Here is a 55286-nt window from a genome sequence, read left to right as displayed (position 1 = left end):
CTGAACGTTGCCGAAGCTTGGTACGTACCGCCAAGACTGTATTCGATGCCCGTCCCAACGGGGGCTGTCACCACAATTGTTCCTTTTGGCGTAGTACACGTCGGTTGTACCGTCACCGAAGCCGTTGGTTGAGCTGGAGCAGATGGAACCGCATTTACCGTCAACGCTAAACTCGGTGAAATACAACCCGTGGCCACGTCCTTCGCTGTCACATTGTAGTTCCCTGCATCCAAATTACTGAACGTTGCCGAAGCTTGGTACGTACCGCCAAGACTGTATTCGATGCCCGTCCCAACGGGGGCTGTCACCACAATCGTTCCTTTCGGCGTGGTACACGTCGGTTGTACCGTCACCGAAGCCGTTGGTTGGGCTGGGGCAGATGGAACCGCATTTACCGTCAAAGCCAAACTCGGTGAAATACAACCAGTGGCTAAGTCTTTCGCTGTAACATTATAATTCCCCGCATCCAAATTACTGAACGTCGCCGAAGCTTGGTACGCCCCGCCAAGGCTGTATTCGATACCCGCCCCAACGGGGGCTGTCACTACAATCGTTCCTTTTGGCGTGGTACACGTCGGTTGTACCGTCACCGAAGCCGTTGGCTGGGCTGGGGCAGAGGGCACTTCATTCACCGTCAAAGCCAAACTCGGTGAAATACAACCAGTGGCTACGTCTTTCGCTGTCACATTGTAGTTCCCCGCGTCCAAATTACTGAACGTTGCCGAAGCTTGGTACGTACCGCCAAGGCTGTATTCGATGCCCGTTCCAACGGGGGCTGTCACCACAATCGTTCCTTTCGGCGTAGTACACGTCGGTTGTACCGTCACCGAAGCCGTTGGTTGGGCAGGGGCAGATGGAACTGCATTCACCGTCAAAGCCAAACTCGGTGAAATACAACCCGTGGTCGTGTTCTTCGCTGTCACATTGTAGTTCCCCGCATCCAAATTACTGAACGTCGCCGAGGTTTGATACGTACCGCCAAGACTGTATTCGATGCCCGTTCCAACGGGGGCTGTCACCACAATCGTTCCTTTCGGCGTGGTACACGTCGGCTGTACCGTCACCGAAGCTGTTGGCGTTGCGGGGTTTTGATTGAAAGTAATAGTTACATCATCGGTAGAAGTACAACTTCCATTCGTAATCGTCCAACGCAATGTGTAAGTGCTTCCTGCCATCCCACTAAACGTTGACGTCGGGCTATTCGCATTACCAAATGTCCCGCCTGTACCACTTACCACACTCCATGAACCCGTACCTACTGTCGGTGCATTGCCCGACAAAGTCACCTGCGTTAGACCGCAAGTAGTCGCTCCCGTTTGGTCGGGACCAGCGTTAGAGGTTGTCGGGTTTTGGTTGAAAGTAATAATCACATCATCGGTAGAAGTACAACTTCCATTTGTAATCGTCCAACGCAATGTGTAAGTGCTTCCTGCAGTCCCGCTAAACGTTGACGTCGGGCTCGAAACAGTACCAAAGGTTCCTCCTGTACCGCTTACCACACTCCATGAACCCGTACCTACCGTCGGCGTATTGCCCGACAAAGTCACCTGCGTTATACCGCAAGCTGGAGTTTGGTCGTCGCCTGCACTGGAAGTCGTTGGGTTTTGCGTGAACGCTACACTCACATCGTCCGTTGAGGCGCTGCATTGCCCATTACTTATCGTCCAGCGAAGTACATAACTATTGCCCGCTACGCCTGTAAAACTTGATGTAGCACTATTCGCATCCCCAAAAGTTCCACCCGTGCCACTTACCACACTCCATACACCTGTTCCCACCGTCGGTGCATTACCTGCTAAAGTCACTTGGGTTGTTCCACAGGCTGGAGTTTGGTCAGGACCTGCATTGGATACCGTCGGGCATACTTGCTCCACCGTTATCACTACGTCGTTATTATCGGCCCCTCCCGTATAACTAATTGTGGCATTCAATCCTGAATTTAAAAAGTTTGACAACGTTGCGCCTTGGGCAAGATTATTAAATGTACCACTAATAGCATCTGTACCGTCGTTATCCACGATGACAAACGCCTCTCCTCCCACCAGCGTAGTCGTACCACTCAACACCAAGTTAACCCCCAACAAATTCACCCCACCCACCACCTTGAGCTGGGAATATGTACTACCTGTTCCATCTCCGACCGTCATACCGTTGATGGCAATGTTTAAGTCTCCCCCCAACGATAGTGTACTCGCCGTTGCATCCGTGCCGTTGAACGTAGGTTTTACAGCCGCAGTTGGCGTACCTGAATCGAGCAACAAAGTACCTCCACTCGTATTAAACCCACCGCCACTGATGAGAACATCTCCCCCACTGACAAGCTGTACATTGGTACTCGCAGGGCGAGAGATTTCCCCAGAAACAGTGAGATTCCCACTGTTGGCATTACCAATGATGAGCGTGCCTGTGGTAATGTTGTCTAGTTCAGTATCGCTAAGCCCCAACGGCCCACCGATGCTGTTCGTAGATGTGCCGAGGTTGATGGCTACGTTGTTGGTATATGGCCGTAAAGTAGTGCTACCTGCGGCTTGGGTGCTGATGGTACTCGCTAAGTCCATGCTATTGGCAATGAGGGTGATGTTACCGCCGTTGGTGGCGGTAGTAATACCTAATGAACTAGCTTGGCTAATACCCAAACTACCTGCTCCTCCCCCTTCGATACCTGTTAGGATTATATTACCCCCACCTGACGTAATTTGAGTGCCATCATTTGCGATTCTTACACCATAATTACCACCGCCTGTACCTGCCCCACCTTGCCCAGTGATTGATAACGTACCATTGCCACCAGCACTAACCTGTGAGCTAAAACTAACATGGGCGCCATAATTACTACTACTTGCCCCTGTACCTCCACCTACAGCATTGATTGTTACATTTCCTCCTGATGAACTAATTAAAGTCCCAGCATCTTCCATCCTAAGCCCTGAATTGGAGCTCCCCGTCGTGTTTGCACCTCCGTTGGCTTGTATGCTTACAGTACCACTACCTCCAGCTACTACCTTAGCCGTGGAAAACATAAGTAAACCGACATTACTTAAGGATGTACCTGAGCCTCCGCCTTGTGTCGTAATCGTAATGTTTCCATTTGTACTGATAATGCTCGCATTTGAGCCACTAACATATATACCATGATTAGAATTTCCACTTGTACTTCCTCCTGTGCCATTTACGGTTACACTCCCTGTGCCTCCTGCTGAAATTAGCCCACTGCTTCCAATATAAATACCACCATTAGCCCCACCCGTGGAGGCTCCTCCACCTTGCCCAGTTACACTGACATTTCCCCCCGAAGATGTGATTTGTGCACTACTATTACTCACATATACCCCGTAATTATTGCCCCCTGTCGTATTTCCACCCGTACCAGTTACATGTACAGTACCCGTACCTCCAGCGGTTATTTGGGCGGCACTATTGACAAGAATACCAAAATTATAGGCCGAACTGTTCGCTCCACCGCCCTGCCCTGTTACATTGACATTGCCCCCACCAGAAGTGATTTTGGTATTGGCATCTTTTATGTAAACTCCATTATTATTGTTTCCAGTAGTAGCCGCTCCCGTTCCATGTACAGTGACCGAGCCACTACCGCCTGCCGTAATGGTGCCTCCTAACTCCTGCCAAATGCCATAATTATTGGTACCAGTGCCTCCGCCAATGCCAGTTACGCTCACATTTCCCCCCGAAGAAGTAATCAATGTATTGACCGTTCCTGCGACGTAAACCCCTGCATTAAAGTTACCACTGCCAGCGCCACCCGTACCACTTACCGTTACAGTGCCACTGCCACCCGCAGTGATGGTTCCATTTGTGATTACCACTACACCACTACAGGTTGAACTTGCCCCCGTACTTCCTCCCGAACCCACTACCGATACATTCCCACCCAAAGAACTAATGCGGGCATTAGTTCCCGTGACATACACGCCAATATTACCATTGGCAGATCCAGCACCTACCGAACCCTCTATCGTAGCAGTACCACTGGTACCACCACTAATCAATCCGCCATTTTGTACAACTATTCCAAATTGATTAATGGCTGAGTCGTCGCCACTTTTGCCTTTAACGCTGAGTGAACCTGTACCATTGACCCGTACGGTAGCGCCATTGACCGATACGCCAACAAAGTTGCCTGTACTGGCTGTAGTCTGCTGATTAGCTTCCAAAGTCAGGTTCCCGTCGGTGGTTTCGAGAGAAGCGGTGCCATTGCTAAAGACAATGTTACGACTGACTTTTAGGACAGCGGCACCTGTGCCCGTGAGTAATAGATTAGCATTGTTCGTAAAAGAAACCTGATCCGTGCCAGGATTGGCATCATCGTTTTGCAAATCCACGTCCAAGTTAGCATTAGCCACAAAGTTGATGTCACCATTAAAGTTCACTTGATCGTCGCCCGTGCCGCCATTGATGCTTAGGCTAGGAAGGGAGTTGGAGGCAAAGCCTCCCACATTGATGATGTCGTTACCCGTGCCAGTGTTTACCACAATGCTGGTAATTCCCCCAAGCGCCACATCCGCTGGCGTGGTAAATGGGGTAATTGCTCCACCGTTTATTGAATACGTACGGCCTGTTACGTTAAAACGAATATTACTGCCGCTTTCGGAGATATTCAGCGCTTCGCCATTGCCCGATACATCGTTGATGGTAAGCACGTTACTTGCAATAGAAATGGCGTAGTCGGCCGACTGGACGGTCAACGTAAAGGTAGCATCGGTAAAGCTGCTACAATTGTCCGTGGCACGAACGGTGACCGTATAAACGCCTGCGGGTACATTGTTGGGTACTGTCACTACACCCGTTACGTTGTCCACCGTCAACGTAGCAGGTGAAGTAGCTGGCGAAACGCTTTGTAACACAATGGTTGAAATACTTCCATTGTCAGAAGGGCCAGTAGCAGGATTGACCGTGGTAGCGGTACCCGTATTGACAGAAGCATTGCCATACGTCAATGTTGGGGCGGAATTGGCCGTGACGTTAACTGCCACCGTAGCCAAAACACTCTGACTTTGATTATTTGTAATTTTAACGGTGAAGCTACCATTAGTAGCCGTACAGGAAGCACTCACATTCGCCGTTACATTTCCATCGGCTGCCACAACGACGTTATTGAGCGTTACTCCATTCAACGTAGCCGACGAGCCAAAGTTTGTTCCATCGCTACTGACAGCCGTCGTAAGGGTATTGGGCGCTTGTGTCGTCCCCGACGTAGCACTCCCCATTGACGTACCTGTGGCAGTTACTCCTTGGGTGATGTTTACGGTCGTCGTATTTAAGGTAGGTTGGTTATTTTCGGGGTACAATTTAATCTCCCCAATTTGTGTGCTTATTGTGGCCCCAGCGTTCTTAATGGTTGGAAAAACCAACATAAACGAGGTATAGGGAGTCGTATTTGTAAAGCTCACCAACTGCGAATTGGCGTTGTCTAACGTACTCGTATTTCTTCCAGAAGGCAATGCAAGAGCGCCCGAAGCAATAAGAGTAAACTGAGTAGCATCAAAGGGGCCATTTCCTGAAATCGCCGAGTTAGTACCGTAAAAAGAGTAACTTGAGGGGTCGCGGTCAGGTGTGTCGTTGGCAGTATAAATTCTAAAAGAATTGATAACTCGCCCTGATTGACTGCAACTTGCGGGGGTAAAAATATACCCTGCGTTGGTTGTTACCCGAATGAGCGATTTGGCAAATGTCCCGTCAAAAACATTACCAGGTGGCTCCGTTGATGGCCACGTATTTGAACCGCTACTATTGACAGTACCCACTTGAAACTGATTTCCGTTCAACTGCCCTCCCCAATACGGCATGGCATTGGTCATGGTTGTAGTACCAGCAAGGGTCAAAGTGGCGGCATTTGAAGGAATCATAGCACAAGCAGCCGTACTTACAACCACGTCATAACTACCCTCATTGGCCACCGAAAAAGAAGAGATAGCAAGCGTACTATTCGTTTCTCCGTCGATAGTTACTCCACCTTTCCGCCATTGATAGCTTACCCCTGCTGAGTTATCAACTGCCACTGACAAGGTCGCCGTTGACCCGCCACAAATCACCTGACTGGTCGGGTGGGTGGTAATGGTTGGACAAAATACAACCACCGTATAAGCTTGGTCGGTGACACAACCAAGATTGTCAGCAACTTGAATCGTAAAATTGTAAGTACCATTAACGGTCGGAGTACCCGATAAACTTCCTGTGGGCGACAGGATTAGTCCCGTAGGTAAACTACCCGAGATTAAGTTAAAAAAGTAAGGCGCAGTTCCACCACTTCCGCTTAATGTTAAATTATAAGGAGCACCCGAACCAACGGTAGGTATGGTGCTTGGAGAAACTGCTACTGTCCCTGAGCAGATTTGTGCTTCCAGTGCTCCGATGTCACTTCCATCGCCTCCTGGGGCAGAACTGACCCCAGGCTGATCGACGGGGCGAGTAAGGTTTCGTTGGTCAACACTGACCGCCGCGCTTCCTTTGTCGATTGCTGGACTACCCGATAAGAGCCTATGTGACGGTACCGTCCCTCCTCCAAAATACCCCAAAGCACTTACGACCGTCGTAAATACGCTGCTTGAAGCAATACTTTGGTCTTGCGAACCACCCGTAGGCGCCCCCGAACCACTTCCAAAAAGATTGTAGCCATTTGTGTTAAACGCCGCACTATTATTGTCAAAATCAGCGTAGCTACTTTGTTGTGCGTTATTGGCCGCCACAATGGCGTTTTTTAACGTAACGGTCCCTGATTCGTTGTAGATACCTCCACCACGGCTACTCCCTGCTCCTCCATTGCTTGAGCCGTTGGACGAAGTTCCTCCAGCCCCTCCCGTCACAGTGTTATTTACAATCGTAACGTTTAAAAGGGTGGTAGTCCCGCCATTTTGAAAAATAGCTCCCCCAGCACCACCGCCACCGCCACCTGCACCGTTGCGAGAAACCGAAGAACTTCCTGCCCCACCACTGCCTCCCAAGAAACCCGCGGCACCGCCACTTGTCCCACCTCCTGCCGCTTGGCCACCACCGCCGCCACCACCAAAGCGTCCACCAGCAGCACCACTGTAACCGTTTCCACCACCGCCGCCACCGCCGCCGAAGTTGCCCGCCGTGGGGAGTGAAGGATTGAGGGCAGAACCTCCTACACCACCATTTCCACCACCTGAACCACCGCTTCCAACGCAACATCCGCTTGTCCCTCCCCCACCTGCTCCACCAACTGCTTGGTTTCCAGAAAAGGTTGTATTGGTACTATTAACCGTTCCTCCGTTGTTTAAAATTCCTCCTCCAAGGCCACCACCGCCACCGCCACTCCCTGCGCCACCGTTGCCCGCTTGCCCCGTAGCAATGTTATTCACCACAGCACAGCGGTTGAGGGTTAGCACACCCGTACTCGCATTGAAAACTCCCGCTCCTCCTCCTGTAAGCGGCCGAGCTCCTGTTGTCGTATTTCCACTGAGCACACATTCCGTGAGCGTAAGGGTAGCGGCGTTATAGATACCCCCTCCTTCCACTCCACTACCGTTGCTAATCGTCAATTTGTTGAAGGATACGACGCCGCTATTCACCGTAAAAATACGAAAAGCAGCCCCACTGCTACGATTAATGGTCATTCCACTGGTTCCTCCATTGATGGTCAAGGGGAGTGTAATGTCTGGCAAGGCGGTCGCGATATTAATCGTACCCGTTACGCTAAAATTAATTGTATTAGAACAGCCCCCTGAGGCCATAATTTCTTGCATTGCGGCGCGAAGAGTACAAGTCCCTCCTGCCGTAGCGCAAGTATTATCCCCAGGATTGGTATCGGCGCCATCTCCTGTATCATTGACGGTGAAAGTACGGGCACTTGAGCACCCATTAATAGTTAGCGTATATGCTTGGCTTCCTGAACAGCCAAGGCCATAAATGGCAGTAACGGTAAAGTTGAAAGTACCTCCCCCCGTTGGCGAACCGCTCCATGTTCCATCACTTTGTAAAGTAAGCCCCGCTGGTACGCTACCCGATGTGACGGAGTAAGTATAGGGAGCTGTCCCGCCCGTTGCAGTAATACTTTGGGAATAATTGACACCTACCGTTCCACTAGGTAATGAAGATGGGCTAAGGGTGACGGTATTACACGATGGAATTGCTTCGTATGCTCCAATGTCGCTATTATCCCCCCCACTTGACGCTGCAATGGTAGAAATATCGTAGGCACGAACTTGACCGCGCTGGTCGGTGGTAAGCCCTGCTATCGCCGCACCTTTGTCAAGTGCTGGGCTATTGGCTAACAAAGCGTGGGTTTGGGTCGGTCCACCGTTGTCGGCCAATACAGCAAGATAGACATTCGCAATCCCCACTTGATTATTATTTGTTCCGTTGGTCAATCCTCCTACACCTCCTGCGCCAATTAGATTGTAGGAGCTAGAAGCGCTCACAGAACCCGCAATATTTTCATTACTCGTATTGGTAGCAACATTTCCTGCAATGATTGAGTTTTTGAGCACATGGGTTGAACCCGACAAATTCATTGCCCCACCATCAGTAGCCGTATTGTTCGTTACGGTGCAATTGGTTAGATCTAAGGTACCCAAACCAACAAAAAAACCGCCCCCTGTACCACTTGCAGTATTCCCACTAACGGTACAATTAACGAGGGTGGTGGTAGTTCCATACATGGCAAAAGCTGCTCCCGCTCCCGTTGAAGTATTACTGTTGATGGTACAACCCGTCATGGTGAGTACCCCATCGTTCTGAACTCCTCCCCCTTGTGGTGCGGAACTGCTTTTCACGGTACAATTGGTCATTGTCAAGGTACCATAATTTTGGATGGCTCCTGCTTGGTTTGCTTCGTAACCGTTGGTAACGGTCAAGGCCGAAATAGCAACCACTTTTCCAGTATTGATGGTAAATGGACGGTATAAGTTTGCCCCACTGACCGACAATACATTTGCCCCAGGCCCCGTAATGCTCAGGTCATGGTTGATAGCAGGAAGTGCGCTCGTCAGGTTTATTGTACCTGTGGCAGTAATGCTAATAGTAATAGAACTATTGCAACTTGTCAGTGCATTGGCCTCCTGAATAGCTGCCCGTAAAGTACACACTCCACCCGATGTGGCACAAACACCATCCCCAGGAACTGCATCGACTCCATCACTTAGCGTATTTACTACCAACGGACCCGAACAAGCAAGCTCATAAGCGCCAATATCAACACTGGTACCAAACTTTCTTACGAACCCATCTCCGCGTTGGTCAGTAGTCAAATCGGCATTGCTATTTGAAACATCTTTTGCGAGTACACTGACTCCTGCATTTAAAGCGGGGCTCTCCAGCAATAATGCGTGCGTCTTGGTTAGTCCACCATCATTGGTCAAAGGCAATAATCCAGGTGAAGCATTAACAATATCGGTTGGACCAGTGCCCGTCATGCCACTTGAGTTACTAAATAAATTATACCCAGACGAATTAATCGTCCCTGAAATGTCAGCACCAGTTGCGGCCGTATTTCCTGCAACTATCGTGTTTCCTAAGCTAACAATTCCACTACTACTATTTATTCCCCCGCCTGTGGTGGCGGTGTTATTCGATATAGTGGCATTCCTGAGCGTGACTGTCCCTGTTGTATTCCAAATACCTCCACCGCTACTAGCTGTATTACCCGAAATAGTACTATTGACAATTCTCAACGTTCCTGCATTCCACGCTCCCCCTCCGTTTGTGGCACTGTAACCCGAAATAGCCGAACCAACCAAGTTTAACGTCGCCCCACTCACGTTCGCAACCCCACCGCCATTGGCCGAAGTAGCGCTGCCAGCAATCTCTGTATTTTTTACCGAAAGCGTGCCTTGATTATTAAAAATCCCCCCTCCATCAGAAGCGGCACTGTTGCCTGTCAGAATGTTATTACTGAACGTTAGTGAACCTGTTCCCGTTTTGTAAAATGCTCCCCCGCGGTTCAAATTTGACGCATTGAGTGCTTGATTATCCGTAAACGTTGAACCAGTGATTTCTGTCGTAGAAGTACTCCCAACATTTACATAAATAGCCCCTCCTAGTGCATCAGTCGTAGCAGTAGCCTGTGTTCTATTATTGGTAAAAGAATTATCGCCGATTTCCAAAGTACCTCCAGCACTATCCAACCAATGAAGAGCACCGCCGCCGCCGAGTGTACCACCACCTGACTGATTGTTGTTAAAGGTTGTTTGATACACCGATAGGTATTCAGCTGTACCAGATTGAAAAATAGCCCCACCAAAGCCACCTGAAGTATTATTTTGGAGTGTTGATTGGTAAATGGTAATAGCATGTGGCGACGCAATTGTACCAATGGCACCACCATTTACGGTTGAACTACAGTTTTGTAATACCCCACTTAAAAATTCAAGTCTTGTATTCGCCCCCAGTTGAATGCATCCTCCCGCTGTTGTTGTACTCCCATTTTCCACTGTCAACCCGTTAAGCTTCAGATTCCCATTGGTAGTAGAAACGTTAAAAACACGCGAGGCGTTGTTGCCACTGATAGTTGCTGTCACCCCCGAACCTTCTTGGATGGTAATAGCACTGGTGATGGAAAGCTCTGTGCCTCCCAAGGTATAGGTTCCTGTTGCATTCAACACAATCACATCCGCCCCCGAGCCTGCTGCACAGTCGGGATTCGTGGCGGCGTCGTTGTTGGCATTGGCGATTGCCTCCCGAAGTGAACATTGACCATTGACGCTCACTTGGTCTGCCAATGTCGTTACAGTAATTGTACTGAGAGGTTTAAGCGCCCTGGCGTTCGGGGACGTCATGGTTGTTTGGTGCGCGCGTGTGCCTGCTTCAAGTGGGTTGGCGGCCAACAAAACTGGCTGGCTCATTCTTGCTTTTTTGGTATATTGAAAAGCTGACGGAGATTGTTGGAAAACCGAATTTGAAGCATCCGATTTCGGGTTATCAAAGAAAGAATTTTGTCCCAAAACGGGCTGTACACACCAAAGGAATACTAGGAGGTAAAAGAGTTTTTTCATGAGTAGAGTGAGTTGAATAAGTCAAAGACAAATGTGTGGTTTTCAGCCTAGCAAGTGTTAGCACAAACGGCGCATTCTTTAACACATTCGGCGCAGGACACAAAAAAAGCCTCATTTTGAGGCTTTTTAAGGGCTTTACAGTTTCAGAATGTGATTGCTATTTACTGTACACCATACACTGTGTTATCGCTAGCATGTTTGCTTTTGCTATATCTGCCAAGTACTTTCTACCCTGTTGAGAACTACTCATAGTTATGCCACCCAACCCTGACGAAATAAATTGGTAAACAGAATTTATAATATCGGTTGTATAATTTTGCGTCCCCGCGACACCATTAAAGGGTGAAGTCATAATGTTATCATTGGAAGCATCAGTAAACTGAACCGTAGCTTGCGCAAAAGTCAATACAGGCGTTGTTTGATTCGTTTCAGGAATTTTCAATCCCATCAAAATGATGATGTGGTCATCCTTTTGATCATCCCCAATTTCATAATCAATTTTACAAGAAACAAATATTCCTAAACTTCCCGAGACGGACGATTCTTGATACCACGTCCGATAGTGGCTTTCTTCGTACGCATATTCCGTCACTTGATTAAAAGGAAAAGTACCAGTTGTTAAACCTTGTTTTGGTGCCCAACTACTGGCAGTACTCCCGAGTAAATTTGATAGTGCCGAAGGGAAATTATCATTCTCAAAGCTCAATACGTAAGCGTTTTTTTCATTGGTCGGGTCGGTATAAATAGGAAGTGAGTACTGGGTTGCAACTGTAGCACAAATGCGATTGATAGTATGACAAATAACGGGCAAGAAGTAAAATTGACCTCCGTTATCAGTAAATTTATATACTTTATTTGCAATAAAATTAAATACATTGCAAACAAAATTAAAGACATCGACAAACTCATCAGCTGCTTCATCCGATATACCTAATGTCTCAAATGAATTTGTAACTCCTAAGTACCAAGCAATATCATCCACGGATTTGATGACAGAAGAGGGTACATCAAAAGCACCGTTGGATGTCCAAATAAAGTTCTCAATCTGCAATATACTTCCAGCGTTATCAAAATAAATATCAAAAGTAGCCGTGTCATTCCAGGCAAAATCAATGTCATGCTCCAAATAGACATTGTACTTTGTCCAGCCATTTTGAGGCAAATTCGTCGTATCATCGCTTGTGTAATACGTAGTTCCTTGATCGGCTGATTGCTCTTTAAATGCTGGATATTTTATCGAATACGTTGAATCTTCAACCTCATAGGTAATTTTACTATCCGACTCCTTACTTGTGGGAAATGGATACGAATTGTACAAAGTTTGGGAATCAATATAAGGTGAAGCATAAGGAGTGTTCCAAAATTCGGGTTTGTAATTGTAAATCAATAACGAGTTGATTTGGTTTTTCCAATCACCCACACTTTTTCCATTTAAGTCCTTTCTATCTACATCGTTGAGGTCTGAATACGTAGTTTCAGGGTCTATTTTTTTAAAATTTCCCACCATTTTAGGTTGATCATAAATAATTAACCAAGTGTTTGGCCCCGTTTTCAGCGCACTAATGGCATTCGCTCCTGACATAAATCGTCCAGTAGAAGCATAGCCAACATTGGCTACATCAATACAATTTGTAACACCGTCAAAAACCTTATTATCTCCCGAAAAACCACCATCCTCACAAACAAGAACTTGGGTATCATTTAATTCAAAGAGTTCATCCTTACTTGGGGCTTTATGATTTATCGTGTCCCACCAAGAGGGCTTATGTTTATAGAGAACAAAGCTTTGGATTTGGTTTTTCCAATCGCCAATATTTTTACCGTTTGAATCATATCGGGGCGTATGATTCAAGTCAATTTTACCGTCGCTTTCTGTAATCCTTAAAATGTTGCCACTGTAGTCTGTTCCATCAAATGCCAGCACCCATGTTTTTGAATAAGCCTGAGCCGTATCGTCATCAGCCGTAATGTTTGATTGGGCTTGTATATCGGTATAGTGATTGCCCGAATCTCCTAAAGTATTCCATGTTTGAAAGTCCATTTTTTTGTTGTTTAGAGTTGAATCATTGAATTGAGTAAAACTTATGAGGCAAAATTGTCTCATTTTGCACTATCACCGTTAGCACAAACGGCGCATTCTTTAACACATTCGGCGCAGGGCATAAAAAAAGCCCTCAATTCGCATTGAAGGCTCGTTTTGCGTTGAGTATAATTTAAAAATACTCCGAAGGTAGCATACCGAATTTTTCCTGAAAGCTTTTGGAGAAATACGAAAGGTGCTCAAATCCAACTTGATAGGCAATATCCGAAACCGTACCTGCTTTGGCACGGAGCAAATCGGCGGCGCGTTGCAATCGAAACGCTCGAATAAGCTCATTGCTAGAACAATCACACAACGCATTTAATTTTCGATTCAGCTGCGATTTACTCATGTTCATCGCCGTCGAAAATTCAATCACGCCAAACGCACTGTCTGAAAGATTTGCCTCCAGCACTGCCTTTACTTTTTGCAAAAATAACTCGTCCACCGTGCTTGTTTTTACTTCGGTGGGTTTTAGCTTGGTCGGTTTTGCTTCGAGGGTTTTACTGCTGAAATAGTGGCGTAGTTTTTCCTGTTTTTGGAGCAAGTTTTTCACCCGACTCTGGAGTTCGGTTTTGTGAAAAGGTTTGGTCAAATACTCATCGGCTCCCAATTCAAAACCTTCGATGCGGTCTTCGAGTGTGGCCTTGGCCGTCAGCATCACCACAGGAATGTGGCTGCTACGTTCGTCGGACTTGAGGTGGCGACAAAACTCAAATCCATCCATGCGAGGCATCATCAAGTCACAAATAACGATATTGGGCGAGGTCTGAATCGCTAAATCAAGCCCTTCTCGCCCGTCGGCAGCCTCTACTATTTGGTACTCTTTTTCAAAAATACTGCGTACATACGCCCGAATATCGGCATTGTCATCAATAATGAGTAACACTTCTCCCTCTTCCTCGACAGCCAACTGATTGCGTTTTTTATCGACCGACGGCTCTTCCACCAAAGGCAACAAACTGCTGTAATCCAGCGCATTTGCCTGTAATCTTTGCTGATTTTCGCTCGGCGGTTCGGTTAAATAGTCTTTCCAAGTTGTTTCATCAATGGGCAATCGTACCCGAAACGTTGTTCCTACATTTTCTGTACTTTCAACCACAATCGTTCCTTTCAGTACATCTACCAACTCCTTAACCAAGGCCAGCCCAATGCCCGTTCCTTCATAACCTCGTTTTCGGTCGGCTTCGACTTGATAAAAACGGTTAAAAATCTTATCGAGCTGCGCGGGTTTTATCCCAATTCCCGTATCCGAAACGGTAATCATAACCTCCCTACTCCCAGTGCGAGAAATGTACTGTATATCGACCGTCACTTTCCCGCCAGCTTCCGTAAATTTCAACGCATTAGAAAGCAAATTGGTCACGATTTTTTCGACTTTGTCTTCATCCACACAGCCATGTACTTCATCCTGATTTTGAGACACGTCCAAACGCACCCGACGACTTTCGGCCAAAGAAACAAACGAACCCGTCAACGTTCGGAAATAACGCACCAATTCAGTCGAAGTCATTTCGGGTTTCATTTGTCCCGCTTCTAACTTACTGATGTCCAACAACTGATTAATCAAAGTCAACAAGCGACTAGCGTTCCGCTGAATGATGGGAAAGCGAACATCGGCCTCGTATTCCTGAATAATTTGCTCCATTGGCCCCAAAATCAAGGTCAACGGCGTACGAAACTCGTGTGAAATATTGGCAAAAAAGTTGGTTTTAATCGCGTCCAATTCCGCCAAACGTTCGGCTTCTTTGTTCTTATAAAGGAGTTGTTCTTGCAAACGAACTCGGTTCAATTGCGCCAAATACAAGCGATATACAATCAATGAAACGAGACTCAAATAACACAAATAGGCCCACCAAGTGCGATAGAGAGGAGGATTGACGGTAATTTTCAATTCCACAGGCACACTCCATTGACTGCCATCGGCCGAGCCAGTGAGCTGAAACGTATAGCTTCCAGAAGGCAATTGCGAATACGTCACCGAATGGGTTGTCCCTGCTTCGATACGCTTTTTGTCAATGCCCAACAGTTGGTAACGAAAACGATTTTTGGGAGCATTTTCTAAATCAATCAACGAAAAACTGAGCGTCACTTGGTTCTGATCATGCGCCAATTGAATAGACGAAGTTTGTTCTATGCTTTGGGCTAAAATCTCGGTTTCGTCGCCTGGCATCACTTCTTGGTTGTTGATTTTCAACTGATTGATTTTCGGCAGTTGGCTCGCTTTCGTCCGTTGTAAAGCCGCTGGCGAAAACACCGTCAAGCCGTTCACTCCCCCAAAAGCCAATTCGCCATGGTTTGTTTTAAAACAAGAAGCTACTGCAAACTCATCGGCTTGAAGCCCATCTTTGGAGGTAAAGTTGGCGCTCACAAACGTTCTTGGATTAAACTGAACCAAGCCATGATAGGTACTCAACCACAGGTTTTTATTGTCATCGGGCAACATTCCAACGATGTAATCATCGGGCAAACCATCATTGACGGTAAAGTGCTCAAAAGTGCCTTTTGTTTTATTCATTCGATTGAGGCCGCCACCGAGCGTTCCCACCCACAAGTAGGTAGTAGGCTCGTGAGGGTCGTCCACCATCATTGATACTTGGTTTTCAGAAAGGGTGGTAGCGTATTTTGGGTGGTGCTTAAAAAGTCGAAATTGGTAACCGCCTTTGGCATGAGGAACGGCTTGAAGCAGCCCGTTTTGCGTACCCAACCACCACGTTCCTTGCCCATCACAGTAAGCAAAAACTACCTTTACGTTGGCAGGAACAATTTTTTCGTAGGAATAATAGCCCAATCGTTTTTGAAGCGTATCAAATTTGACAATATAAGAACCTAGGCCCATAATGAGTAAATTCCCTTGTCTATCTTTGTACAATCTCCCCAAATTTTCTCCCACTCCCTGAACCTCCAGCGGGTATTTTTCAACCTCGTTTAGTCCTTTTTCGAGGTGTTTGAGAACCATTTTTGAAAAATCTGTCGCATCGTTTTGCAACTGCCAGTAGCCCCCCCTGCCATCTTCAATCATGGCGTGGGTATCTATATACATTGGTTTTGGAGGCAGATTTTGCGCATCTGTGGATGTGACAAGATGAAACGCTTTAAAATTATTAATTACCCAACGGTCATACGTATCCTGAAACCCAACCCAAATGCTTCGCCCCTTAAAATAGTGTTTAAATCGCTGAGAATCATTCGCTTCTTTTAAAAGTCCGTATCCTCCCGTGTTAACCCAACAACTACCACTCTGATCCGATTTTAATCCCGAAAATAACACAAAACTACCTGATTGATAAGTAGGGGTTGTTGTGGTAATATCAGGAGTGAGTTGGGTATAATGTGCCTTAAATAGTCGCGTGTTTTCCAAAATAAAGACGTTTCCCAAATCGTCAATCCGTATTTGTAGAGGTAACCCTTGCGGGTTATTCTTAGAATAAAGCACGTCTATTTTGTTGTCTTTATACGCCAACACCTGCGTGGGCTGCGTAAGGATAAGTGTGCCATCGGGCGCTTCGTACATATTCAAGAAACGCCCAGTACCCGCAGGTTCAATTTTGATGGGAATGTATTGATGGTTGAGGTAGTCGATACGCCCAAAACCCGCTTGAGTCCCCACTACTAGCTGTTTGTTTTTGAGAAGTTTAATAAAATTCACCCGCATCGTAGAGACGAGGTTCGTCTTCAAAGTAGTTACTGTAACGCGGTCGCTAAAATCTACTTTGGTAGGAAAATTACCTTTTTTTAAATCATCGGGGAGCGTGATTTTATAAATTCCGCCCGTCAATGTACCCACCCACAAATCTCCTCGACTGTCTTCAGCAATACAATAAATATGTTGCCTGACCGCAGGAAGTTTATTCTTTTTATCGGTCAAAAAACAATGATAAAATCGTTGCGTTTTGACATCAAACAAATTCAATTCACCGCTTTCGGTACCAATCCATAGGCGATGGTGGTTATCTTCGTAGAGGGCCGTCGTTTGGTTAGAAGTAATGGCATAAGAAGGGCTAGTATGGGTAGTAAAAACTTTGAAACTATAGCCATCGTAGCGGTTTAGGCCCGCTTTTGTCGCCATCCAAACGTATCCTTCTTGGTCTTGAAGTAAGTCAAAAACAGTACCATGAGAAAGTCCATCGGCCGTTGTAACAGAACGCCATTGACTTTGTTGAGCAAAAAGTAGGGTCGAGTAAAAATAAAAAATCCAAAAAAAACGCATTTCCAAAGGATATTTATCCTCAAATTAAGCGTTTTTTTTGGACAAAACAGTCCCGCAGTTACTAAAGGTATATAATTCCTGCGGGACTATTTATTAAATTACAACTTTATCACCTTCAAAGTAGCCCGTTTTTCGGACGTCGTTACCTGCAAGAAATACATTCCCTTCGGCAGCTCACTTACCCCAAACTCCTCTTGGTGCGTGTTGGTTTCGGGCACAAATTGGCGATGTAAAATTGCCCGTCCTGAGGCATCGCTCAAGGTAGTTTGCACCACTTGTCCTTTGCTATCTTGCACGTTCAAGCGAAGGATACTGGTAACTGGGTTGGGCAGAACGGTAGCGAAGGCGCTGTTATCAGTTATCGGTTGTCCGTTATCCGAAACAACTTGCCCTTCACCTCTTGCCCCTTGCTCCCCACTCTCCGCTGTCCTCGCTGCTCCCACGCCTACCCCGTCTTTCGATTGGATTCTAAACCAGTATTCTTGGTAGGCCAACACGTTCCCTTGGGGTTTACGCGTCGATGGATAGATACTGCCCCAGCCTTTCATATCCCAATAACGTATCCCTAACTTATACAAGCCCTTGGGAAACCCTTCGTCATAGATGTTGCCACCTGAGCCATTGTCCGCATAAAAACCGTACAACGGATGATTTTGCGCGTATAACTCCGTCCAGCCTGAACGGTTGGCATACATAAAATACGGCGCACTGTTCTCGTGGGTGTTGTACGAACGTACAATGCCTGTTTCGGGCGTCGCCAACAAATCGTAGGTCAGTGAGCCACTCTCGCCCAATACACACGCATCCACGTGAATTGTCCAATAACGGGGAGCCGTCTTGTTCAAATTCTCTGAAAAATACACCGTCGGATTAGCCTGCGTACTCTGGTCTAGGCTCGGCCCCGCATCTGGGGTCACAAATTGACCCGACCACGCACTGCGGCTGTTGGTCTTTGTCCCAGACTTCGATTCGCCGATGTTGATGAGCGTCAACTCAAACGCCTTCCACATTACTTCCTTGCTCGCACTTACACTACTCTGACATCCATTCGCATACACACAACGTACCGAATAACTCTGCTTGGTCACATTCGCAAACGATACCTTAAAGCTATTCTCCGTAACTCCCGTGTTCCACAAAGCACTCGACCCCGCAGGACAACTCGTCGATACCGTCACTTCTACTCCCGTACATACCACGTCGGCACTTACTACTACTACTGGCACCTCGCTCACCGAAGCCACCGTGTAAGTCACCACATTACTCTTTTCACTCATACAACCACCAATCGCCTGACAACGAACATAATAGGAGGTCGTTTCACTCGGTGTTTGACTTGGTAAACCCGCTAATGCTTCGTTTGTTACCGCATTGTACCAAATTGTACTCATTGAACCACAATTTGATGTACCTATAAAACTTGTTGCCAAACCACATCCGCTGGTCACATTTAAACTCGCCATTGGCACCATCGACATACTCGTTAAGCGAAAACGAAGCACATTCGACTCCGTTTCTATACAAGAATGTACATTGTCCCATTTGCGACAACGTACGCGGTAATTGTGGTACTGACCATCCACCATCTGCGTCGGAACCACACTCGTGTAATCCCCACCATCAACCGAATAAACCAAGACCTCTCCCACACCGCAACTAGCATTAAACGTAATCGCATTTCCTTCCACGTTACAAATATCCTTCGTTTCACCAGCATTCACCACCACGCCATCGACTAACAACGATACATTTTGTGGAACAGATGCGCGGTAGTTGATGGTCACTTCAATCGGGCTCGTATAAGTTACTGCACAACTCGCATCGCACGCAGCTTGGTAGCGATGAGGTTGGTTATTGGATGGCTGGGTAACTGGTGCTGTCGCTGACCAGTCACTCCATGCCCCACTACCCACTTGTACCCGCCATACGGGCGAACCCACCACACACAAACCCGTAACAGCAAACTGCAATCCATTCACTGGATTCGCATCCGTATCGCAGAACGTCTGGCTGTTGCCTTCATTCAAGGTTTGTTGGAGCGTTGTTAACGTGATTACTGGTTTAGTCTGAACCCTAACCACCGCACTGCCACTCTGAGTTTGTGAACAGTTCGCATCGCTCACACTTACCAACGTATAATTATATACGCCTTCTGCGCTGCTCGATTGACTCACCGTCGCTGTCGAACTGCCGCCTGTTGTCGTCACAGTTTGTACTGTTCCTCCGTTCAACTGATAACTGAACGTGTAAGGGGCTGTCCCGTTGCTTCCTGTAAACGTCAGTATCGATGATGCACCGCCCTTACAAGCGGTCGTCGTGCCACTTACAGTCGCCAAGGGCAACGGGTAAGACGCCACTTGTGCAGTGCCCGTCATGCCTAAGGTACAGTTTGTCGCCGCATTCGTTGCTACCACCATATACGTTCCAAGTGACGTTTGTAAACCAAATGACAACGCCGAACCTGTTCCTGGCAACGAACTCCCCACCACGGCGTCTCCCAACTTGAGTTGGTAATTAATACCTGTCGCTGAGCTACTTAAACCAACCAATACCCCTGTTCCCCCTTGACAGTAGCTGCCGCCCCCTGTCACAGAAAATGCAGTAGGTAATGCGTTGATACTTACCGTCGCCGACCCACTCATCGTGGCCACACAACCACCCGTCGTTGTCGTGGCTTCAACCGTGTAACTGCCCGCATCCGTCTGATTACCAAACGAAAGTGCACTTCCCGTGCCTGCTACCACACTGCCGACGTTGCTGCCGTCTTTCTTCAATTGGTAATTGACCCCCGTTTGGGAATTGGATAGGCCAACCGCTACACCTGTGCCGCCTGCACAATAGGAGCCTCCGCCTGTCACGTTGTACGCCGTTGGTAAACTAATCATCGTTACCGTCATACTGCCCGTCATGGTCGCCGTGCAACCACCCGCGGCCGTCGTGGCTTCTACCGTAAAGGTACCTGCGCCCGTTTGATTCCCAAACGGTAACGCACTGCTCGTGCCCGCTACCGAACTGCCGACAGTGTTTCCGTCTTTCTTCAATTGGTAATTAACTCCCGTTTCTGAATTTGATAAACCAACCGCTACACCTGTGCCGCCTGCACAATAGGAGCCTCCGCCTGTCACGTTATACGCCGTCGGTAAACTAATCACCGTCACCGTCGCACTGCCCGTCATGGTCGCCGTGCAACCGCCCGTGGCTATGGTGGCTTCTACCGTATAAGTGCCCGCTCCCGTTTGATTCCCAAACGGTAACGCACTACCCGTGCCCGCTACCGCACTGCCGACGTTGCTGCCGTCTTTCTTCAATTGGTAATTGACTCCCGTTTGCGAATTTGATAACCCAACCGCTACACCTGTGCCGCCTGCACAATAGGAGCCTCCGCCTGTCACGTTGTACGCCGTCGGTAAACTAATCACCGTTACCGTCACACTGCCCGTCATGGTCGCCGTACAACCGCCCGTGGCTATGGTGGCTTCTACTGTATAGGTACCTGCTCCCGTTTGACTCCCAAACGGTAACGCACTGCCCGTGCCCGCTACCACACTGCCGACATTGTTACCGTCTTTCTTCAATTGATAATTAACTCCCGTTTCTGAATTTGATAAACCAACGGCCACACCTGTGCCGCCTGCACAATAGGAGCCTCCACCTGTCACGTTGTACGCCGTCGGTAAGCTAATCACCGTCACCGTCACACTGCCCGTCATGGTCGCCGCACAACCGCCCGTGGCTGTGGTGGCTTCTACCGTATAGGTACCCGCTCCCGTTTGATTCCCAAACGGTAACGCACTTCCCGTGCCCGCTACCGCACTGCCAACGTTACTGCCGTCTTTCTTCAATTGATAATTGACTCCCGTTTGCGAATTTGATAAACCAACGGCCACACCTGTGCCGCCTGCACAATAGGAGCCTCCGCCTGTTACAGAATAAGCCGTCGGTAAACTAATCACCGTTACCGTCACACTGCCCGTCATGGTCGCCGTGCAACCACCCGTGGCCGTCGTGGCTTCTACCGTATAGGTACCTGCGCCCGTTTGATTCCCAAACGGTAACGCACTTCCCGTGCCCGCTACCGCACTGCCGACGTTGCTGCCGTCTTTCTTCAATTGATAATTGACTCCCGTTTCTGAATTTGATAAACCAACCGCTACACCTGTGCCACCTGCACAATAACTTCCGCCGCCTGATACGGTAAACACCGTTGGATTCACACATGGACATGCACTTTGGGCTAATGCAAAAGTAGCGTCAACACAGTCATTATCTTCGTTTGCTCCCCAGCCCGCTGTAGGGGGTAAACTTGCGGTAGAAGGTGCCTCAAAAACAATATCTGTTAGTTGGGTTGCTCCTAATGCACCTTTGCCTACATACCAACTTGCTCCCGCCTGAAAAATATGAGCTGTTCCGTTGGTGTAACTTGGGCGACCGTTGTAGTCAGTTCCTCGGGTGTAGTTACCATTGTAGGCAGCGCAGTCTGTTGTAATGCACACTGCCGCTGGAATATCATTATCCGTAATGGCAATATCCCGAGTAGTTAGGCTTCCCAACGTGATGCCCGACGAAGGATTACTGATGGTCAGCGTAGCCGTTTCAGTGCCTTCTGCTAAGGCATCGTCTATTACCGTGAAAGTAACCGAGCCTGAGTTTGAGCCAGCTGGTATAGTGATGGTCGTAAGACTAAGGGTGTAATCACCCGTGGTGATGCCCGTACCCGATACGCCTAGGGTTACGGTTTGATCGGCTGGTACCACCACAGAAGCCGTGGCCGTAACAGTTATCATAGTAGCGGCCCCCTCCGACGCATTGTTTGTACTTACCGAAAGATTGACGGCAGGTAAAACAGTTACATCGACTCGATTAGAGGTTGTGTTGATTGGTGTATTGGGATTATTGGGGTCTTCGTAAGTTGCAGTGACAGTGTTACTAATTGCCTGCCCAGACGCCGCCTGATTCACTTTTCGTTGAAATGACAATGTTCTGGAAGTACCTGAGGCAATCTTGCCTGTCCAATCATGCCTATATTTAGTCACATCCGTTGAAGCGGTAGTCCCTGTTTGCTCTCCACCCAAAAGATTTGTAGCAGGGTTTCCACTAAAATATTGAGTTGTCCCTGTACTTGAGGCCAAAACCGACCCTACAATGTGGCTAGTATATATATCTCCTGCGCTTTCTACTGCCCAATTATTGGGAGCTTGACTACCGTCTTCAGTCACTACCACTTTATCCGCGTCCAAAGTAATATTGCCAACTCCAGCAGAGGGATCAGAAATATTTTTGAACTGTATTTGGTATTCAATGATATTTCCAAAAGCAGGTTTCTTTGATGTTGTTGACAGCGTGCCATCAGAACCTTGAACGGCGGGTCCTGTTCCCTGTAAAATCCGCGACTGTTTCAATTGTTGGAGGAAACCCGTATATACACGATCAATCGTCTTATTTTGCACTGCGTCATCTGCCGAACCATTACCATTGGCATCAATGAATGCGGTGATTGTTACGGGAAACCCACGTTCAACGCTAGAATTAGTTGACAGGGGTGTTCCAGGGGGCAAATCAATTTCGACACCATAAGTAGCCGTTGCATTTGCGGCTAATCCATTAATTTGGATGGGGTTAGTTCCGTCAATTGGGTTACCAGCCACAAAACCAATGCCGGATAAAAATACAAAGGTTGTACCATTGTAGGTGTAAGTAGCAGAGGCGCTACTGTAAGAAAGAGTTACAATTGTATTAGTAGGCAAATCTGACAGTGTGGTAGGAGCAGACGGCCTTAATGATATATTGACTGACGACGTACTTGTATTTTTTACCGTATTCGTAAAGCCAACAGATTGTGGATCAATGGAACTCGCTGGTGATGTACCCGGTGAAACAAAGGAAGATTTATTGGAAAAATCATCATTATTATCTGTGGGGCCAGTAGCCTCAGGAGAACCTAATGGGCCATTGGCTACCATATTATTAGGAGACGGAGTAACTGTCATACTCCCCATATTATTTACACTAAATGATAAACCTGAGTTCGTTCCTGCCCCATCAGTATCTGCGTAAGTCCAGTTTGCTCCGCCATTAAGCGAAAAACGATATACATAACTATACGACCCCGCAACGCTGGGAGCAGTTAAAGTAGCTTGATATTCGTCATCGTTTCCGACCTGCATGCTAAAGGATGCATTGGTATATACCCAGCCAGAGGTACTTCTTGGATCGGTATTTGATGGCCCATAACCAACTTGTGCAGTAACTTGGGAAGAAGCACCTGCTACTGAAGTTACTCCCGTTTCAAAAATTCGTCCATAAATGACTGGTGTTGTCGCTCCACTACTAACTGTAATAGAAGTGGGAAATTGTAAATTACAATAGTCTGGTTTATTTAGGTTTGTAATCGTAATATCCTGTGTAAGAGCACTTCCTAATGTAATTCCTGAGGATGGACTACTAAGTGTCAATACTGCGGTTTCGGTAGATTCTTCTACGTCATCATTTACTACTTTGAAGGTGGCCGTACCCGCTGTACCGCCATCGGGGATGGTAATGGTAACGTTGTTGGTGGTTGTATTGTTGAGGGTATAATCTCCCGTAGTGATATTGGTACCCGATACGGTGAGGGTCACCGTTTGTGCGCCCGACACCGCCGCAGAGGCCGTGGCCGTGACGGTGATTGAGGTCGCGTCTGCCTCTGTGCCAGTGTTAGAACTGACTGAGAGATTGACAGCGGGGTTGGAAGGGGTACTAGCAAATTCGACAGTAACTTTCACGTCATTAAAGCCAACAATACGCACTTTATTATTTTCTGCAAAAGCACCGCGCAGACGACCTGTAGTACCTGCATCATAGGCTGTCCACGAAAGGCCACTGTCGCTTGAGACCAGAACATAGGCACTAAATGGCGTAACACTTTGGTTTTGCACCGCCACAAATTTTCCGTTGGTGTAGACGAGCGCGCCAAAACCCGAATTCCCAAGCGGATTTGCACTATTGCTGTAACCATCAATAGTGGTCACATTGCCCATGTAAAAAGTTGAATTGGTAATATCACTGGTAGTAGTGGAGAAAAACATCCTAGACGTTGCCGCAGCGGAGTTGAGCCGCCCGATAAGCAGATAACTCGTACCATTGTACGCAATGTCGTGAAAATGGCCAGTAATGCTGATGCTGGGGCTAGAGTTGGTCCATGAACTACCGTCTGTGGAGTAGGCTACACGCGCTGTTCCTGTTGTTGCTGTAGAACCTCCAACCGCAATAAACATCCCGTTGAGGTAGCGAACAGAATAGTAGTTACTGCCTGTGCTGGCATCTTTGGAAATTTGAGACCAATTGGTGCCATTGGTAGACCGTAAGATACTTCCCTGGTTACCAACCGCTACATAGGCTCCGTTACCATAGGCAATACTGTTTAGGTTATCCGTACCATCGGTGTAGCCTGTACTCCCCACCGTCCATGTGGTACCGTTTACAGAGGTAGCAACCGTACCGCCTTGTCCAACGGCTACATATTTGCTGCCATCATGAATAACAGCGGTAAGCAAAGTTCTGACAGTATTTTGAAACGCTGCTGTTTGAGAAAAAGACGAGAAGTTGGTGGAGCTGAAGACAACACCCTCGCTGCTACTCCCCTGCCCCACCAGGGCATATCCCGTACCATTGCCAGCTACGCCATAAAAGCCCCCACTGGAATACACATAATTTATCCCATCTGCAGAATAAAGGGGCCCTGTACCAGTACACATGAAAAATTTATCATTTAGGTATACAGCCTCATTAACGGTGGCACTGACACTCTTAGATTGCAAGGTGAACGTAGTCGCATTGGTTGAAGTAAGTACTACGCCACTGGGTGAAGGCGCAGGTACCGTACCGTTACTATTATAATACTGATGTGTGCCGATAAGGTAGTATGTCGTGCCATCACTTACGGCCTGTGTGAACTGAGTGGCCCCCCCTGCAAAGGTTGAGGTACTGCCGTTGGGAAGATTGATTGTGTTGGAGGTGATATTAGTCCATGAAGAGCCATTTGTGGAAGTAAATACTGTACTCCCTACCCCAAAAATAAAAAAACGGTCTTTGACAAAATCTACCCCGTTAGTACCAGATTCAGACGGATTGATAGACTGCGAAGTCCACGACCCCGAAGCCCCCGTGGTAGAGCGATAGATGGACATTCCACCTGTACCAGCAATTCCATACGCCAACACATATGCCCCGCTACCATACGCAATACTGTTGAAATTTTGGTTGCTGTTGAGTACTTCCAGTACCTTTGTCCAAGTAACACCATCGGGGGAAGAAAGAACCACGTTGTTCTGGACATCAACCGTTCCAGTGGTTTGCAACCCCACGACATAGAATGCCCCGTTCAAAAACTGAATATCGATAAAGTCCATTGTTGTGCCGCTAGTTTGTGAGGTCCAAGAGGCACCATTATCCGAAGATGTAATGATTTTACCAGCATTACCCGCAAATACAAATACACCATTACCGTAGGCTCCACCTCCAGAAAAATACATGTCGGTTGGAATACTTGGACTTACAATTTTACTCCAATTAGTCCCATCAGTAGATGTGTACAAACTACCAAAGAGTGTCGTAGAATTCACTCCTGCGATGTAAGTTCCATTACCATAGGCAATACTATTGACCGACTGTCCATTCGGGTAGCCCTGCTGAGTTGTAATAATGGGTGCTTGTGCCTGAGTTTTGAATAGCCCAATAACCAATAAGCATACAAGGAACGGAACGGGAATAACGTGTTTCCATAACAACAGGGTAAGTCGCCTAAAAAAGGCACTCAGTGCATGAAAAGGTTGGCTGAAAGAAAAATACTTCATAAAAAGTTGAGAATAAGTGGTTAAAAAATAAGTGGAATGATAAAAAATTAGAATGCTTGAATTTATATAATAATTACAAGGCTAAGACATACTACCGAAAAAATCAAAAAAGGCTATTTTTCATTTGAAACAACTAATAGTTATTCACAACAAAGGCTATCCCTAAGATTAGGGATAGCCTTTGCTTTTTTTTACTCATTACTTACTCCACCTTCACTACTTTCAGGGTAGCTTGGTGTTGAGCCGTACTTACCTGCAAGAAATACATTCCCTTCGGCAGCTCACTTACCCCAAACTCCTCTTGGTGCGTATTGGTTTCGGGCACAAATTGACGATGTAAAATTGCCCGTCCTGAGGCATCAGTCAACGAAGTTTGCACTACTAGCCCTTTGCTCTCTTGCACCTTTAAACGAAGTACATTTGAAACTGGGTTAGGCAGAACAGTAGCGAAGGCGCTGTTATCGGTTATCGGTTGTCCGTTATCCGAAACAATTTGCCCTTCACCTCTTGCCACTTGCTCCCCACTCTCCGCTGTCCTCGCAGCTCCCACACCTACCCCGTCTTTCGACTGGATTCTAAACCAGTATTCTTGGTAGGCCAACACGTTCCCTTGGGGTTTACGCGTCGATGGATAGATACTGCCCCAGCCTTTCATATCCCAATAACGTATCCCTAACTTATACAAGCCCTTAGGAAACCCTTCGTCATAGATGTTGCCACCTGCCCCGTTCGATTCATAAAAACCATATAGCGGATGATTTTGCGCGTACAACTCCGTCCAGCCTGAACGGTTGGCATACATAAAATACGGCGCACTGTTCTCGTGGGTGTTGTACGAACGTACAATGCCTGTTTCGGGAACGGCTAACAAATCATACGTCAATGAGCCGCTCTCGCCCAATACACACGCATCCACGTGAATTGTCCAGTAACGGGGAGCCGTCTTGTTCAAGTTCTCTGAAAAATACATCGTCGGATTCTCTTGCGTACTTTGATCTAAACTTGGACCACCGTCTGGCGTCACAAATTGATTGGCCCAAGCGCTACGACTATTCGTCTTTATGCCCGACTTCGATTCGCCGATGTTAATTATCGTCAACTCAAACGCCTTCCACATTACTTCCTTGCTCGCACTTACACTACTCTGACATCCATTCGCATACACACAACGTACCGAATAACTCTGCTTGGTCACATTCGCAAACGATACCTTGAAGCTATTCTCCGTAACTCCCGTGTTCCACAAAGCACTCGACCCTGCTGGGCAGCTTGTAGATACTGTTACATCCACACCCGTACATACCACGTCGGCGCTTACTACTACCACTGGCACTTCACTCACCGAAGCCACCGTGTAAGTCACCACATTACTCTTTTCACTCATACAACCACCAATCGCCTGACAACGAACATAATAGGATGTCGTTTCACTCGGTGTTTGGCTTGGCAAACCCGCTAATGCTTCGTTTGTTACCGCATTGTACCAAATTGTACTCATTGAACCGCAATTTGATTCACCTATAAAACTTGTTGCCAAACCACATCCGCTGGTCACATTTAAACTCGCCATTGGCACCATCGACATACTCGTTAAGCGAAAACGAAGCACATTCGACTCCGTTTCTATACAAGAAAGTACATTGTCCGATTTGCGACAACGTACGCGGTAATTGTGGTACTGACCATCCACCATCTGCGACGGAACCACACTCGTGTAATCACCACCATCAACCGAATAAACCAATACCTCTCCCACACCGCAACTAGCATTAAACGTAATCGCATTTCCTTCCACGTTACATATATCTTTCGTTTCACCAGCATTCACCACCACGCCATCGACTAACAACGATACATTTTGTGGAACAGATGCGCGGTAGTTGATGGTCACTTCAATCGGACTCGTATAAGTTACTGCACAACTCGCATCGCACGCAGCTTGGTAGCGATGAGGTTGGTTATTCGAGGATTGGGTAACTGGTGCTGTCGCTGACCAGTCGCTCCATGCCCCACTACCCACTTGTACTCGCCATACGGGCGAACCCACCACGCACAAACCCGTAACAGCAAACTGCAATCCGTTCACAGGATTCGCATCCGTGTCGCAGAACGTCTGGCTGTTGCCTTCATTCAAGGTTTGTTGGAGCGTTGTTAACGTGATTACTGGTTTAGTCTGAACCCTAACCACCGCACTGCCACTCTGAGTTTGTGAGCAGTTCACATCGCTCACACTTACCAACGTATAATTATATACGCCTTCTGCGCTGCTCGATTGACTCACCGTCGCTGTCGAACTGCCGCCTGTTGTCGTCACGGTTTGTACTGTTCCTCCGTTCAACTGGTAACTGAACGTGTAAGGGGATGTCCCGTTGCTTCCTGTAAACGTTAGTGTCGATGATGCCCCGCCCTTACAAGCGGTCGTCGTGCCACTTACAGTCGCCAAGGGCAACGTATAATAGGCTACCACTGCGCTACTCGTCATATTGCTCGTACAAGAAGTGGCCGTTTTTGTCGCCATTACCGTATATGTACCCGTACTTGCTTGACTACCAAACGAAATGGTGCTTCCTGTTCCTGTTACAGCACTTCCAATGGCCTCATTGTCTTTCTTTAATTGGTAGGTAACCCCCGATTCTGAACCGCTCAAACCTACTAATACTCCTGCTCCACCTTGGCAGAAATTACCTCCCCCTGTTACGCTGAAAGCTGCGGGGGCTGATTTTACAATAACCATCTGATTGCTAATCATCATCGATTCGCAACCACCCGTTGCAGTAGTAGCTCCGACTGTATAAACTCCTGCTACCGTTTGATTCCCAAACGAAATCGCGCTGCCCGTCCCTGCTACAACACTGCCTACATTGCTACCATCTTTCTTCAATTGGTAATTTACCCCTGTCTTTGAACCAGTCAAACTGATAGGCACCCCTGCGTCACCTGGGCAAATTGGACCGCCACCTATCACGCTGTAAGCCGTTGGTAAACTAATCACTGTTACGTCCACACTCCCTGTCATCGCTTGCGTACACGTGGTCGTACTTGGCGTAGGCGCGGCAGCACCTCCTAAACGCACTGGCGTCGGACTACCGCCTACCTTCGAGGCTTCCACCGTGTAAGTGCCTCCTCCCGTCTGCACCCCAAACGAAAGCGAACTACCTGTACCTGCTACCAAACTGCCGACATTATTACCGCCTTTCTTCAATTGGTAACTTACGCCAGATTCCGAACCACTCAAGCCAACCAATACCCCTGTTCCACCCGAACAGTAGCTGCCCCCACCTGTCACAGTAAAGGTCACGGGTAGAGTCACTACACTCACCGCCACGTTACCGCTCATACTGGCAACACAACCGCCCGTAGCTGTGGTGGCTTCTACCGTATAGGTGCCTGCTCCCGTTTGATTCCCAAACGGTAACGCACTACCTGTACCTGCCACGACACTGCCTACATTGCTACCATCTTTCTTCAATTGATAGTTTACCCCCGTTTGCGAACTAGCCAATCCTACTTCAGAACCACTACCTCCTGCACAGTAAGGGCCACCGCCTGTCACGTTGTACGCCGTCGGTAAGCTAATCACCGTTACGGCCACACTCCCTGTCATCGTTTGCGTACACGTGGTAGCTGTTGGTGGAGCCCCTGTTCCCACACCAATGCGCGCTGGGCTTGCCCCTGCTTTCGAGGCTTCCACTGTATAAGTTCCAGAAGCTATCTGCAAACCAAACGAAAGCGCACTGCCTGTACCTGGTACGACACTTCCTACATTATTGCCGCCTTTCTTTAATTGATAACTTACGCCAGATTCCGAACCACTCAGGCCAACTACTACACCTGTTCCGCCCGAACAGAAGCTGCCACCACCCGTGACTGTAAAAGTTGTCGGCAAGGTTATCACACTCACAACTGCATTGCCTCCCATGGTCGAAGTACAACCTCCTGCTGCTGTGGTCGCTACTACAGTATAGGTACCTGCTTCTGTTTGGTTACCAAAAGAAATAACATTGCCCGTTCCTTCTACCGCACTTCCTACATTGTTTCCGCCTTTCTTGAGTTGATAATTTACGCCCGTTTGTGAACTCGCTAACCCCACTTCAGAACCTGCACTTCCTGCACAATATGGACCGCCGCCTGTGACGTTAAACGAACTTGGAAGGCTAATAACTGACACTGTCGCACTTCCTGTCATGGTAACAGAACAACCGCCCACTACACGGGTAGCCACCACAGTGTAAGTTCCTGCATCAGAGACATTTTCAAACGTAAGTCCAGCACCCGTTCCTGCTTTGGGAGAACCAACGTTGTTACTACCATTTTTCAATTGATAATTAATTCCCGTTTCTGAATTACTCAAAGAAACCGTAAAGTTACCCGTTCCACCAGCGCAATAACTTCCTCCGCCTGATACGGTAAACGCCGTTGGATTTACGCATGGGCAAGCCGCCAAGTCAATTGTAATGTCAATGTCTTCACAAATATTACTTCCCCAACCCACAGTAGGGGGTACTTGAGCTGTAGAAAGTGCTTCGTACACAATATCAGTACGATTGCCCACTTCACCAGAAACCAAAAACCAGCTTTGGTCTGCTTGAAAAATGGAGTAACCGCCTCTAGTATAGGTAGGGCGGCCATTATAATCACTTCCTTTGGTATAATTTCCACTTACCCCCGTACACTCCGTTGTAATACACAAAGCCGCTGGAACCGCATTTACCGTCATCGTGAGCTCATTACTCGTAGCAGAAGTAGGTGAGGCACAACCATCGCTACTGGTCATCACCACTTTGATTTTATCTCCGTTTGCCAAAGTAGCGTCCGAATAGGTCGCACTATTGGTTCCTACATTTGTATCATTCTTCTTCCACTGGTAGGAGGGAGTTGTACCGCCATTGGTAGGGGTAGCTGTAAACGTAACGCTTGTCCCTGCATTAATCGTTGTACCAGGATTAGCAGCAATACTTGCGGCTGGCGCAACCGTCTGAGCCACTAATGAGCCACAACCGCCCGATAAAGAAATGCTACCACAGTTTTCATCTTCAGTCCCCTCTGTTTGCCAGTTTGAACATGGGAGATTTGTTATTGATCCAGTTGTATTGAATGCGACAGGAAGGCCATAATACGATATTTCCCATCTTGCCTCTGTGTTATTCCAATAAATCGCTTTAGAGGGTATTGGCGTACTAACCCAAGTATACGTTCCATTTGTTTGTCCATTTGGAACATATGCTCCTGCCGAAATACACTTTACAGAGGTTACTGTAATATTCTTGGGAGTAAACGTACAAGTCGCAGCCGCTCTAGCCGAGGAATTGGATGATTGTTGAGTTGTAGTCTGAGCTTGTGCCATGCCTAATAAGCAGCAAAATACCAGATACCAAAATACACGCAAGTAAAATTTGGACATAGTTAAAAAATGAGAATAAAACAATTTTTTAAGAAAAAACATATACCATTTTTACACAATATATCCAACAAATATATGTCTATTAACAGCAGATATGCAAGAAGAAAAAGTCACAATCCATGAACTACCTTTTTTTGTACACCAAACCCATCTAACCGTACACTAAATATCTAACCAGTATTGAAAAGAACGAGCGCCTCAGCCTTTTAAAACCCAATAACACGAAAAGGCACCGAAATCTATCGGTGCCTTTTCGTGAATAAATACCTCTAAAATTGTCTGAAACTAATCTTGTTTAAAGCTTAATAATCTTTAAAGTGCTTTGGGTACGTTCTGATTTTACCTGCAAGAAATACATTCCCTTCGGCAGCTCACTCACCCCAAACTCCTCTTGGTGCGTGTTGGTTTCGGGCACAAATTGACGATGTAAAATTGCCCGTCCTGAGGCATCAGTCAACGAAGTTTGCACTATTAGCCCTTTGCTCTCTTGCAGTTTCAAGCGGAGGACGTTTGAAACTGGGTTAGGGAGAACTGTAGCGAAGGCGCTGTTATCGGTTATCGGTTGTCCGTTATCCGAAACAACTTGCCCTTCACCTCTTGCCACTTGCCCTTCGCCCTTTTCCACTTGCTCTCCACTCTCCGCTGTCCTCGCTGCTCCCACACCAATTCCGTCTTTCGACTGGATTCTAAACCAGTATTCTTGATAGGCCAACACGTTGCCCTGAGGTTTCCGCGTCGATGGATAGATACTGCCCCAGCCTTTCATATCCCAATAACGAATACCCAATTTGTACAAACCTTTCGGTAACCCAGAATCATATACGTTTCCCCCCACTCCGTTGTCTTGGTAAAAACCGTAGGCTGGATGGTTTTGCGCGTACAATTCCGTCCAGCCGTCACGGTTGGCATACATAAAGTAGGGTGCGTTGTTTTCGTGAGTATTAAATGAGCGAAGTACGCCCATTTCGGGCGTCGCCAACATGTCGAAGGTCAACGAGCCATTCGTCCCCAAGGCGCAAGCATCCACGTTGATTGTCCAGTAACGTGGAGCTAGTTTGTTGGCATTTTCTACGTAATACAAGGTCGGATTTACCTGCGTGCTTTGCTCCAATTCAGGGCCACCGTCTCGGGTGATAAATTGGCTACTCCACGCCGCGCGGTCGTTAGACTTTATGGCTGATTTGCTTTCGCCAATGTTTATCAGCGTTAATTCAAAGGCTTTCCAACTCACTTCTTTTGCCGCACTTATTCCGCTCTGGCAACCGTTTTCATACTTGCAATAAGCCGTGAAACGCTGACGAGTTACGTTCGAGTAACCAATCGTAAAACTAGGACCTTCCACCCCCGTATTCCAAACTGCTTTGGCGCCCACAGGACAGGTCGTTGAGACCATCACTTCCACGCCCGTACAAACTACTTCGGCACTTACACTCACCACAGGCGTTACATTCACGGGTATCACGGTATAAGTCACTGTATTACTTTTTTCACTCAAACAACCACCACCCGCTTGGCAACGAGCGTAATACGAGGTCGTTTCGTTGGGCGTTTGACTTGGAAAAGTAAGTAGCGCCGCGTTAGTTGACGCATTGTACCAGACTATCGCCAAACTACCGCAACTGGCCGTACCGCTAAACGCCACGGGCGTTCCACACCCATTTGTCACGTTTAAACTTGCCACGGGAGCCTGGCCAACACTGTTTATTCGAATTCTCATTACTCCTGACTCCGTTTCGATGCACGAAAGCGTACCATCTGATTTACGGCAGCGGACGCGGTAATTGTGGAATTGACCATCCACTAATTGCAAAGGAACAATGCTGCTGTAATCTCCTCCGTCCACTGAGTAAATCACAACCTCACCCGACGCACAAGTCGCACTAAACGTCAAGGTATTGCCTTCCACATTACATATATCTTTGCTTTCGCCTTCAATTACCGTAATTCCATCCGCTATCAAAGACACTTGCTGGGGCGTTGAGGCACGGTAATTAATCTTTACTTCAATCGCACTCGTGTACGTACTAGGGCAACTGGCATCGCAGGCCGCTTGGTAGCGGTGAAGTTGGTTATTGGAAGGTTGAGAAACTGGTGGATTGGTTGACCAGTCGCTCCATGCTCCATTTCCCACTTGCACTCGCCAGACGGGAGCGCCTACGACGCACCCCGTTGTAACCGTAAACTGTAGGTTATTCACTGGATTCGCATCTATATCGCAGAGCGTCTGGCTGTTGCCTTCGTTCAAGGTTTGTTGGAGCGTTGCTAACGTAATTGTTGGTTTGCTTTGTATTTTTATTTCCACACTACCACCTTGGGCTTGGCTACAACTCGTTGATGAGCTTTCCGACACACTTACTAAACTATACTTAAACACTCCAAACACATCGGTTGGAATAGCTACTGCTACACTATTTCCGCTAACGGTTTTCACCGTTTGGGCTGCGCCATCATTGATTTTATAGGTAAACGTGTAAGGAGCCGTTGCATTTGCACCCGTGAAAGTCACGGAGGGCGATGCTCCATTTTGACACACCGTCGTCGTTCCCGAAATCGTCGCTGTCGGTAGCGCATTCACCGTCACTGTTGCGCTGCCACTTTGGATTTGACTACAAGTTGTCGATGAACTTTCCGATACACTCACTAAACTATACACAAACTCGCCCGCCGTACCCGTCGGGACTGACACCGTCACACTGTTGCCACTCGTTGTTTTCACCGTTTGGGGAGTGCCGTCGTTGATTTTGTAAGTAAACGTATAAGGTGCCGTCGCATTTGAACCCGTAAATGTAACGTTAGGCGACTGACTATTTTGGCATAACGCCGTTGTGCCAGTTATTGTGGCTGTCGGCAACGGATTCACCGTTACCGTCGCACTGCCGCTTTGAGTTTGGTTACAAGTTGTCGATGAACTTTCCGATACATTAACCAAACTATATACAAACACACCCGCCGTACCCGTCGGGACTGACACCGTCACACTGTTGCCACTCGTTGTTTTCACCGTTTGGGGGGATACATCGTTGATTTTGTAGGTAAACGTGTAAGGAGCCGTCGCATTTGAGCCCGTAAATGTAACGCTTGGCGACTGTACGTTTTGGCATACCGTCGTCGTGCCCGAAATGGTGGCTGTCGGCAACGCATTTACCGTCACTGTCGCGCTGCCACTTTGGGTTTGACTACACGCCGTCGATGAACTTTCCAATACACTCACTAAACTATACACAAACTCGCCCGCCGTACCCGTCGGGACTGACACCGTCACACTGTTCCCACTCGTTATTTTCACCGTTTGGGGAGTGCCGTCGTTGATTTTGTAAGTAAACATGTAAGGTGCCGTCGCATTTGAACCCGTAAATGTAACGTTAGGCGACTGACTATTTTGGCATAACGCCGTTGTGCCAGTTATCGTCGCAGTCGGCAATGGATTTACCGTTACCGTCGCACTGCCGCTTTGGGTTTGGCTACACGCCGTCGTCGTTGCATCTTTAACACTTATCAACGTGTAAACAAACTCGCCTACTGCATCAGTCGGTACATCTAGGCTTACGCTACTTCCAGTCTGCGTCGTTACGGTTTGTTCGGCACCCGTGTTCAATTTGTAGGTAAATGTGTAAGGCGCTGCTCCTTTGTCGCCCGTAAAAGTGATTTTGGGCGAAGTACTATTTTGACACACCGTCGTCGTGCCCGAAATCGTCGCTGTCGGTAACGGATTCACCGTCACTGTTGCGCTGCCACTTTGGATTTGACTACAAGTTGTCGATGAACTTTCCGATACACTCACTAAACTATACACAAACTCGCCCGCCGTACCCGTCGGGACTGACACCGTCACACTGTTGCCACTCGTCGTTTTCACCGTTTGGGGAGTGCCGTCGTTGATTTTGTAAGTAAACGTGTAAGGTGCCGTCGCATTTGAACCCGTAAATGTAACATTGGGCGACTGACTATTTTGGCATAGCGCCGTTGTGCCAGTTATCGTCGCAGTCGGCAATGGATTTACCGTTACCGTAGCACTGCCGCTTTGGGTTTGGCTACACGCCGTCGTCGTTGCATCTTTGACACGTATCAACGTGTAAACAAACTCGCCTACTGCATCAGTCGGTACGTCAATGCTTACACTACTTCCATTCTGCGTCGTTACGGTTTGTTCGGAGCCCGTGTTCAATTTGTAGGTAAATGTGTAAGGGGCTGTTCCTTTGTCCCCCGTAAAAGTGATTTTGGGTGAAGTACTATTTCGGCATACCGTCGTCGTGCCCGAAATCGTTGCTGTCGGCAACGCATTTACCGTCACTGTCGTGCTGCCACTTTGCGTTTGACTACACGCCGTCGATGAACTTTCCAATACACTCACTAAACTATACACAAACTCGCCCGCCGTACCCGTCGGGACTGGCACCATCACACTGTTCCCACTCGTTGTTTTCACCGTTTGGGGAGTGCCGTCGTTGATTTTGTAAGTAAACGTATAAGGTGCCGTCGCATTTGAGCCCGTGAATGTAACGCTTGGTGAAGGACTATTTTGGCATAGCGCCGTTGTGCCAGTTATCGTCGCAGTCGGCAATGGATTTACCGTTACCGTAGCACTGCCGCTTTGGGTTTGGCTACACGCCGTCGTCGTTGCATCTTTGACACTTATCAACGTGTAAACAAACTCGCCTACTGCATCAGTCGGTACGTCAATGCTTACGCTACTTCCATTCTGCGTCGTTACGGTTTGTTCAGAACCCGTGTTCAATTTGTAGGTAAATGTGTAAGGCGCTGTTCCTTTATCCCCCGTAAAAGTGATTTTGGGTGAACTAGCGTTTTTACAAACCGTCGTTCCACCTGTAATAGTCGCCGTCGGTAAAGGGTTCACCGTCACTGTTGCGCTACCCGTTTGGGCTTGGCTACAGGTCGTCGATGAGGCATCTTTTACACTTACCAAACTGTACTCAAATGTGCCCGATTCATTCGTCGGTACATCTAGGCTGACGCTGCTACCGTTTGTGGTCGTTATCGTCTGCTCAGAACCACTGTTGCTTTTGTACGTGAATGTGTATGGCGCTGTCCCAGATGCTCCCGTAAAGGTGATTTGAGGCGAACTCGCATTTTTACAAACCGCCGTCCCGCCCGAAATCGTGGCCGTTGGTAAAGGGTTCACTGTCACCGTACTATTATCTACGATAAGCACAGTACAGTTATCTTTCGCTATACCGATGGGGATTAAGTTAACATCTGCAACAGCATTAGGAAGTGTCAGCTGCTGATTGTTTCCATTCAAAAGTAGGGTTTGGTCCTCCTCAAGTCCTGTAATTATATAGGTCAGCGTAGCACCGCTGGTTCCTTTGACTGTGAAAATAGCGTCCTTGCCTGCACAAATGGGACTGTTGTTACCGACGATCGTTACGGTTGGCAACGGAGGATCCGTCAATTCCTTTGAGGTAGTAAGAGGAATAGTACAGCCCAGTGCCGTAAGCATAAAATTACTGTAGGTACCTGCTGTAAGTCCGCTCAACGTAAAATTGTTTCCTGCGACATTCACACTTTTGGGACTTGTGGTTGTCGAGGTCGTTGTGAAACTCAGTGCATAATTAGTGCCATTTGGCAAATTAGTCGTAGTGAAAGCAATACTTCCTTGATTTCCGCCGCACGTAGTAGGATTTGTGATACTTCCTGCTGCAAGTGTAATGTTACAAACTAAGTAGTTAAAAGGTACAACAAAGTTACACCCTCCGTTGGTAATTTTGGCATAAAGCGTTCGTGTACCCGTCGGAAACGACGTCAAGGGAGTAAAATTATTGGGTAAACTAAAGGTACCCGCCGATTGAGTCGCCGCTTCATCCGAATAAATGTTGATAGAGCCATTGTAAGAACCTCCGAAGCTAAAAATGGGCGTGGTGGGGTAGCTGTTCACAATGACTGACGAAGCGGAGGTGTTGGTCACTGACCCCGAAAGTGTTCCATAACGAAGCACTCCGTTGTTAGTAAATGTTCCTTGATTATCTAGTTCATTTACCACATACACCAATCCAGTATTGGTCAATGTTTTATTAGCTAGATTTCCTAATTTACCCCTCATTACCCTCAATTCCCCGCACGGTTTATTAGCGAAAGTTGCGTCATTTTGTACACCATCTACTCCTACATTACCATTGGCTCCAATCACTATGTTACCCTCATTAGTAAAATTACCAGAAGAGCCATTCATTAACCCAGCCCTACTACTTTGATCAAGAAAAATCTTCCCCCCTGCGTTGTCATTAAACGTCGCACTGTTTAAGATAGCATAGAATCCAACTAACGCATTGGCTCCAATTGTTATGCTCCCCTCGTTTGTAAACGTACCCTTGCCGTTTGATAATCCACTATTCAAAGTTCGGTCAATAGCAATTGTCCCCCCTAACTGATTGAGGAAACTGCTTTGATTACTTATGCCAATTCCGCCCGATGTGCTACTATTGGACCCGACCACAACCTTCCCAGCATTGGTAAAACTCCCAAAATTTTCCAACCCAATGCCCCCACTAGTAAATCGATCAATATAAATTTCTCCCCCTGTATTATTCACAACAGCATCAGCACTATTTGAGAAAGCACGGATACCCGTTAAGTCATTGGCACCTATAACTAGCTTTCCAGCATTGGTAAAAGTACCTTTCTTGTGAGAAAAAGCAAACCTAGCGACTCCATCAATATAAATTTCTCCACCTGACTGGTTTGTCATACTACCATCATTATCAATCCCAGTTGAGTTAGTTAAATTATCAGCATCAATAACTATTTTTCCAGCATTGGTAAAATTCGAAAAGCTATCTGTGTTAAGCCCAGTAGTTGAAAACTTATAAAGATAAATTTCTCCCCCATTTTTATTCTCAACTGCATTTGTATTTAATAAACCGTATGTCCCCACCGTTTTATTGCTTCCAATAAATACCTTACCTTCATTGACAAACAGCGCACCGTAGGCATCAAAGCCCGCACTGGTAGTTCCATCAATGTAAATTTCAGCCCCTGACTTATTGGTAAATTTCCCAGGAAAGGCATCAGCGTCTTGTGTATAGATACCATACGAAACACTACTGCTCGATGGGTCTATGCGAATAACTCCGCTATTTTCGACTATACCTAAATTTACAAATGAAGCGGAAGGAGACGGAGAAGGCCTACCTCCATCAATGGCAAGGCTTGCTCCACTTTCAATTGTTAATCGAGCCCCAAGTTCCACTTGCACGCTATTGGCTACCGCTGCTGTTCCCACCTTAATGATGGGAGAGTTTACTTCTGACGTATAACCAATAACCACATCTTTGTCCGCAGTTGGAACACCACTCGGCGTCCAGTTTGCCGCTACATTCCAATCACGGCTGACACTGGCATTCCAAGTCACTATCACTCTTTGACTACGCAATAGCATGGGCATGAAGCATAGGAAGGGCACCAAAAAACGGAAAGTAAAAGTTTTCATAAAATTCGATGGACGTATATGTGTTTAGTACTTACACAAAATAGACATACTGCCCTCAAAAAAGCTATTTTAGGGGGTGGACAATGGGGGTGGACAATTTACAATTCACTGACTATCAGTACGCTAAAAAGACCCTCTTTTTATATTGGCTTCTATAATAGCCTCCTCAAAATACTAAGCAGGGCATTAAAATTACGCATTTACCTATACGTCTTTCACAAATAATACGTTTAGACAGCCGAAGTAGTGGAGATATCTTTGATTAAAGTGGGGTATTTTTTACGAATTCGATAGCGTGATTTCTTCACCGAATCGGCGGAAATGCCCAACATATTCCCTTTCACTTTATCCGTCAAATTAAGTTTTTCCAGCGCAGTGAGTCGAATTTCAGCTGCTGTCAACTCAGGGTACTCTTTCTTTAACTCGTCAAAAAAGCCAGGAAATGCTTGCTCAAAAACTGACTTGAAAGAAACCCAATCGTTATCAGTAAGTAACATACTTTGTTGAAGTGACTTTAACGTTATTTCAGCCTCGTTTATCTCGACATCAAGCACTACTTCTTTCTTTATCTGCGTATATATCTTTTCAATTAATTCATTTTTTTCTCTTAAATTGTTTACATATTTGTCCAACAACTCATTCGCTTGTTTAAGTTTTCTTTGAATTTTATTATTTTCAACTTCTGCAATTTTTTTATTTTGAATCCGATGGTCATTAAACCATAAAACAATCAATATAAAACACAAAATCAACCCAATAATAATAACATTTCTCAAACGTCTTTCATAATTAGAATTCACCTCTATCTCTTTTTTTTCATTTAAAAATCTCTCAGCTTCCAGTTGGCTTTCAAATGCTTTTATCTTAGTAATATCCTTTTCTATTTTTATTGAATCATTCACAGCTAAAAGTGAATCTTTGTAACTTGAAGCAAGTTCATATTTTTTTATTTTGTCGTAATATAGGCTTAATGTCATATAAACCAGCCGATTATACCCCTTCCTCCAATATTCGTCTTTGGTTCTATACGTTGGTAAGTATTTTTTTGCTTCTTCAAGCGAATCAAGCTTTATCAAGGAGCAAGCGACGTACAATCGGGATTGTGCTGAATTCAAAGGAATTGACTCTTTAGTCATCTCTACGTCAAGTTTAAGGAAAGGAAGTGCTTCTGCATATTTCTTTTTAAACCAGTAGTTAATTCCTAAATTTCCAATAGCAACACTTTCCAGCACAGTATCGTTGGTTTTCTTAGCCAGTTCAATAGATTTTTTAAATTCAGTCTCCGCTTTATCGTATTGGTTCATTTTGAGGTAACACAACCCCATATTATCGTGATAATCAGCAGGAAGATATAAAGTTTTGTACGGGCTCTTTAGTGCCAATTGACAATATCTCATGGCTTTGTTATAATCTTGATAGTAATAATAGAATGAAAAAAAACCTTCATAGTAAAAACTTGCATATCGAAACGAATAATAATTCATATCTTCTAAAATCTGTTTAGCTCTGTATATAAATTGAATGCTTTTTTTTGTTTCATTTGAATAAAAAAAGTACATTCCAATTGTATAGTAATACATCGCTCTTAGTTCTTTATTACTAGAAGATAGTACATAGTTTTCTCCCCTTTCAAAAACTCGTTCTTTTTTTATTGAGTCGGAAGTTAATAAGTAGGTAAAAGTATGTCTTGCTGTTTCAGAATACGCTAATAATTGCTTATCACCTAGCTCCCTTGCAATTTTACTTAGGCTATCCATTCGTTTAAAATCTTCCTGTACTTTTTGCCAATCATAATACATATTGAAAAAATAATTAAGACGATTTTCAACGGGCTGATTGACAATCTCCCTCACATACAACGGTATGTGTTTCTTCCCCCGTGCAGGAAATGAAGTACCTACTATTCCAATCCATAGTAATAGACTCAGGGCTTTAGAGGGAAATAAATACCATTTAAGCGAGTTCAACATAGACGTTTTTGATTCAGTACAAATCAAAAACCTCTTTGTCAAATATGCTATTTTAAAGGGTGGACAAAATGGGTGGACAATTTACAATTTACTCACAAACAAGATGTTACAAACAAAACCAGCAATTTCAATCCCCTATTCTTGGTTTTCAAAAGTAAAATATACCCCCACTTTAATCAGTAAAGCTTTTCTATAAAGGGGTGTTTTCAATCAATGTAGGATATTTTTTTCGTAGGCGATACCGGGTCTTTTTGACAGAATCTGCCGAAATCCCCAACATATTCCCTTTCACCCTATCCGTTAAATTGAGTTTTTCGAGCGCGGTGAGTCGCACTTCAGCCGCTGTTAAATCGGGATATTTTTTGCTTAAATTTTCAAAAAAATACGGAAAAACTTGCTCAAATAACGACTTAAATTCAGTCCAATCTTTCTCCGTCAGTAAGATACTTTTCTGAAGATTATTCAAGGTCGTTTCAGCCACATCTGGCTCCAGTTTCGGTTCCTCTTCTTCCTTCATTTGGGCAGAAATTTGCTCAATCAGCACATTTTTTTCTTTGATATACACCAAATACTGTTCTAATTGCTGATTCGCATGACGCAACATTTCTTCCGCCCGCTGGCGCTTTTCCATTTGAAGGCGTTTTTCTTGCTTTCCTCGCTCATTGAGCCAATAAACAATTCCCAAAAACAACAGGAATAGGAAACCAATAATCACGTTTCTAACTATACGTTCATTTTTCACATCCGATTGCAAAGTCCTGCGCTCATTGATGTATTTTTCGGCTTGCAAGCTACTTTCCAACACCACCACTTTTTTGTAATCTAGCTTAATTTTTAACGAGTCTTTCAACGTCAATAAGGAATCTTTAAAACGGCTGGCTAGGCTAAAATTGCCCATTTTGGTATAATACAAAGCCGTAGTCTCATAGTGAATCAAATCATACGTTGGATAAGTCCAAATTGGCATTGGCATCGTAGGCGGCCTCAAAAATGTCCTTGCTTTCTCAAGTGAGTCGAGCATGATTAGCGCATTAGCGATATAAAATCGACTGATAACCGCATTCTCAGGGATGGCCTTTTCGTTGACCCTCGCCTCTTCGTATAAATACGGAAGCGCTTCTTTGTACTTTCCTTGCAGTCGAAGTAAATTTCCCAAATTGCCTCTTAGCAATACTTCAAAGTTATAATGTTTCTGTACTTTTGCTGCGTCAATACCCTGCTTAAATGCCTTTTCTGCTTCGTCATATTGCTTCATTTTAAGGTAACAAAGCCCCAAGTTATTGTATATCCCCATAGGCGAAAACACCGCATTAGGGGGTTCTTTGAGCGCAATTTGGCACTGTAGAGCGGCCATTTTATAGTCCTCAAAAAAGTAATACATAGAAAAAAAGCCAATGTAATAATAAATGCTTGGAGGGTACTTGCCATAGTAGGTTTCTTCCAACAATTTTCGAGCTTTGAACAGCAGTGGCAACCCCGTCGTATAGTCTTTATTATCGAATGCTTCCGAACCTCTCCAAAAGAAATAATATGCCTTTAAATCGTCATAGGGAGTTATTTTTGTTATTTTCTCCAATTGCTCGGCATACCTCTTTGTTTCTTTTTCTTGGGTTGCTTCTTCTTTTTTCATCCGTAATTGAATAACCTCAAGATAGGCCAGCGAGCGCTCATCACTTTCGTTGTCGGCAACTTTTTGCACGCTGTCCAACTGCGATTGGTAGCGTTTTGACAAATCGTTGCCGACAAATTGATATGATAAATCAATCAAAAAACGTACTCGCTTCTGTTTCACTGAAAAAGCCTGCTGTGCGTTCAGTTGCAGCGTACTCATCATGATTACCCAACTTATTACAACCACAAGTCGGGACATCCTCAACAATTTTTGATTTAGTTTTGAGTCAGTCACACGTATCAAAATAAATTATATTCCAAAAATAACATTTACCTTGGAATAGTTCTTCTATTTATCGAGGCGCTTTTCTTATCAAACCCTTATTTCTCCCCTATTTCTTCCTGATAATCAAAGCCATAACCGAATACTAATTATCCCAAAAACCTCCTTTTACCTCATAAGTGCTAAAGCACAAGTTATCCGTTCAAAATCGACGAATTATATCAAAACAAATACCCTAAAACTTTTGCACTCCTACTTAAAATAACAAAACAGGGGATAATGGAGATTTTTAACGCTCCCCTACCCCCTGCTCAGATTTAGCAATAATGCAAAGTACCCTTAGTGTATCTTTACAACTTTTAAAGTTGCTTGGTTTTCAGCCGTCGATACTTTCAAGAAGTAGATGCCCGTCGGCAATTCGCTGACGCCAAACTCTTCTTGGTGCGTGTTGGTTTCGGGGGTAAACCGACGTTCTAATATCCTACGACCAGAAGCATCCATCAACGAAGTTTGGACTACTTGCCCCTTGCTCTCTTGCACTTTCAAGCGAAGCACGTTGGTGACGGGATTGGGGAGAACCGTGGCGAAGCCGCCGCTATCGGTTAGCTGTTGTCCGTTATCCGACCCTTGCCCTTTGCTTGTTGCCCTTTGCTTGTTGCCACTTGCCCCTTCTTGCCCCCCGCTATCCGCTGTTCTCGCTGCGCCCACACCTACCCCGTCTTTCGACTGGATTCGGAACCAGTATTCTTGATAAGCCAGCACGTTGCCTTGCGGCTTCCGCGTCGAAGGATAAATGCTCCCCCAACCTTTCATGTCCCAGTAACGTACGCTTAGTTTGTAAAGCCCCTTTGGTAAGCCTTCGTCATAGACGTTGCCACCCGCGCCATTATCTTGGTAGAAGCCGTAAGCAGGATGATTTTGGGCGTACAACTCTGTCCAGCCCTCACGGTTGGCATACATAAAGTAGGGAGCATTGTTTTCGTGCGTATTGAACGAACGAATGACACCCGTCTCGGGGGTGGCCAACATATCAAACGTTAACGAGCCATTTGTCCCCAACGCGCACGCATCCACGTTGATTGTCCAGTAACGCGGCGCTACTTTGTTGACATTTTCTACGTAATATAGGGTCGGGTTTTGTTGCGTGCTTTGCTCCAATTCAGGGCCACCGTCAGCTGTAACAAACTGGCTTGCCCACGCCGCCCGGTCGTTGGTTTTTACCACTGATTTGCTTTGGCCAATGTTTATCAAACTCACCACAAACGCATTCCAGTAAATATCCTTGCGAATACTTTCGGCACTTTGACATCCTCCTTCAAAAAGACACTTTGCCCAGTACGTTTGCTTCGTCACGTTGCTGAACGACACCTCAAAACTTGGGGTAGTGATGCCCGTGTTCCAGCTCGTGGTACTTCCTGTAGGGCAGTTGGCCGAAATTCGTACAGTTGTACCCGTACACACTATCTCTTTACTCACCGTTACAACAGGTGCAATGTGAGTGGAAGTAACAGTAAACGTCACCACATTACTTTTTTCACTCACACAACCACCAATCGCCTGACAACGAACATAATAGGAGGTCGTTTCACTCGGTGTTTGGCTTGGTAAACCCGCTAATGCTTCGTTTGTTACTGCATTGTACCAAATTGTACTCATTGAACCGCAATTTGATGTACCTATAAAACTTGTTGCTAAACCACATCCGCTGGTCACATTTAAACTCGCCATTGGCACCATCGACATACTCGTTAAGCGAAAACGAAGCACATTCGACTCCGTTTCTATACAAGAAAGTACATTGTCCGATTTGCGACAACGTACGCGGTAATTGTGGTACTGACCATCCACCAACTGCGTCGGAACCACACTCGTGTAATCACCACCATCAACCGAATAAACCAATACCTCTCCCACACCGCAACTAGCATTAAACGTAATCGCATTTCCTTCCACGTTACATATATCTTTCGTTTCGCCAGCATTCACCACCACGCCATCGACTAACAACGATACATTTTGTGGAACAGATGCGCGGTAGTTGATGGTCACCTCAATCGGATTCGTATAAGTTACTGCACAACTCGCATCGCACGCAGCTTGGTAGCGATGAGGTTGGTTATTCGAGGATTGGGTAACTGGTGCTGTCGCTGACCAGTCGCTCCAAGCTCCACTTCCCACTTGCACTCGCCATACTGGCGAACCTACAACGCACAAACCCGTAACAGCAAACTGCAATCCATTCACTGGATTCGCATCCGTATCGCAGAACGTCTGGCTGTTGCCTTCATTCAAGGTTTGTTGGAGCGTTGTTAACGTGATTACTGGTTTAGTCTGAACCCTAACCACCGCACTGCCACTCTGAGTTTGTGAACAGTTCGCATCGCTCACACTTACCAACGTATAATTATATACGCCTTCTGCGCTGCTCGATTGACTCACCGTCGCTGTCGAGCTGCCGCCTGTTGTCGTCACGGTTTGTATTGTTCCTCCGTTCAACTGATAACTGAACGTGTAAGGGGATGTCCCGTTGCTTCCTGTAAACGTTAGTATCGATGATGCCCCGCCCTTACAAGCGGTCGTCGTGCCACTTACAGTCGCCAAGGGCAACGGGTAAGACGCCACTTGTGCAGTGCCCGTCATGCCTAAGGTACAGTTCGTCGCCGCATTCGTTGCTACCACCATATACGTTCCAAGTGACGTTTGTAAACCAAATGACAACGCCGAACCTGTTCCTGGCAATGAACTCCCCACCACGGCGTCTCCCAACTTGAGTTGGTAATTAATACCTGTCACTGAGCTACTTAAACCAACCAATACCCCTGTTCCCCCTTGACAGTAGCTGCCGCCCCCTGTCACAGAAAATGCAGTAGGTAATGCGTTGATACTTACCGTCGCCGACCCACTCATCGTGGCCACACAACCACCCGTCGTTGTCGTGGCTTCAACCGTGTAACTGCCTGCATCCGTCTGATTACCAAACGAAAGCGCACTTCCTGAGCCCGCTACCACACTGCCAACGTTGCTGCCGTCTTTCTTCAATTGATAATTGACCCCCGTTTGCGAATTGGATAAACCCACCGCTACTCCTGCACCGCCTGCGCAATACGAACCGCCGCCTGTTACGTTGTACGCCGTCGGTAAACTAATCACTGTTACCGTTGCACTGCCTGTCATGGTCGACGTGCAACCACCCGTGGCTGTGGTGGCTTCTACTGTATAGGTACCTGCGCCCGTTTGATTTCCAAACGGTAACGCACTACCCGTGCCCGCTACCACACTGCCGACGTTGCTGCCATCTTTCTTCAATTGGTAATTGACCCCCGTTTCTGAATTTGATAAACCAACCGCTACACCTGTGCCGCCTGCACAATAACTTCCGCCGCCTATCACAGAATAAGCCGTCGGTAAGCTAATCACCGTCACCGTCACACTGCCCGTCATGGTCGCCGTGCAACCGCCTGTAGCCGTCGTGGCTTCTACCGTATAGGTACCTGCGCCCGTTTGATTCCCAAACGGTAACGCACTGCCCGTGCCCGCTACCGCACTGCCGACGTTGCTGCCGTCTTTCTTCAATTGATAATTGACTCCCGTTTGCGAATTTGATAAACCAACCGCTACACCTGTGCCGCCTGCACAATAGGAGCCTCCGCCTGTCACGTTGTACGCCGTCGGTAAGCTAATCACCGTCACCGTCACACTGCCCGTCATGGTCGCCGTGCAACCACCCGTGGCTGTGGTGGCTTCTACCGTATAGGTACCTGCGCCCGTTTGATTCCCAAACGGTAACGCACTTCCCGTGCCCGCTACCGCACTGCCGATATTGTTTCCGTCTTTCTTCAATTGATAATTGACTCCCGTTTGCGAATTTGATAAACCAACCGCTACACCTGTGCCGCCTGCACAATAGGAGCCTCCGCCTGTTACAGAATAAGCCGTGGGAAGCGGATTGATACTGACCGAAGTAGTGGCCGTTACGGGGTCACAACCACCTGCTGCCGCGATGGTGTAAGTGACTGTATAAATCCCCGCAGAACTTGTACTTGGTGTAATTTCCCCTGTGACGGCATCAATACTTAAACCAGCCGTCGAGCTGTAGAAGCCTCCTGTATAAGTATTTGTACCCGTCAGAGCTACCGAAACAGGCAATGCGTTGGAACAAAAAGGGGATCCTGTGTAACTAATATTCGCCGTGGGAGGCGTACAGGGGGGGACAACTGTCACCTTAACAATAGCATCGGCACTGCAATTACCTTCAGTTGTATTCAGACGAAGGATGTAATCGGTAGATGAGGCAACCGTCGGAGCAATAAAAGTTGGATTTCGATCACTTGAACTGAATCCGTTTGGGATGCTGCTCCAAGTGTAAGAAGGCGATGAAGCTATCGAACTTCCACTGAAAGAAATAGAAGCCCCAGAAGCAACGGTCTGAGCGGTGGAAGGAGAAATGGTGGGCTCACATGGAATTGGTAAAATGTCTGTATAAGTAGATAGATACACCTGCCCCCCTGAAACATAAGCCGCTAAAAGATCTTTTTTGTTTCTAAACAGATTTTGACCCGTTGCATTTGTTGCTACTTCTATCTGTGAACCCCAAGTGCTTCCCTGATTATTACTGATTCGAAATCCTACACTGCTGGATGTGATTGAATACCCATCTACCAGGTTTCCAAAGTCATCTACTAACAAGCTTCGTCCAGAAGGAACTTTATTATCTCCCAAAGTGATAGCAGTGGATGTCCCGTCTGTCAGATTTATTTTATATCCTATCTTAACATCTCCTGCCGTAGGTCCTCCGCCAGCAAAGGCATACTTACCAGCGTATGTAATGGAAGCCGTATAGGAAGAATAGTAACGGCTAATACTCGGATTCAACGAAATACTGCCGAAGGTGCTGCCATTGTCAGTACTTTTATGAATTGAAATATTCGGATTGTCACCAACAATGTAAAGATCTCCCGAATACTGGTCGGCGAAAATATCAGAAAATGTTCGATTGGCAATTCCTGTATTCACTGCCGTAAAACTCCCGTCTCCCTGTGTGGTATTTCGATACATTACTATAGCAGTTCTTGGAAGAATATAGATATTATCCCCGTAACTTTCTATACGAATCCCGGGTAAACTTGAGAGAGAAACAGATCCCAACGTGGTCGGAGTGGAAAATGTAGTTCCTCCGTCGGTGCTTTTTGAAAAGTAAGCAACACTTGACCTAATCCAAGTAACATAAATATTTCCATTGTCTGCGATCTCAATATCTGCTTCACCTGTTGTAATGTTATTATCAACTGGTACACTGGCAAGAAACGACTGGCCTCGATTGGTACTTTTAGCGACCCTTACTCCTAAGCTACCCCAAAAAATTACGTAAATATTTCCATTACGGTCAACACCGATATTTTTGGTGGAATTTGATGTCCCTATCGAATTGGAAGCGCCCACATCGCTGACCTGTACAGCCGAGTAAGTGGGAGATTGGGCCACAACGGAAAAGTATCCCATTAGTAGCCCAATTGCTAACAGGGAGAATTGCGTAAATTTTTGTTTCATAATAATTGAAAACTCTTAATTGTGCATTTGCCTTGATTGAAGCCACAAAAATATACCAAGAAAAAGGCTTATTCCATAGGGAGAAACCCCTATTTTAAAGCAGCAAAATTGTATAAAAAAAATGGTTGACTAGTTTTGTGACCCAATCAATCCCGTCTATGAGAAAACTCTTTTTGTATGTTTTGTTAATGTGCAGCCCTTTTCTTCTTCAAGCTCAAAACAAAAAGAAGCTAGACAGTTTATTGAGGTTGAATAACGTTTACCTGAAAAAAGATACTGTTAAAATAAAATTGCTGCTGGACATTCATAGCTCGTATGTCCCATTTGATTCAAAAACAGGGCTGAAATATGCTGATGAAGCGTTGGTATTAGCGCAATCCATACATCACCCCTTTTTTACGGCGACTGCCCAACTCCAAAAAGGCCAGTCGTTACAAGACAATGGTAAACCCGAGGAGGCATTACAGTTGTACGCTCTATCTAAGCAGTATTTTGAGTCAGGCAATAAAAAACATGTTAATCTGGGCTCTATTTATGTGTCCATGGGTAGCGTATATGCTATCCAACAAAAATCAACCCTTGCGTTGCAGTACGTACAAAAAGGGCTTGATTTTTTTCTGGATCAAAAACAAAAAAGAGGAGCTGCCAATGCTTATTTGGCCCTTTCAACCAGTTATCAACAAATAAACGACTCGGCAAAAGCAGAAGAAGCCCTCAAGCAATCGGAAGCGCTGTATCGAGAACTGAAAGATAATTTGGGTATTGCGCTTGTGCTTATTAAAAGAGGGAGACCCCAGTTTGATACAGGGAATTATCAAAGGGCGCTGGACTTGTTTTTAAAGGCTTTACAATTGCTAGATGAATCTGTCTATTCGAGTCGATTATACGAAATATATTCGTTGCTCGGGGATATATTTAATCGAATCGGTGATTCGGATAAAGTATTGCTTTATAAGCAAAAAGCGGTAGCAGTGGCTGAAAGTTTGGGACGAGAGCCCCTGATTGCTGAAAGTTATCTCAACGTAGGGGTAGCTTATTTTGTACTCAATAACTTTGATAAAAGCCTGTCCTACTATTTAAAAGCACTATCAGTAGCAAAGAAAATTGACGACAAACCGAAATTGTTTATTATTTATTCAAAACTGGGGCCTGCTTATCTCAAACAAAAAGACTTTGAAAAAAGCTGGACGTACTTACAGGAAGCCCACAAGCTGAGTCGAGAACTTCAAAATAGCCGTCATATTGCCGCTTCTTTACACGATATTGGTAATTATTACTACACTGTTCCTGATTCCGTTTTACTGAAACGCGGCATAGCGCCTTCACAACGGTACCAAAAATCGTTGGAATACAATATTCAAAGCCTGCAACTTTATGAAAAAGCAGGTGACAGAAGGAATATTTCGGCACGGTGGGCCAGCCTAAGTATTTTGTATCGTGACATGGGAGATTTTAAGCAAGCTTATAACGCATATAGAAAATTTATAACCATTAAAGACAGTATTCTTAATGAAAACATTAAAAATGAAGTCATCCGAAAAGAAGCTCAATATGATTTTGACAAAAAGGAAGCTCAACTTAAGTACGAACAACAACTCATAGCCAAGGAGCTTGAGAAGGAAAAGCTTCTCACAACTCAGCAGCAACAAGCTATCCAAATCACAAACCAAACCCTTATTTTGAGTGAGAAAGACCGAGATTTACAAAGATTAGCTTATCTACAAGAGAAAGCAAAAAAACAAGAACGCGAACAAGAACTCAAACTTGCCTGGCAAGATAAAAAGCTGCAGAGCTCCCAACTGCTTGCACTTACCAGAGAAAAAGCGCTTCAGCTTCAAACCCTCGCCAAGAAAAACGCGCTAATCGGTTTTCTCATTGCCTCGTTGCTGGGGTTGGTGTTGTCCGTATTTTCGTTTTATCTGTGGCAACGCCAAAAACGCCTAAACCAAGAAAAAGAGAACAGTATGAACTTTACCAAACAACTATTACAAAATACGGAAGAAGAACGTCAACGAATTGCTAGCGACCTCCACGATAGTATCAGTCACGAACTCCTCACTCTAAAAAATATTCTTCAGGGGGATATTGCAACAGTCAGTGGTAAAATAGATACCATTATTAACGATGTTCGCAGCATTAGCCGAAACCTACACCCCGTGTTGTTTGATCAAATTGGGTTAGTAATCAACATCAAAACCCTCGTAGAGCGTTTTGAGAACCAAAATGATTTTATGGTGATGACTGACATTGATTACCAAAGCACCCTAACTTCCTCTGATGAGCTTCAATTGTACCGTATCATTCAGGAGGCGTTGAGTAATGTGATTAAATACGCCAATGCCCATGCAGCTAAAATTACTTTACAAGCTACAGAAAAACAGGTATTACTTGAGATTAGAGACAATGGAAAAGGATTTGATGTTGAAAAAACGCTGAATAGTGGCAAAGCTTTCGGATTGCATAATATCATCGAACGTGCTCGGGTCGTTGGCGGAACTACCCAGCTCCAATCCACCTCTAAAGGGACGGTAATATCAATTGTTATTCCTCAAAAAAGCTAAAAAACGTTCAAAAATTGCCTTCTATATTAATCGCTGACGACCATCCCTTGTCCTTAATGGGCACCAAAGTATTTGTCGAATCCCTAGGCTATCGTGTAGTCGATTGCTGTTCTAACGGCATTACAGCACTCAATTTAATAAAGTTACACTTACCCGATATCGCCATTCTTGATATTAATATGCCTGGACTAAGCGGACTTGAAGCGCTACAGCAAGTTGCTTCGGTTCGCTTGCCAACCTGAGTTATTTTGTTGACCATGCACCGAGAAAAGTCAATTTTTGAGAAAGCAAATCAATATGGGGTGTATGGGTATTTACTAAAAGAATTTGCCCAAAATGAGTTAGATGATTGCTTGAAAAAGGTAAACCAAGGCAAATTATACATAAGTCCTAATCTCCAATCGGAGCTAGTTCAAGATAAGACAACCTCAAAAGACGGTTTGGAAAATCTCAGCTTTGCCGAGCGCAAAGTACTGGCTCTCATTGCCGAGCACAAAACCTCCAAGCAAATTGCTGAACTGCTATTTATTGCCGAAAAAACAGTAGAGCATCACCGTGCTAATATTATCCAAAAACTCAATTTACCCAAAGAAAAGAACTCACTTTTGGTTTGGGCTACTGCTAACTATAAAAAGTGAGTTCAATACCTTGTTTGAAAAGTAATATGATATTTTTTATCCCACAGATAAACGCGGATTGGCGCAGATAAGCTCATTAGCCGTATTAATCACCCAAAATCTGCGGTTATCTGCGGCTTTAGAATCAGCGTAAATCTGCGGGTAAATTATTAAGAAACTTAATAAACAACATATTCAACTAGTAGTAAAAAAATTACTCCTCTGTTTTTAACACTCTTAAGACCGCTTGTTTAGTGTGTGTCTGTACTTGTAAAAAATAAATTCCCGTCGGCAATTCGCTAACGCCAAACTCTTCTTGGTGCGTGTTGGTTTCGGGGGTAAACCGACGTTCTAATATCCTACGACCAGAAGCATCCATCAACGAAGTTTGGACTACTTGCCCCTTGCTCTCTTGCACTTTCAAGCGAAGCACGTTGGTGACGGGATTGGGGAGAACCGTGGCGAAGGCGCCGTTATCGGTTAGCTGTTGTCCGTTATCCGACCCTTGCCCTTTGCTTGTTGCCCTTTGCTTATTGCCACTTGCCCCTTCTTGCCCCCCACTCTCCGCTGTCCTCGCTGCGCCCACACCTACCCCATCTTTCGACTGGATTCGGAACCAATACTCTTGATACGCCAGCACGTTGCCTTGCGGCTTCCGCGTCGAAGGATAAATGCTCCCCCAACCTTTCATGTCCCAGTAACGTACGCTTAGTTTGTAAAGCCCCTTTGGTAAGCCTTCGTCATAGACGTTGCCACCCGCGCCATTATCTTGATAGAAGCCGTAAGCAGGATGATTTTGGGCGTACAATTCCGTCCAGCCCTCACGGTTGGCATACATAAAGTAGGGAGCATTGTTTTCGTGCGTATTGAACGAACGAATGACACCCGTCTCGGGGGTGGCCAACATATCAAACGTTAACGAGCCATTTGTCCCCAACGCGCACGCATCCACGTTGATTGTCCAGTAACGCGGCGCTACTTTGTTGACATTTTCTACGTAATATAGGGTCGGGTTTTGTTGCGTGCTTTGCTCCAATTCAGGGCCACCGTCAGCTGTAACAAACTGGCTTGCCCACGCCGCCCGGTCGTTGGTTTTTACCACTGATTTGCTTTGGCCAATGTTGATAAATGTCAATTCAAATGCTTTCCAAGCTACCGATTTTGGTAAACTTACAGCTGTTTGGCAACTATTTTCGTAAATACAACGAACGGTGTAAGTCTGACGGGTTACGTTGGCAAATGAGACTTTAAACGAAGGTGTTACCACTCCCGTATTCCAAAGTGGTGTAGCTCCTGCTGGACAATTGGTCGAAACAGTCACTTCCGTTCCCGTACAGACTAGTTCCGCGCTTGTTGTAACGATTGGAGCAGTACTTACAGCTATAACTGCGTAAGTCACTACGTTGCTCTTTTCACTCAAACATCCCCCGTCAGCTTGGCAACGTACATAATACGACGTCGTTGCTTCAGGCGTTGTTGTGGGCAAATTAGGCAAGGCTATGTTTGTAGTCGCATTGTACCAAATAGAAGTAGCCCCTCCGCAGTTGGCCGTGCCAACCCATGCCACGGGGCTACCACAACCACTTGTAACATTCAGGCTGACAACAGGAGGAGCTGGTACAATCGTTATCCGCAAACGCATCACTCCTGATTCTGATTCTACACACGAGGTAGTTCCGTCCGATTTGCGGCAACGTACGCGGTAATTGTGGTACTGACCATCCACCAATTGCGTTGGAACGACACTGCTGTAATCACCGCCATCTACTGAGTAAAGTAGCACTTCTCCCGATGCACAAGTCGCGTTGAACGTCAAAGTGTTTCCTTCTGCATTGCAAACCTCCTTGGTATCTCCTGGGTTTACCGTTACTCCATCAGCCAACAATGACACATTTTGAGGAACCGAAGCACGGTAATTTACTATTACCTCAATTGGATTGGTAAAAGTAGAATTACAATTGGCATCGCAAGCAGCTTGGTATCGGTGAATCTGGTTATTGGACGATTGGGAAATTGGCGGATTGGTTAACCAACTGCTCCAGGCACCATTTCCAACTTGAACCCTCCAAACGGGTGCTCCTGTTACACACAAACCCGAAACATTAAACTGTAAACCATTAACTGGATTGGCATCCGTGTCACAAAGTTCTAACTTATCTCCTTCTTTGAGTACAGTAGCGTTAAGATTGAGGGTCACGGTTGGTTTTCCCTGTACAATGACTGTCAGCACTGCGTTTTGGACTTGGCTACATCCATTGGCATCCATCACACTAACCAGCGTATATTCGTAACTACCAGCATTTGCCGTTGGATGTTGAATCGTAGCAACACTTCCAGACGACACTATATTTTGTTGGTTTTCATTGTTAATCTTGTAAACAAACGTGTATGGCGAGCTTCCATTAGCTCCCACAAACCGAAGTTCAACGGGAGTCGCATTCGAGCAACTGGTTGTTGTACCAGTTAGCATAGCAGTAGGAAGCGAATTGACTAAGACATCCATCGTGGTTGGGACTGCACATTGAGCAACAGCTGGCGTAAACGTATAGCTGGTCAATCCTACATTTGCCGTACTTATGGCAGCATTCCACGTTCCCGTTATTCCATTTTCTGATGTCGTAGGTAAAACTGCAGGAGTAACTCCTTGACAATAAGGGCCTATTTGTGTAAATGTCGGAGTTACTGAAGAGCTTACTTGAACCATCATAGATGCTGTCGTAGCACATTGCCCCACTGTAGGAGTAAATGTATAAGTAGTTGTACCGACAGTCGCTGTACTAATTGCGCTATTCCACGTTCCCGTTATTCCATTTAATGAGGTTAACGGAAGAAACCCTGGCGCAGCCATTGGGCAGTACGGCCCTAGTTGATTAAACGTTGGAACCACAGGTGTCTTCACCGTTACACTGTTCGTCGTCGCACTGCACCCTGTCGCCGTTTCCGTGAACGTAAACGTTACACTACCCGCAGCTACACCCGTTACGACACCCGCATTCGTTACCGTCGCTTTGCTATCATCGCTGCTTGTCCATGTACCGCCGCTGCTTGGACTCAACGTGATGGTACTTCCAAGGCACACACTTGTTGATGGTGTGCTGACTGTTGGTTTGGCATTGACCGTTACACTGTTCGTCGTCGCACTGCACCCTGTCGCTGTTTCCGTGAACGTAAACGTTACACTACCCGCGGACACTCCCGTTGCTACACCCGCATTCGTTACCGTCGCTTTGCTATCATCGCTGCTTGTCCATGTACCGCCGCTGCTTGGACTCAACGTGATGGTACTTCCAATGCACACACTTGTCGATGGTGTGCTGACTGTTGGTTTGGCATTGACCGTTACGCTGCTCGTTGTCGAACTGCACCCTGTCGCCGTTTCCGTGAACGTAAACGTCACACTACCCGCAGCTACACCCGTTACGACACCCGCATTCGTTACCGTCGCTTTGCTATCATCGCTGCTTGTCCATGTACCGCCGCTGCTTGGACTCAGCGTGATGGTACTTCCAATGCACACACTTGTCGATGGTGTGCTGACTGTTGGTTTGGCATTGACCGTTACACTGTTCGTCGTCGAACTGCAACCCGTGGCGGTTTCGGTAAATGTAAACGTCACACTACCCGCCGAGACTCCCGTTACTACACCCGCATTCGTCACCGTCGCTTTGCTATCATCGCTGCTTGTCCATGTACCGCCGCTCGTTGGACTCAACGTGATGGTACTTCCAATGCACACACTTGTTGATGGTGTGCTGACTGTT

General features: G+C 46.2%; 13 protein-coding genes. 3 read left to right on the top strand and 10 right to left on the bottom strand.

The window, feature by feature from the left end:
* The 9 genes from AC23N5_RS29835 to AC23N5_RS29795 all read right to left on the bottom strand — a co-directional run.
* Window positions 1–10970 (bottom strand): beta strand repeat-containing protein (locus AC23N5_RS29835; protein WP_487758328.1); only part of this gene is annotated, 10970 nt, incomplete at its 3' end.
* 157 nt (window positions 10971–11127) lie between these two features.
* Complete coding sequence (locus tag AC23N5_RS29830; RefSeq protein ID WP_487758327.1) at window positions 11128–13074, bottom strand: hypothetical protein; 1947 nt, start codon at window positions 13072–13074, stop codon at window positions 11128–11130.
* Window positions 13075–13183: 109 nt separating this feature from the next.
* The gene (locus AC23N5_RS29825; RefSeq protein ID WP_487758326.1) at window positions 13184–17260 is read right to left on the bottom strand and encodes a hybrid sensor histidine kinase/response regulator transcription factor; all 4077 of its coding nucleotides are present in this window, start codon (window positions 17258–17260) and stop codon (window positions 13184–13186) included.
* Window positions 17261–17358: 98 nt separating this feature from the next.
* Window positions 17359–26091, bottom strand: coding sequence for a T9SS type A sorting domain-containing protein (locus AC23N5_RS29820; RefSeq protein ID WP_487758325.1), 8733 nt, complete (start codon window positions 26089–26091; stop codon window positions 17359–17361).
* A 202-nt stretch (window positions 26092–26293) separates the two neighbouring features.
* Window positions 26294–31075, bottom strand: a complete 4782-nt coding sequence (locus AC23N5_RS29815; RefSeq protein WP_487758324.1) for a T9SS type A sorting domain-containing protein — start codon at window positions 31073–31075, stop codon at window positions 26294–26296.
* Between the two features lie 712 nt (window positions 31076–31787).
* Window positions 31788–38936, bottom strand: a complete 7149-nt coding sequence (locus AC23N5_RS29810) for a T9SS type A sorting domain-containing protein (protein WP_487758323.1) — start codon at window positions 38934–38936, stop codon at window positions 31788–31790.
* 230 nt (window positions 38937–39166) lie between these two features.
* A complete protein-coding gene (locus AC23N5_RS29805) occupies window positions 39167–40906 on the bottom strand; it encodes a tetratricopeptide repeat protein (protein ID WP_487758322.1) in 1740 nt (579 codons plus the stop codon).
* Window positions 40907–41096: 190 nt separating this feature from the next.
* Complete coding sequence (locus AC23N5_RS29800; protein WP_487758321.1) at window positions 41097–42740, bottom strand: tetratricopeptide repeat protein; 1644 nt, start codon at window positions 42738–42740, stop codon at window positions 41097–41099.
* Between the two features lie 399 nt (window positions 42741–43139).
* Window positions 43140–48299 (bottom strand): T9SS type A sorting domain-containing protein, encoded by a 5160-nt coding sequence (locus AC23N5_RS29795; protein WP_487758320.1) that lies wholly within the window; start codon window positions 48297–48299, stop codon window positions 43140–43142.
* A gap of 206 nt (window positions 48300–48505) precedes the next feature.
* On the opposite strand from AC23N5_RS29795, the gene AC23N5_RS29790 reads away from it, so the two are divergent.
* From AC23N5_RS29790 to AC23N5_RS29780, 3 genes are read left to right on the top strand one after another with little or no spacing between them, the layout of a single operon-like run.
* Window positions 48506–50908: a tetratricopeptide repeat-containing sensor histidine kinase gene (locus AC23N5_RS29790; RefSeq protein ID WP_487758319.1), complete on the top strand. Its 2403-nt coding sequence runs from the start codon at window positions 48506–48508 to the stop codon at window positions 50906–50908.
* Between the two features lie 14 nt (window positions 50909–50922).
* On the top strand, window positions 50923–51150 hold the full coding sequence (locus AC23N5_RS29785) for a response regulator (RefSeq protein ID WP_487758318.1): 228 nt from the start codon (window positions 50923–50925) through the stop codon (window positions 51148–51150).
* 15 nt (window positions 51151–51165) lie between these two features.
* Complete coding sequence (locus AC23N5_RS29780; RefSeq protein WP_487758317.1) at window positions 51166–51546, top strand: LuxR C-terminal-related transcriptional regulator; 381 nt, start codon at window positions 51166–51168, stop codon at window positions 51544–51546.
* Window positions 51547–51739: 193 nt separating this feature from the next.
* Here AC23N5_RS29780 and AC23N5_RS29775 read toward each other — a convergent pair.
* Window positions 51740–55286, bottom strand: a 3547-nt coding sequence (locus tag AC23N5_RS29775; protein WP_487758316.1) for an Ig-like domain-containing protein, incomplete at its 5' end; no start/stop codon positions are given.

It is taken from the genome of Runella sp. R5_40, from assembly GCF_057652295.1.
This window is presented reverse-complemented; position numbering and strand designations above follow the sequence as displayed.

Coding starts and splice junctions, on each gene's coding strand:
- AC23N5_RS29830 (WP_487758327.1), bottom strand. CDS start 13,074: ATGAGACAATTTTGCCTCATAAGTTTTACTCAATTCAATGATTCAACT.
- AC23N5_RS29825 (WP_487758326.1), bottom strand. CDS start 17,260: ATGCGTTTTTTTTGGATTTTTTATTTTTACTCGACCCTACTTTTTGCT.
- AC23N5_RS29820 (WP_487758325.1), bottom strand. CDS start 26,091: ATGAAGTATTTTTCTTTCAGCCAACCTTTTCATGCACTGAGTGCCTTT.
- AC23N5_RS29810 (WP_487758323.1), bottom strand. CDS start 38,936: ATGAAAACTTTTACTTTCCGTTTTTTGGTGCCCTTCCTATGCTTCATG.
- AC23N5_RS29805 (WP_487758322.1), bottom strand. CDS start 40,906: ATGTTGAACTCGCTTAAATGGTATTTATTTCCCTCTAAAGCCCTGAGT.
- AC23N5_RS29800 (WP_487758321.1), bottom strand. CDS start 42,740: ATGATGAGTACGCTGCAACTGAACGCACAGCAGGCTTTTTCAGTGAAA.
- AC23N5_RS29795 (WP_487758320.1), bottom strand. CDS start 48,299: ATGGGATACTTTTCCGTTGTGGCCCAATCTCCCACTTACTCGGCTGTA.
- AC23N5_RS29790 (WP_487758319.1), top strand. CDS start 48,506: ATGAGAAAACTCTTTTTGTATGTTTTGTTAATGTGCAGCCCTTTTCTT.
- AC23N5_RS29780 (WP_487758317.1), top strand. CDS start 51,166: ATGCACCGAGAAAAGTCAATTTTTGAGAAAGCAAATCAATATGGGGTG.